Source organism: Clostridium sp. Marseille-QA1073 (genome assembly GCF_054863625.1).
The window spans coordinates 1-57,671 of sequence record NZ_JBSVQM010000022.1 but is presented as its reverse complement, the minus strand read 5'-3'; the positions used below and the strand labels follow the sequence as shown (position 1 = coordinate 57,671).

Sequence of the window (57,671 nt, the reverse complement as noted above, 5' to 3'; positions counted from 1 at the left end):
GATGGAATCTACATATGAGACAATAAATGAGAAACAAGAAAAACGAATTAAGGAAATAGCTAGTAGCGGAGAGTATGAGTCTATTTTTCCTTATCTAATTTTTGAAAATTATAATTCTTTAATAAAATATGTAGCTATGTTAGTAATAATAAGCATAATTTTCATGATATCGCCTATATTTTTAAAAGATAAGTTGAATAAAGTAAATCTTCTTCAGCAGACATCTAAAAATGGAAGGAATTTATTTAAAAAGAAGGTGGCTTCTGGATTAATAGCTTCTTTTGTAATAACAACTATTCAACTTCTTTGTTTTTCCATAGCTTATTCATTTAACAATGTAGAAATGTTTTTCAATTCTAATATAAATTCAGTTTTTGGTAGCTATTTATTCTGGTATGATTTAACATTTATGCAGTATATAGTTATTACAGTAATAGCTGTGTATATATTAAGCTTTGTTATTGGATTAATAGTAATGTTTATATCAAGTATTGTAGACAACTATATAACTTTGATTGGAGTGCAAATACCTATAATTTTTATTATTAGCAAGCTGCTTCCACGTATTATAGGTAGGATTACAGATATTTATCTACCTAAATATTTCATACCTATAACTTATTTTTCTTTGATTATTATTGGAACAATACTTATAGTAATAAGATGGAAAAAAGAAAAGACATTAGATATTGTTAATTAAATTTTATATAAATATATATAATAAATAATATTTTAGATAAAGCAATCTTAACTAAATATATATAAGATTGCTTTATTTTTAAGCCTATAAATAAAAGTTTATAGAATAAATAGGTTAATTTAAGAAATTTTTAGCCCCATGTCATGTACATCTTGAAGAGCCTTAGGGTTTTCAGTTACTTGTAAATATTCGTCAGTACATACTCCATATACATCAATTAAATTCATATCTGTATATTTACATATTTCTTCAAAACTAATTCTAACAATTTCTGGTCCTTTATTAGGAAGATTTACACCATAAGTCATAAGAAGAGAAACTTTTTTATTTGTAAAGTATCCTTGTCCTACATCTAAAGCATAAATTCTATCTATAAATAATTTCATTTGTGCTGAAATGTTCCACCAGTAAATAGGCGTTGCAAAAACAATCATATCTGCTTCTTTAAATTTGATATAAAGTTCTTGCATATCATCTTTTATAAAACATTGACCAATATCAATGTTATGGCAAAAGTTACATGAAGTACAATTACGTATGTTTTTTTCATGTAGATATATTTTAGTAATTTCTATATTTCTATTAGCTTCTTTTATGCCTTTAAGATATTGATCTAATAATATGGAAGTGTTTCCTTTCTTTCTTGGACTACCAAATAATGCTAATATTTCCATTTTTATACCTCGTGTTAATTTATATAATGATTGGTTGGTAAAAAATTTCTATAGAATTCTTTAGCCATTACAATCTATTCGCTATTTGAGAAAGTTATAATTGATTGTAAATAATCCTATAATTAAATTCTAAACTATTAGTTAATATGATAATATTATAGTGTTTATTATTTATGGCGTTAAGTACGCACTTTTTATGCAAATAGTAACCAACTGGTAACTAATAAATAAAATTAAGGAGTATTATTTTATGACAATTAAAGAAGTTGTATGTGAAATAGAAGTAACTTTAGATATGATAGGGGGAAAATGGAAGCCTTTAATACTATATTTTTTATATCAAGAAGGAACGAAAAGATTTGGTGAGATAAAATCATACTTAACAAAAATTTCTCATAAATCGTTAACTCATCAATTAAGAGAATTAGAAGAGGATGGACTAGTAAAAAGAGTTATATTTCCAGAAGTTCCTCCAAGAGTAGAGTATAGTTTAACTAAGAAAGGTAAGACAATTTTTCCTATTTTACAGTTGATATGCCAATGGGGAGAGAAAAATATGAATGGAATGTATAAGTTGATTAGTCCCCTTTGTGGACAAATATAGATATACTACTAGTCAAAAATGATAATTTATATATTAGGTATTTGAAATAAAATATTTTATTAAAAGCAATGACATATGTCTGATACTATAATGAAAAAATAATTTATAATAAGAATGGTGATAGCTATGGAAATATTAAAAGATAATGAAAAACTAAATTTTTATATTGAAAAATTTAATATTTATAGCTTATTTGAAGAGGATATGACTAAATATATGCAATTACATATCTTTCGTAAAGGGGAAATTATATATAGATGCGGAGAGAAAATTGATTATATATATTTTTTAGTAGAAGGAAAAACAAAAGTATATTCTCTAACAGAGAATGGAAAAATCTTTTTATTAGATTTTTCAAATCCTTTAGATATGTTAGGAGATTTAGAGTTACTAGAAAAACTAAGTTATCAGCATAATGTGGAAGCTGTAGGAGAAACAATTTTAATTGGAATTTCAATTGAAGATGTTTTATTGCATTTATCTAAGGATGTTGAGTTTTATAAATCAGTTTGCAAATTTTTAAGTAAAAAATTATCGAAGACCTGTAGAGAATTGTTTCATAGTATGTTGTATCCTTTAATAAATAGATTTGCTACTTACTTAGTTACTGTACTTCCGGAAAATGAGTATAAAATAGAAAAGTTTAATTTATCTGATACAGCCTTTAACTTAGGGTGTAGTCCTAGGCACCTAAGTAGAATTATAAGAGATTTATCTGAAGAGAAAGTTATAAATAAAGATAAATCAACTATATGTATTTTAGATAAGGAGAAGCTAGAAAAATTATCAATAAATGCAGAGTGGTGATAAAACTATAAATACAGCTTTAAGAGAATCATACAGATATAAAAATTTAAATGAAGTTGAATATCATATAGTTGATATTATAGACAAATATGTTAAAGCTATTAAAAAATACTATATAAAAGAAATCTAAAGAAGAGTTAGAAAATAAATAAAAGTATTAGAATAGTAAATTAATTTTTAAAAATTTTTTATTATATATTTCTAAAAATATAAGTTGAGTGGAGGGAGTTTAGTTTATGTTAATTGATGTTACTCAAGTTGGCAAATTAGGAATGAATTATATAAAAGGTGCTCCAACATTAAAAGTTGAAAAAGTTAAATGCTTTGAAGGTACTGAAAAAGAATATGACACTACCTTTTTTTCTGGTGCAGTTCACAATTCAGGTACTCATATAGATACAATGAGTGTTGTTGAAATAGAATTAGATAGATTGATAAGAAAGGGAATAAAATTTGATGTTTCCCATATAGAAAATAGACCTATTGAGTTAAGAGATTTAGATTTATCTATGATTAAGGAAGGCATATATGTATTTTTTCAAACTAATTGGGATAAATATTTAGATGATGAGAAAAAGTATCAAGATCACCCTGAAGTATCAATAGAAGTTATAAATTATTTAATTGATAAAAAAGTAAATATGGTAGGTATTGATGCTTTAGGATTTGGTCGTGGGAAAAACCACCGATTTATTGATAATTTATTTGCAGATAATAACATATATGGAATAGAAAATTTAACTAATTTAAGCAAGATTCCTAAGAAAGATTTTAAAGTTTATTGTATGCCAATAAAAATGGAAAAATTAGACGCATTACCTACAAGAATATTAGTTGAGTTTTAATATATAAAATGATATGTATATTAAAAAATTTATAGAAATTAAATTTTTTATGTGAAGTTAAACTTAAGAGAGCTATTGATAATTATTATATCAATAGCTCTCTTAAGTTTAAGCTTTTTTCATAACCATTAAATAGTATTCAGTTCCAAATTCACTATTAAATTGTTGTTCTATTTCTTTAAGTCTTTTTTCTTCTGTCTCATGTAAATCTGCGTATTTAATATCATTAGAAGAATTTGAAGTATTATTATTCATCATATTTATCACCTCATATTTAGTTATTTCCAGCTGACTTTGCAAATATGTGTGGTAGATTTTGCACTAATTTAAATTAAATAATAAGAAATATTTTATAGTGTTTTAATAATAAATTTGCTACTAATTTATTATTGAGATGACGGATTAATTTTTTGTAGAAATTACTAATTGTATTATTAATAAAAAAATATGATGGAAATCAATCCTAATTTGGCTAATTTCCATCATAAATTATGAATTTGGCAGTATGAATTATTTTAAGTTGTAATACTAAGGTAATTAGTGATATTGTATATAAATTAATTTTTCCAATAGCATGTCTAGATATTACAGTACATTAAAAATCCAACCATCTGGTGGTGTAACTTCTCCAAATTGAATTCCATAAAGAGTGTCATAAAGCTTTTTAGTTATAGGTCCTACTTCGTTTTGACTATAGAAGGTATGCATCTTTCCTTTATATTCAATTCCTCCAATAGGTGTTATAACTGCTGCTGTACCACAAGCACCAGCTTCTACAAACTCGTCTAATTTATCAATTAAAACATCTCTTTCTTCTACATCCATTCCTAAATATTCTTTAGCAACATGCATTAAAGAGTATTTAGTTATACTAGGAAGAATTGATGGTGATTTTGGAGTAACAAACTTATTATCTTTTGTAACTGCAAAGAAATTAGCTGCTCCAACTTCTTCTATTTTTGTATGAGTTGCTGGATCAAGATAAATACAATCTGCAAATCCTTTTTTTACTACTTCATCATGAGGCAATAGGCTTCCAGCATAGTTTCCACCTACTTTAGCAGCACCTGTTCCAAGTGGAGCTGCTCTATCATAATCTGTAATAATAAAGTTTACAGGAGTCATTCCGCCTTTAAAGTATGGTCCAACTGGTGAACAAAATACGCAGAATATATACTCTGGAGCTGGCTTAACACCTAAATTATCTCCAACACCTATTAAAAAAGGTCTAAGATAAAGAGTTGCACCTGTACCATAAGGTGGAACATAAGCTTCATTTGCTTTAACTACTTGAATACATGCATCAATAAATTTTTCCTCTGGAATCTCAGGCATTAGCAAACGTTTACAGCTTTTATTCATTCTTTTAGCATTTTCATCTACTCTAAATAACTGAATTTTACCACTTTTTGTCCTATAAGCTTTTAATCCTTCAAAACATTGTTGTCCATAATGAAGTGCTGTAGATGCTTCACTTATAGCAAGTGTGTTGTCTTGAACAAGTTCTCCTTCATCCCATTTTCCATCTTTCCATTTTGAAATATAACGAAAATCTGTTTTAATATAAGCAAATCCTAATTTGCTCCAATCAATGTTTAAAGCTTTATCCATAGAAATTCCTCCTAATTAATTATATCCTAAAATTATATTCTATAATTTTATATTAACACGCGAATTTATATATGTCTAATTACAATTAAGTTAATATTGACTATAAGAAGAAATTAAATCATAGTTTTTCTTTGAATAGTTCGAATAATAGTAAGTTTTTGAAAATAGAAGATATAATTTTAATCTCTGTTAATACTATAGATCTTTAATACATATAATAGCTTGTAATTTTAATATAATTATGAAAAATAAATAAAAAAATAGATAGCATTACTATAAGTAAACTATCTATCTTTTTTTAGATTCCTATTTATTAGAATCATAAATCCTTCTGGAGTAACTATCCTTACCTTAGGATTTTTATTCAATTGATTTACAACATTTTCAATACTACTCATATCTTTAGTCCAAGCATGTACGTACACAAAGGAGTATGAGTTTGCATCATGGATATTTGTATAACCTAAATTAATTCTATTATTAATTTCTGAAACTAACATATTCTCATCTTGAAGACCGGCCCAGAGCAAATCTCTACAAGATACTATGGGTTTATTATTGGACCATATAATTTCTCCATGATAATCATTTTGTTTATGATAGTTAAGATAAAATAACCCTTGAATATTAGGTTCTTTAGTATATTTATCCCAAAGATCATTTTTATAAAAGGAGTCATTATCAAGTATAGCTACATATTTTTGATCAACTTTTTTCATATAATTATTTAATCTTTTTACATAAGAATTCAATGATGTAGTAGGAAATTGACTTGGATACATATATCCATTTCCAGAAGGAGATACGACAAAATTATCATTATTATTTCCACTACTAGCATTTTTGTAATATAAGTTTAAAACCGTAGGAGCTAGATAATATATAGATGGACTTATAGACCACCCCATATTAAAGTTTCCTCTATAAGGAGAGCCATACCACTTTAGAGAACCATAATTACTACCAAGATTCCATTGTTGATTATCGCCATCAGACATAATAAATGTAACATAATGTACATCATTTTCTACAGGAGGAGGAACTTGTTTTTTTTGAGTTATAGGTAATGATGGAAAAGCACTTAATACAGTTAAATTATAAGACCAATCTGCAGGAACTATGCTTACACCATATTTTGAAGCTGTACTTACATTAGTATATTCATCTTCACCCCATCCTAAACATACGGAATCATCATCCATGGAGTTAAATACTTTATTACTAAGTGGTAGATCATTGGAGTTATTTTCGAAAAATACTAGAGATTTTGTCATTATGGCATAATCTCGTAATGGAGAAAATTTATCTGAAGATAATTGAATTACAATTGAATGATTTAATCCAGAGTTCCATAAGTTGTTATAAGCCCAGTATTTATCTGTGTTTCTGCAATCTCCTTGAAGCTTTGTTATACCATAAGATTTAACTTTAGTTTCGAGAGATTCTTCAACAACTATACTTCTTTTTAAGGATGCTAAAGAACAAGCATTATTTATTGAAGGATCTTTTTCTATCTTATCGCTATAAAGTACATAACCATCTATATAAGATTTAAATGTATCTAATAGTTTCCATGGATCTGTAACAATCTCATAGCTAACTCTATAATTATTTTTTAAGTCATCAAGCCATATTTTATAATCAGGTTCATTTGAATTTAAAGTATAAATTTGTGAAGTTGAACGATTAGATATTAACCCTTGAAGAGTAACTATCATTGTATTTTCTGCATTAGTTATATTATCTTGATTTACAACGTAAAGATGTTTTGGCTTCTTTGAATTTTTTATGTAATAAGAGCTATTTCCATAGACATTATTTGATAATACAAATATATTAAGAAATATTATAGAAAAAACAAAGAATATAAGGACTTTACTTAAAAGTTTTTTTGATCTCATAGAAATTATGCGCCTAAATCCATAACACATGATTGTTTAATCATGCTACTATTGATAGATGAATTTTTCTTCCATTGAGACCAATTAGTTTTAAAATTATCATTATTCTCTTTAGAATACTTATAGAAATTAGTAAAAAAGTTTTTTCTTTCTTCACTATAAAATCTTTGTGCACTACTTGAACTCATATTTGATAATAATACTTGTCTTTTAATAATATCCTCTAAATTAACTTCTTTAGCGTTCTTCATTATGTCATACATAATCATAAAGGTAGTTGTTCTTCCTATACCTTGTTTACAATGGAAATGTAACCAAGTATTTTTAGGCTGTGAATTGACTAATTCTATAAAATAATCAACCATATCATCTTTAGGTAATTTACCATCTGTAACTGGAATACGTACATATGACATTGATTGAGATTTAACAAGTTCATTTTCATCTTGAACCTTTGTAGGTATTACTGTCCTGCCAGGATGATTATAAAAAGCAATAGGCTCATTTAATTTAATGTTTTGTAGTTTTTTCTGCTCATCAGCTAAAACTTCTTCTTTTGTTAATCCCATATTTGCATTATTCTTTGAGTTAGCCCAGCTTACAGGCATACCATTAATGAATCCGTGAGATTCTTCTCTTAAGTCAACAATAGTTATGGGAAATTTATCTCCTATAGATTTTTTTATAAAAGCAAGACCATTTTCGGAAAATTGCTTGCTACCAGATATATTTAGGGTATTTAATCCAGATAAATTTAAAGATTCATTATCTTTCAGATTAACTTTATCGGAAGTTTTACGGAAATGACTTGGTGGTTCTTGTTCACTACGAGAATCTAAAACAAGATTTACACTGGTGTCATCAGTATGTACTCCAAAGGTTTCTATGGATTTACCTAAATAAGAAATAAGAATAGTTATAATTGGTATTATTAGAAAAAACAATAGACTTACTTTAACTCTTTTTTTCATCATTATTCACCTCGTTATAATAATTAGGCATCTGAAAGAAAATAATTGATCAAAGATATTAGTATATTTTAAGCATATGAAATAAAATAGCTAGTTAAAGGTGGAAAATAGGCTAATATACTGGTCTATTATTTTTTGAAGATGCCTTAGTAAAATTTATTTTTTACATACGTATATAATTTAAGCTATTAGCTCATGTTTTATTCAAAAACACTTAAAACAATATAGAGTTACAATTTATAACTTAATTATCAATCATTTGAGTTTCTCCACAATTATGTATTGTTCATTCTCAATTCTCCATTGTCTAACTGTAGGGCGAGCAGTGTTAGCCATAATATTTTTTATACTGATATTAAGTTATGATATATACAAAAAAAGTGGCGAAAAATGTTCGCCGCTACAAGTTTTATTTAATATAAGGGTTATGAAATATTTTATTGAGCTTTACTATTTCTAAATTCAAGTGGAGTCATATTGGTAAGCTTTTTAAAAGTCATATTATAATAGTTTTGATTATTAAAGCCAACAGAGAGAGCTACATCTAATATAGAAGAGTTCTCTTGAAGTAATAATTCTTTACTTTTTTCTATCCTAATTTCATTTAAAAGTTGAGAAAATGTTTTGCCAGTTTCTTTTTTTATTATACTGCAAAAATAGCATCTATTAATTTTAAGATAATCAGATATATCTTCCAAAGTTATAGATTCATTATATCTAGCATCTATATAATCTAGAGCTTTTTTAACATGTAAACTATAAGGAATCTTACTAATAGCTTGTTTTTGTTTTATATAAGGACTATCCTCTGCTATATTGCCAAGTAATGAAATTAAGTGAGGAATACAGCAGCTAGGCTTATATAAAATATCTATATCTTTTGATTTGTGTGATACATACGGCCCAATAATATATATTCCTCTGTTAACATTGTTCGGATAAATATAACAAGCTGTAAATTTAATATTATCTAAACAAGTTATAGTTATTGTAGAATTTTCTTTTTCATTTATCATCTTATTTTCAATTACTTCATAAATATTATTTATATCAAATATATGTTCTAATTTTTCATTATATCCTACAGAATGAATGAATGTTCCATCATAATTAAAAGCTTTAATTGGAATATGAGTACATAAGAAAAATTTTTCAATAGTTTTACAAATATAATTTTTAACGAAACAAGTTAATCCCCCCTAAAAGTTATATAAATATATTTATAAAAATCTAAATATATTTCCATAATTCATTTATAAAAAGTTATACAATTATTGATAATGAGTATCAAAATCAATAATTTATAATTGATTATATCAATATAAAAAGGCAGGTGTCAAACTAGAGATTAACTACTTGTGTAGGGGAGGAACTATGAAAAAACGATATCTACTTCTAGCACTAATTATTCTATCAGTAGCTTCAATATTTATAGGAGTAAAGGACATATCATTCGTAGATATACTAAATTTTAACCAAGAAAAAATTCAAATAGTGTTATTAAGTCGTATTCCACGTTTAATTAGTATTATTGTAGCTGGAATAGGAATGAGTATAAGTGGATTGATTATGCAGCAGATAAGTCGCAATAAGTTCGTATCGCCAACAACTGCCGCAACAATAGATTGTGCAAAGCTAGGAATTTTAGTTTCATTAATAATATTTACTACAGCTAGTACTTTAAATAAAATGATAGTTTCTTTTATATTTGCATTGGCAGGAACATTTTTATTTATGAAAATTTTAAAAAAAATAAAATATAAAAATGCCATATTTATACCATTAGTTGGAATAATGCTTGGAAATATAATAGATTCAATAACAACTTTTTTTGCTTATAAGTACGATTTAATTCAAAATATAGCTTCTTGGTTACAAGGTGATTTTTCTATGATAATAAAAGGAAGATATGAACTTTTATATTTAAGTATTCCTCTTGTAATAGTTGCTTATTTATATGCAAATAAGTTTACAATTGCAGGTATGGGAGAAGATTTTTCTACAAATTTGGGATTAAACTACAACAGAGTTGTAAATATTGGTCTTACTATTGTTGCTCTTATATCTTCAGTAGTAGTAATTACTGTTGGTAAAATACCATTTTTAGGTCTTATAATCCCTAATATAGTTGCACTGTATCAAGGTGACAATTTAAAAAATAATCTTTCACATACCGCTTTATTAGGTGCAGTATTCCTTTTGGCTTGCGACATACTGGGACGTATTATTATATATCCTTATGAGATTTCTATAGGGCTTATTGTTGGAGTATTAGGAAGTGCTATATTTCTTTATATGGTAATGAGGAGGAATGGTCATGAAGCATAAAAAAATTATAACTTTCCTTTCCATTTTATCATTAATACTTATTGTTTTATTTGTAGGTATAGGACTAAATATTAACGATTTAAGCTATGCTCTTTCAAGACGTATTCCAAAAGTAGCTGCAATTATTTTAACAGCAATATCAATCGCTTTTTCTTCAATGGTATTTCAAACCATTACTAATAATAGAATATTAACTCCTAGCGTATTAGGGTTAGATTCATTATATATATTTATACAAACAGTTGTAATTTTTTTATTTGGAGCTAAAAGTATATTTGTTGTAAATAATAATTTAAACTTTATCCTATCAGTTGGCATAATGATTATATTTGCAATACTTTTATATAAACTGCTTTTTAAAAGAGAAAATAATAATATCTTTTTCTTATTGTTAGTAGGACTAATATTTGGAACATTATTTCAAAGTTTATCATCTTTTATGCAAATGATAATCAATCCAAATGAATTTCTTATAATTCAAGATAAGATGTTTGCAAGCTTTAACAATGTTAGTACAAATGATTTAATGTTATCTAGTATAGTAGTTATATTAGCTATAGCTTATTGTTATGACTACATAAAAATTTTAGATGTGTTATCACTAGGAAAAGATGAAGCCATAAATTTAGGTGTAGACTATGATAAAGTTGTAAAAAGAATGTTAATAGTTATAGTTATTTTAGTTTCAGTATCTACAACTTTAGTAGGTCCGATAACTTTTTTAGGGCTATTGGTAGTAAATCTTACTAAGGAGTTTCTAAATACATACAAACATAAATATCTTTTAGTAGGTTCTATGCTTATAAGTATAATTGCTCTAATTGGTGGACAGTTAATTGTGGAGAGAATTTTCACTTTAAAGACTCCATTAAGTGTTATTATAAATTTTATTGGCGGCATTTATTTTATGTATCTTTTATTAAAGGAGAATAAATAATGATAGAAGTAAAGAATATATCAAAACAATATAACAACAAAAATGTTGTAGATAATATATCATTAAAAATACCCAAAGGAAAAATTACATCTTTTATAGGTCCTAATGGAGCAGGGAAAAGTACCTTGTTATCTATGATCAGTCGTCTTATTGATAAAGATAGTGGACAAGTATTTATTGAGGGTAAAGAAATAGGTGAGTGGGACAATGGTGATCTTGCCAAAAAAATATCTATATTAAAGCAGTCGAATCATATAAGTATAAGACTAACTATTCGAGAATTAGTGAGTTTTGGGCGTTTTCCTTATTGTCAAGGAAATTTATCTAAAGAGGATTGGAAGTATGTTGATGATGCTATTGAATATATGAAGCTTAAAGATATGGAAAATAAATATCTTGACCAATTAAGTGGAGGACAGAGACAAAGGGCTTATATAGCCATGGTTATTGCACAAAATACAGAGTATATTCTTTTAGATGAACCATTAAATAATCTAGATATGAAGCATTCTGTGGAAATTATGAAGATTTTAAAGTCTTTAGTTAAAGACTTTGGAAAAACTATTATTTTAGTTATACATGATATCAATTTTGCTTCTTGTTACTCAGATTATATAGTAGCACTAAAAGATGGAAAAGTTATGAAAGAAGGAAAAACAGATTATATTATTGATAAATTTATTTTAGAAGAAATTTATGAAATGGATTTTAAAATAGAAAATATAGAAAACAATAAAATTTGTGTCTATTTTTAATAAATTATATAAAATAGCTAGTTAGAAATGAGTAGTATATTTTGCATTAGATAAGAAGACAAGTTTTCATGATAGCTGAATCTATCATAAAAGATAAATTTAAATAACAAAAACTTTAATGAGGTGAAAGAATATGAACAAAAAAGTTACTATGGTTGCAGGAGTTTTAATATTAGCTGTTGTTGCTGTATTTGGTTTTTCAAAATTTAAAGGTAGTGATTCTCCACAAGGTGGTCAGTTAAAAATTGCTCATGAATTAGGAGAAGCAGAGATAAATAAAAATCCTAAAAAAGTAGTTGCATTCGATTACGGTATAATAGATTCTCTTGATAAAATGGGTATTGAGATAGCAGCTGTACCAAAGTCAAATCTTCCTGCGGCTCTTGAAAAGTATAAAGATGAAAAATATATAGATGCAGGAACTTTATTTGAGCCAAATTTTGAGAAAATCAATGAAATTAAGCCAGATGTAATATTTATATCAGGTAGACAAGCAAAAGTATACGAAGAGTTAAACAAAATTGCTCCAACAGTATACCTTTCAATAGATGACAAAGATTATATGGGATCATTCACTAAGAATATGAATACATTAGGTGAAATTTTCAATAAAGAATCTGTTGTAGAAAAAGAGCTTAAAACTATTAATAAAGCTATAGAGGATCTAAATGAAAAAGCAACTAAAAGTGGAAAAAATGCTTTAATAACTTTAGCTAATGATGGAGCTCTTAGTGCTTATGGTCCAGAATCAAGATTTGGTGTTATCCATAAAGGATTTGGTTTTACACCTGTTGATAACAGCATTGATAATACTAATCATGGACAAAAGATTTCTTTTGAATATATAGTAGAAAAAAATCCAGACTATATATTTGTTGTAGATAGAACAGCTATAGCAGGTGGTAAAACATCAGCAAACCAAGTTTTCGAAAATGACTTACTTAAAACTACAAAGGCATATCAAGATAAAAATATTATATATCTTGATCCACAAGTTTGGTACATCTCTACAGGTGGATTCAACTCTACTATGAAAATGATTGAAGAAGTAGATGCTGCTATTAAATAAGTCATATTTAAAATTTAGAAGTCACAATTAATTTTTCTAATTAATTTAAAAAGGAACTATTCATCTGGATAGTTTCTTTTTTTATTAATAATTATATAGTGTACATTGGGAAAGATATTAATAGATTTTTTACTAGCAATACAATTGTTAGCTTTTTCACCTCTGGGGAACAGAAGTGAAGCCCTTTAGGGTTCCCCTGAGGTGCAGCATAACTTGAAACAACACTAATAAAATTAACTAATACTATGGAAAGACTATGGTGATTAAGAATGAAAGATGAAGGATGAAGAATTATGGTTGAAATTAATTCTTTATAAATTAATTTCTTTATATAGATTTTTCTACAAAAATTTGCTGTTTAACTTTAAAATGAATCAATTAAAAACTTCTCCTATAAGGGAGAAGTTTCTATAAATTCTTCATTTTTCATTATTAATTCTTAACTAATAAGATAGTTTATCTATATATACTTTCTTATAGATTTTATGATAAAATATAAAAAATTATTTTAAGTAAACTGCTATGCTATAATTAAAGGGTAAAAGTTTGACCTAGTAGGAGGAGAAATTTTTGAATAAATACATAGAACTTAAAGATGTAAAGAAAACTTATAAATCTGGAGAAGTAGAAATTAAAGCTGTAGATGGAGTTAATTTTTCAATAGATAAGGGTGAGTTTGTTGTAGTTGTAGGGCCTAGTGGAGCAGGAAAAAGTACTGTACTTAATATTCTAGGAGGAATGGATTCTCCTAGTGAAGGACAAATAATGGTAGATGGCAATGAAATAAGCAAATATAATGATAAACAGTTAACTACTTATAGGAGATATGACATAGGATTCGTATTTCAGTTCTATAATTTAGTTCAAAACCTTAATACTATTGAAAATATAGAATTAGCCACTCAAATATGTAAGAATCCTTTAAATCCAGAGGAAGTACTTAAAGAGGTAGGGCTTGAGGATAGAAGAAATAATTTCCCTTCTCAATTATCAGGGGGAGAGCAACAAAGGGTTTCTATAGCTAGAGCGATTGCTAAAAATCCTAAAATATTATTATGTGATGAGCCTACTGGAGCTTTAGATTATTCTACAGGAAAATCTATATTAAAGTTATTACAAGATACTTGTAGAAAACAGAGCATGACAGTAATAGTTATTACTCACAATTTGGCAATTGCACCTATGGCAGATAAAATTATTAAAGTTAAAAATGGTAAAGTTGATAGTGTATCCATTAATAGCAATCCAATGCCTGTAGAAAGGATTGAATGGTAACAATGAAAAATGCACTTACGAAAAATATTTTAAGAGAAATAACTAGATCTAAATCACGATTTCTTTCCATATTAATTATTGTAGCAATAGGTGTAGCTTTTTTTGCAGGAGTTAGAGCTACAAGTCCGGAAATGAAGTTTACAGCAGATAAGTATTTAGATGATAATAATACTGCAGATTTGACTATACAATCTTTAAATGGTTTTAAAGAATCGGATATAGACAAAGTTAAAAAAATTGTAGGAGTTTCTGAAGTTTATGGAGGATATAGCTTTGATGCCTTAGCTATAAATGATGATAGTGAAAAAGCAATAAAGATACATTCCCTAAAAATAGGAGAGAAATCTGTTAATAATCCTGTATTAGTAGAGGGTACTATGCCAACTAATGAAGGTGAAGTAGTTACAGAAAAAACATATCTTGAAAAAGAAAACTTAAAAATAGGAGATTATATTAAAATTAAAACTGTTAATGGGACTAAAGATTTTAAAATAACAGGTATTGTTAATAGTCCATTATATATAAATACATATCAAAGAGGAGCAAATTCCTTAGGAAATGGTTCAACTAGTGGATTTTTTCAAATAGGCGAAAAATCTGCAAAGGAATTAGCACTTCCTAAAATTCCTGAAATTCCAGGGGTAAAAATAGAAGACATATATACTGAGTTATCTATTATAGTTGATGATGCTAAGTCAAAAAATACTTTTTTAGATGAGTATAAAGATTTAGTTAATGAAGTAAAGGAAAAAATAGAAGCTGTAGATAAGAACTGGTATATTAAAACTAGAGATAACAATGAAGGAATTAGAGGATTTCAAGATGACTCTGATAGAATAAAAGCTATAGGAACTGCTTTCCCACTAATATTCTTCTTAGTGGCTACTCTTGTATGTCTTACAACCATGACGAGAATGGTTGAGGAACACAGAATTCAGATAGGAACTTTAAAAGCTTTAGGATATAGCAAATTTTCTATAATTTCTCAATACTTTATTTATGCTTTTACAGCAAGTGTTATAGGCAGTATTATAGGAGTAATTTTAGGATTTAAAATTTTCCCATTTCTTATTTTTAATGCTTATAGAATAATGTATACAATTCCTCCAGTAGCAGGTAATTTTCATATTGATTTAGCAATAACTTCAGCATTGGTAGCTATTTTTTGTACTACACTTGCAGCAGTAGGTGCATCTATAAAAGAGTTAGTAGCAGTACCAGCAATACTTATGAGACCTAAGGCACCAAAGGCAGGTAAAAGAATATTACTAGAAAGAATAAAATTTATTTGGAAGAGAATGTCCTTTACAGAAAAGGTTACTGCAAGAAATATCTTTAGATATAAGAAAAGATTTTTTATGACAATAATAGGGGTAGCTGGTTGTACTGCTCTTCTTATTACAGGTTTTGGATTAAAAGATTCTATAGTTGCAGTAACAGAAAAACAGTTTGGAGAAATTTATACTTATGATTTAAAAGGATATTTAAGAGAAAGCATTCAAGAAGATAAAGAATATTTATTTATGGATGAACTTAAAGATTATGATGAAATAGAAGATTCACTTTTATCCTTTGAAAAAAACATAAAAGTAAAAAATAATAATGAAGAGAATTCTAGTGTTGAAGGATATATATTAATTCCTAAAGATGTAGATAAACTTGGTGAATTTATTAATTTAAGAGAAGAGAATAGTAAAATAGATATTGGCGATAATGGAGTAGTAATTACTAAGAAACTCTCAAAATTACTAAATATCAAAGAAGGAGATAATATTGAAATTTCATTAGACGATAAAACTGTAAATGCCAAAGTAAATCATATTACAGAGCATTACGTTAGTCATTACGTTTATATGTCTCCTAAGTATTATGAAAAGTTATTTGATGATAAGGTTAATTATAATGCTTTTTCATCTAAATTAAAGAATAAGGATGTAGATCAGGAAGATAAATTGTCTAAAGAGATGATGAAAAATCCTAAAATAACTACTATTAATTTTACTAGCAGTATAAGTGATAGTTTTAAAAAAACTATGGATAGTGTAGACTCAGTGATATTAGTTTTAATAGCTTCAGCAGGTGCTCTTGCCTTTGTTGTAATGTACAACTTAACAAATATAAATATAAGTGAAAGAATGAGAGAACTTGCTACCATAAAGGTTTTAGGTTTTTACGATAAAGAAGTAGCAGGATATGTTTATAGAGAAAATATCATATTATCAATAATAGGAACTTTAGTTGGATTAATATTAGGTGTATTTCTTCATAAATATGTAATCACAACAGCAGAAACTGATATGGTAATGTTTTCTCGTGAAATTAAAACTATGAGTTTTATATACTCAGCTATATTAACTATAGTATTTTCAAGTTTAGTAAATGTAGTTATGTATAAAAGATTAAAGAAGATTAATATGGTAGAATCGTTAAAAAGCGCAGAGTAAAAATATATATTAATTATTTATAGAAAGTACTAAGGAATTTATTTCATGCAATAAATTCCTTAGTACTTTTATTTATAGTAAACTTAGCTTAAAATCAATATTTGCATTTGAAAATCCTTAATTTTATTTTTTACGTAAAGTTATAAGAAAAGAAAAATTCAAGAATATTACATAATTAGTTAATATTTTATTAATTATTATAAAATATTTTGAAAAATATAGGGAATAAATGAAAAAACGAGAGAATGAATGGTATACAAGAATAATTAGGTATAACATCAATTATTAGAATATTTTGAATAATAGGTTTGCTTTACACATATTGAAATAAATGATAATATTTCAATATATTACCATAGAAATTATTACTAAGTTTAAGGAGCTATTTATATGAAAATAAAGTTTTTGAGTAAAGACGATATGAAGCTTTTAAAAAGAGCATTTACTTATGTAAAACCCTATAAACTTAGACTTCTTCTATTCTTCATATGTATTTCATCAAGTATAATTTTTGGCTTAATAGAACCATATATATTTGGAGTTCTAATTTCTAGTTTGCCACAAGGAAATTTAGATATTTTAGTTAAGTGTCTAGTGTTTTTAGCAATTGTATCTTTGTCACAATTAGCAATTATGCATTTTTATTCATCCATTGAAACTTATCTTAATAATAATATCGTTAAAGACTTAAAATGTGATATGTATGGTAAGATATTAAATCTTCCAGTTAAGGCTTTTGATGAAATGCCAGTAGGAGAATTTATATCACGGCTTCACAATGATGCAGCAGCACTTAGTGACATAATAACATTTCAATTTGTAAATACCATAATAGATATTTTAAAAGCTATAGTAATAGGATTTGTTGTATTTAAGATTAATATAAGACTTGCTTTTGTAGTTATAGCGTGTTTCCCTTTTTCATACTATATATTTGTGAAGTATGGTAAAAAACTCAAGAAAAAGGGTATGGAGCTAAAAAATATAACAGATTACTATTTTAGTAATGTACAGCAATCACTTCAAGGAATTAGAGAAGTAAAGTGTCTTGGAATAAAAAAGCATAATTTTATGGAATTTGATAATATTTCTAATGATGTTAAAGATAAGGGAATAGAAATGGCACTTACAAATATAGTGGCTCATGATTTATCTAGTTTTGTTAACATTACATCTTCGGTTTTAGTTATGGGCATAGGAGGGTATTTTGTTATAAATAAAATATTACCTCTTGAACTTTTTATAGCATTTTCTTCTTATTCAAAGCAGTTTTCCAATTCTCTTATGAATATTACAAAAATGAATGCAACAATACAACAAGCTCTAACCTCGTTAGAAAGAATATTTGGACTTATGGATAATTTAAGTTATTCTAATGAATATTTTGGAGAGAAATCCATAATGGAAATTCAAGGGGATATAAAATTTGACAATGTTTCTTTTAGTTATGGTGAAGATGGGAAAGTACTTAAGGATATAAACTTTCAAGTTATGAGCAATAAAAAATTAGCAATAGTAGGGAAAAGTGGGGCAGGAAAAAGTACTATTTTAAATTTACTTTTAAGACTTTATGATTATGATTCTGGAGAAATAACTATAGACAATATAGATATTAAGGAGTTTGATGAAAAATCTTTAAGAAGTCACATATCAGTTATAAGACAAGATCCTTTTCTATTTAATATATCAATAATGGAGAATATAAAAATAGCGAATTCCAGTGCTACAGATGAAGAGGTTTATGATGCTTGTAAATCAGCATATATACATGAGTTTATAATGTCTCTTCCTAATAAATATAGCTCAATAATTGGAGAAAATGGAGTAAATTTATCTGGAGGACAAAAGCAAAGAATTGCTATAGCTAGAGGACTTATAAAGAAGTCTAAGATAATATTATTTGATGAAGCAACATCAGCTTTAGATAATGAATCTCAGTATTTTATAAAGCAATCTTTAAATCTAATATCAAAGAAACATACCATAATAATAATAGCTCATAGATTATCTACAATAATAGATGCAGATGAAATAGTAGTTATTGATAATGGGCAAATTGTTGGACAAGGCTCTCATAATAATCTAATAAACAGTAATGATATTTATAAGAATCTTTATGAAGCAGACATGGAGCTTTTAAATATACCACAAGAAGTTGGATAATATTTAAAAAATATAATAAAACAAATGTATTTATAAAGTTTATATAAAATAATAAATATTTAGGAGTGATAAAATGAATAGTTCAGCAATTAAAATGGGTACATTGGCTGAAGCATGGCATGGTATAGATGGAAAGGCCAGAAATATAACATTTTCTATTACAGAGGACTGTAATTTAGCATGTAAATATTGCTATATGATTGGTAAAAACAATTTTAAGAAAATGTCTTTTGAAACAGCGAAAAAAGCAGTAGATTATATTCTTAATGATAGAGAGTTTTTTAATAATGAATCTATAGTATGGGAATTTATAGGAGGAGAACCTTTCTTAGAGATAGAGCTTATAGATAAAGTGTCTGATTACATCAAACAACAAATGTTTTTATTAAATCATCCTTGGTTTAATTCCTATAGATTTAGTTTTTCAACAAATGGGTTATTATACGATTCATCAGAAGTACAAAAATATATAACTAAAAATAGAAATCATGTATCAATAGGAATAAGTATAGATGGAAATAAGTTAAAGCATGATATGCAAAGAGTATTCCCTGATGGAAGCGGCTCTTATGATGAAGTTGTAAAAAAGGTACCATTATGGATTGAACAATTTCCAGATGCCCAAACTAAGGCTACTTTTGCTCATGATGATTTGCCTTATATAAAAGATAGTGTAATAAGCCTTTGGAATTTAGGAATAAAAAGTGTTGCTGCAAATATAGTTTTTGAAGATGTTTGGCATGAAGGAGATGACCAAATATTTGAAACACAACTTAGAGAGTTAGCGGATTATATACTAGATAATAAACTTTGGAAAGATTATTCAGTAAGATTTTTTGATCCTAATATTGGATTCCCATTAACAGAGGAGCTTAAAAATTCAAACTTCTGTGGTGCAGGGAAAATGACAGCTATAAGTACAGATGGAAAAATATATCCTTGCGTAAGATTTGTAGATTTTACTTTAAATAGTAAAAAAGGTTTATCAATAGGACATGTAGATACAGGTATAGACCATGACAAATTAAGACCTTTTAGCGTGTTATCCTTAAAAGCTCAAAGTCCTAATGATTGTGTTGAATGTGATGTTGCTACAGGTTGCGCATGGTGTACAGGCTTTAATTATGATGCTGCTGATACAGATACTATTTATCAGAGGGCAATTTTCCAATGTAAAATGCATAAGGCAAATGTAAGAGCAAATAAATATTTCTGGAGCAAGTTCGAAGAAGTTACTGGGCTCGAATCAGAGAGAAGAAAATTAGAGAGGGCTAATGATAAGTGGAGTCAACATAAGTATCTTCAAATTATAGCTTCAGATAATATAACACCGCATTGCACTTATAGAAATTTTAAAAATACTAATAATGTAATTTGTGATGAAACTTTAAAGAAGGCATTAGAATTTGCATCAAATAATAAGTTTATACCAGTTATGTTAGGAACATCTAAAGATATATTAAAAGATGCCATATCAATAGTAGATAGTAAAGATGAATTATCTAAGGGATATTCTATAAAAGTCTATGACAATACCATTAAAGGATTGGAAAATTCAGAAGGAATGTGTATTTTACTTATAAATAAGGACAATTTAAATAATATTTTACAATATGTTTCAGAACTTTATGAGAAACATTCAAGAGTAAATGTAATATTAGAAGATATTGAAAGCTGGAATGATTTAAATGTACAAGCATATAAAAGGCAACTTGAAAAACTTAAGAGTTTTACAACAGATACTTATAGGAAAGGTGAGCCACTTCATTTAAATATATTAACAGATAGAATAGAGCAAACCTCAATGTGTAACTGCGATGCAGGAAATACAACTTTTACATTAGCACCAAATGGAAAAATATATATATGCCCAGCTTTTTATTTCGATGATCCAGAAAGCCATATTGGAGATTTAGATAACGGTATAAAAATAAAAAATCCTAAACTTATGGAATTTGAAACTGCTGGAATATGCCATGAATGTGACGCATACCAATGTAGAAGATGTAAATTCTTAAATAAGAAATTAACAAATGAATACAACATTCCATCTAAGATTCAATGCGTAGTAAGTCACTTAGAGAGAAACGCTTCAAGAGAACTTCAAGAAATGCTTGTAAATGAAGACTTTATGAAGCCTAGTAATATTATAAGTAAGATAAATTATCTTGACCCATTAGAAAAAGTATTAAGTATGAGAGGAGAATAATCATAATGTATAGTGAAAAAGTTGGAGTTGTGACAGAAAATGAGAAGAGAGAAATATTAATATTAAATGAAAGAAAATCTTCATTGAAGGAACTTTTATTAACTTTAGATTCTCCTATGCTAACTTTAGATGAAAGAGATAGTATGTATAAAAAAATAGTTGAGGATATGGAGGAAGTGTCCTTAAAATATAGAGAATGGTGGACTGAAAAAAGTAGCAAATATAATTGGAAGTATAGTGAAAATGGAGAATGGAGCATTAATTTTCATACTAATGAAATATTCCTTATAGAAGAAGAATGTGCTTGTACAAAACAGGAATAATATACTTATAATTTGAAAGGAGGTGAATTTATGAAACATTTATTTGATCAAAAATCAACAGTAAACTACGCTGCTAGTTGCTCAGGTTGTTCAACAATGTGTGGAGATAGCTGTGCTAGAGCATGCTCCTATGGATGTACAGGAACTTGTAGAGGTCATTGTAGCACAAGTTGTGCAGATCGTTGTATGGCTGGACCTGGACCATACTAATACAATTTAAAAAATTATTAATTCATACTATTGAATTTCACACAAATTTAAATTTATTAATTTACAGAGATAGGGGAGCATTATATGAAATGTTGTTCCTTTTTATTCAATGTAAAACTCATTTATAACTTAAAAGGAGGAGAATTTTATGAAACATTTATTTGAACAAAAATCAACAGTAAGCTACGCTGCTGGTTGTTCAGGTTGTTCAACAATGTGTGGAGATAGTTGTGCTAGAGCGTGCTCTTATGGATGTAGTGGAAGTTGTAGAGGACATTGCAGCATGAGTTGTGCTGATCAATGTAGATTAGGACCAGGTATGTATTAACAAAATATTAAAATACCTTTAAGCTTTGATATAAACAAGTGCTATTAAACGAAACTATCAAATTTTGCAACAAATTTAAATTTATTAATTTACAAAGATGGGGGGAGCAGGATAGAAATTCTTGCTCTCTTTTATTTTGTAAAAGTAGTAAAAGTTAATAATGTAAGAGAATTATTATTAATATATTTGACTTTTATATGTTATTTTGAGATTAAATAGTTATTTCATAAATTTAAAAACTATTATAAACTTGTTAAGACACACAGTTTAAGTGTTTTGTATTTGATTGTATAGAATTTTACGTTTAATTTTGCAAGTTATTTCAATGGCTTATCTAATAGTCTTAAAGTTGTAATATTTTTTCTTTTTATGCATATTTATAGTCTAAAATAAAAGTCTAATACCTTGTAGGAAAGAAAAGCTGAAATACTAGCAGATTCAAAAAAAGTACTTTTAGAGGTATAATAAATGTATTATTGTCCTATTTTTAAAGATGAAATATACTAAGAATGTATTTGATATCTATTCGTAGAATTATTAAAAAGAACGATTAGGATAAGTACATTAATATGTCACTAAAATGGAGGATATTATATATGGAAAAGAAAGAATATGTAGAAGTAATAAAAGAATTGAGAGCTATGATTAAATCAGGAAAATACACAAAGTGTCCATGCCCTAAAGTTAAATGTGAGTGGCATGGAAATTGTTTTGAATGTGTAATGATACATAGAGTTAATCAAGACCATGTTCCAAATTGTATGCAGCCAATGCTTAGAAATAAAATTAAAGAACTTGCTAAAGTAGCTGAAATGATTACTGAACCAAAACCACTAACCCCTGGAGAGTATTGGGATTATGTAAATGAAGTTTGTCCTAAAGAGAGTGAAAAATAATAAAATATAAAGGAAGGAAAATGCTATGATTATAGATCACCTAAATAGGTATGTATCAAATGTAGATAAATTTATATTATTTTATGAAGGTGCACTTGATTATAAGTTGATTGATAGTGGTATAAAATTAAATGGGAAAAAATATGCCATATTAAAAGGTGACAAACATGAGCTATTCATTTCGGAAAGAGAAGGCTTCCAAGTTGAAGAGGAACAGAATTTTAGACATATAGGTTACTTTGTTGAAAATGTAGATGAGCTATTAGATACTTTAAAAATAAAGGGTTATGTTAACAAAGAAGAAAAAATTATCGTTAAAGAGTTTTCAAGACAATTTTACATTAAAGATCCTGATGGATTTGAAATTGATTTAATTCAATGGACAGATAAAGAAGGATTTTATAATAAGCTTAAACAAAAACAATAAGAGAGTATGTTAGTATATTTTTGCACCACTAATTGTTTTAGCCAAATTAATTTCTTAAATAGATTTTTCAATAAAGTGACTATGTCACTTTGAAAATGAATTAATTTAAAACTTCTGCTATAAAGGAGACGTACCAATAATTGTCCATTGTCAATCTCAATTCTCAACTTTATATTAATGTAAATTTAAATAATTTAATAGAACAATTTTATGAAAGCATAAATTAAATTTGAAAGTAGGATGTATATGGGGGAATAACTATGAATTTCAAATTTATTTCTATGAATAGTGAATATGCCCATGAGATTGCATATAATTGGAAGTATGATGGCATATTTTCATTTTACGATATGACTGCTGATGAAGAAGATTTAGAAGAATTTTTGATTGAAGATAGATGGGGCAGAAATGAGTTTGCTGTATTAAACGAAGAGAGTCAATTAGTTGGCTTCTATTCCTATTATTTTGAAGATGAGATTATGTGGATAGGCTTTGGCCTTAAGCCTGAATTAACATCTAAAGGACTTGGAGCTAATTTTGTAAATTCAGGTATTGATTTTGCAGTAGAAAAATTTGATTATAAGAAGGATTATGTGATGTTAGCAGTTGCTTCATTTAATCATCGAGCAATAAGACTATATGAAAAAATAGGATTTAAATATGTAGACAAATATATTCAACATACAAATGGGAAAGATTTTGAATTTATTAGAATGAAAAAATATATAGTTTAAATTTTGAAGAATACCCTTGATGAAAGTAATTCACAAGGGTTATTTAATTTTGTAAAGGAGTTAGTTCATCAAAATTAATAAAATCATTGTATTAATGGAGTATTATGGTAAAATATATTAGCACGATGAATAATTACTTAAAAATACAATTAAAGGATTGGAGGATAAATAACTGTTAAAGAAAAGTAAAAAAACGCTATAAAGGTATAATATTTTTTAAAAGATTTTTAAAATAGCCTATTTATTTAGTAATTTTAAAAGTGGTATGTAGCTTCAGTAGAATGTTTTTAAAATTTATTTTAAATTTTATTGTATATAACATTAGATATAGTAGTTATTGTTTTTAAATTTTTATTAGTTATTTTATCATCTCAAAGCTATTATATAAAGGTAGTAATTGGATATAATAGCTATTAGAATGTGAGGTGATAAATTTGATAAAAGCACTAAATATAAGATTATATCCAACAAAAGAACAAATAACTTTAATGTATAAACACATTGGTTGCATGAGATTTATTTATAATTGGACATTATCAATGCAAATAGAAAATTATAAAATTAATGATAAAAAGCTATCAGTTTCAGAATTAGGTAAGGAATTAACTATTTTAAAGGATACTGAAGGCTATGAGTGGCTTTATGAAGTATCTAATGCAACATTAAAGGAAAGCATTAGAGATTTAGATAAAGCATATAAAAATTTCTTTAATGGTAGCAAATTTCCTAAATTTAAAAGTAAGAAAAAATCAAAACCTAGATTTTATAGTAGACATGACAGAATTTATTTCAAAGAAGATTTTGTAAATCTTGAAAAGATTGGCAAAGTTAAATGCAGAGTAGACTATGATATTGATTTAACCACTATAAAGAATTTTAAAAATCCTAGAATACATTTTAATAACAGAGTATGGATACTCTCATTAGGTGTTGAAACACCATTAGAAAAAATTAAATTAAATGATTTTAGTTTAGGAATAGATCTCGGAATAAAGCAATTAGCAATAACTAATATAGATGATTTAGATGCTAAAAATATTAATAAAACAAATAGAGTTAAAAAATTAAATAAAAGATTAAAAAGATTGCAAAGACAATGCTCAAGGAAATATGAAAAAAATAAAAAAGGAGGTAGTTACCAAAAAACTAAGAACATTACAAAACTTGAAAAAAGGATTAAAAAACTTCATAGTAAATTTAAAAATATTAGACTAAATCATATCCATCAAAGCACTTCTAAAATCGTGAAAGCCAAACCTTTTAGGGTGATAATGGAAGATTTAAAAGTATCTAATATGATGAAAAATAAACACTTGTCAAAGGCAATAGCAGAGCAAGGATTTAATATATTTATAAATCAAATGAAATATAAATGTGAAAAGTATGGTATTGAATTTATTCAAGTACCTACATTTTATCCTTCAAGTAAAACCTGTAGTCATTGTGGTTCTATTAAGAGTGATTTAAAACTTTCAGATAGAGTTTATAAATGTTCTTGTGGTTTTAGTTGTGATAGAGATAAAAATGCTAGTTATAATCTTGCAAATTATGGTTTAGTATAATCAATTAAAAGATTAACTAAATTGGGTAATCGTTACAACCCACTACCTTATTAGGTGGCAAAGCCTATGGAGTGTTATATCAAACAGAAGTAGTTTCGACAAAACTGGACATTATGAAGTGGGAAATAAACAAAACTATAAACGTATATAATCTTTTTATAGAGCTTTTTAGTGTTTTGATAACGGGATGAAAATGATTGAAATGAAAGGAATATCAAAAAGTTTCCGTGTTTCTAAAAGAAAAGGAGGGTTAGGCAATGCTTTTAAGTCATTCTTTAAACGAGATTATGAAGTAGTAAATGCACTTGAGGACATATCATTTACTATAGATGAAGGGGAAATGGTAGGATACATAGGACCAAATGGTGCTGGAAAAAGTACTACAATCAAAATAATGAGTGGTATACTTCATCCTAATAGTGGAGAATGCTATGTAAATGGAAAAATTCCATGAAAAGATAGGATAAATTATGTAAGAGACATAGGAGTTGTATTCGGTCAACGTTCTCAACTTTGGTGGGATGTTCCTGTTGAGGATTCTTTTCAGCTTTTAAAGGATATATATAAAATTTCTGATAAAAGCTTTAAAAATAATATGAATATGATTAGTGATTTACTGGATATCGAAGATATTATTAAAGTGCCAACAAGGCAATTAAGTCTTGGGCAGCGTATGAGATGTGAAATAGCAGCATCACTACTACATAGTCCTAAGATATTGTTTTTAGATGAACCTACTATAGGTCTTGATGCAGTATCCAAAATTGCAGTAAGAGATTTTATAAAAACTATTAATAGAGAAAATAAAACTACTATTATACTTACAACCCATGACACACAAGATATAGATGCACTTACTAAACGAATAATTTTAATTGGTAAAGGAAAAGTTCTACTTGATGGTGATTTAGAGGATTTAAAGCAAAAGTTTAATCAAAATAGAAAGATAACTTTAGATTATAATGGTGATATAAATGAATTAACAAAAGGATTAGCCTTTGTAGAAAAATATTCTGGACATGCAGTTGTATCAGTTGATACGGAGATTATATCAATTTCATCTGCCATGTCTTATTTAGCTGAAAAGGTTGAATTAAATGACTTTAGTGTTAACTCAGCTACAGTAGATGATGTAGTAGTTGGTTTATACAAGGAGTATAAGATATGAAGGCATATTTATCATTTTTTAAAATTAGATTTATAAATGGACTTCAATATAGAGCAGCTGCATATGCAGGAATGGCTACTCAATTTGCTTGGGGATTTATGTATATAATGTTATATCAAACTTTTTATAATAGCAATCCCACTATGTCACCTATGAATTTTTCACAGATTTCAAACTACATATGGCTTCAGCAAGCATTTTTAGCACTTTTTATGACATGGTTTTTAGATAATGATATCTTTGATTTAATATCAACAGGAAATGTTTCTTATGAATTATGTAGACCACTGGATATTTATGATATATGGTTTGCTAAAAATTGTTCATTAAGACTTTCAAAAGCAGTTTTAAGATGTGGTCCAATATTGATTATTGCATTTCTTTTACCAGAACCATATAGATTTACTTTACCTAGCTCATATATGTCAGGTATCCTTTTTATTCTTTCTATGTTTTTAGCATTCATTGTAGTTGTAGCATATTGTATGCTAGTATATATACTTACTTTTTATACTATTTCTCCTATGGGAGTGAGAATGGTACTTGTTATGACTGCCGATTTTTTCTCTGGAGCACTTGTACCTTTACCACTTTTACCAAATTGGTTGACCAAATATATATATCTTACACCTTTTGGAGCTATGCAAAACGTTCCATTTAGAATTTACAGCGGAAATATTCCTCTAGATGATATCTTTAGGACAATTACATTACAAATAATTTGGGCTATAGTACTTATTGTAGTTGGTAAGGCCTTATTATCAAAAACATTAAAACGTGTAATTGTACAAGGAGGTTAAGGTATGAAATTATATATTAAATATCTTTCTATTCATTTACGTTCAGCTATGCAATATAAAACTTCATTTATACTTACCGCAATAGGACAAGCATTAACAACCCTTTTTTCATTTCTAAGTATGTACTTTCTTTTTGATAGATTTGGGAGTATTAAAAATTATACCTTTAATGAAGTATTATTATGTTTTAGTACAATATATATGTCCTTTGCACTAGCAGAATGTTTTGGCAGAGGATTTGATAGATTTTCTGGAATGATATCCAATGGTGAATTTGACCGAATTATGGTAAGGCCTCAAAATGAAATATTGCAGATAATAGGATCTAAGATAGAACTCACAAAAATAGGAAGATTTGGACAAGCGCTTGTTATCTTCGTTTATGCAATAATTACCTGTGGAATTCATTGGAATTTAGAAAAAATATTCACACTCACTTTAATGATAGCAGGCGGAGTATGCTTATTTGTCTGCTTATTTATGATATATGCATCAATATGTTTTTTCACTTTAGAAGGATTAGAACTTATGAGTATTTTCACTGATGGTGGAAGAGAAATTGCACAATATCCATTAGATATATATAAAGAATGGGTATTAAAATTTTTTACTTTTGTTATTCCACTTGCATTTATTAATTATTATCCTTTTTTATTTCTTATAGATAAATATCAAGGAGACAAAATTTTTCATATGTTATCGCCAATAATTTCTTTCTTATTTTTAATCCCAAGTTATATATTTTGGCGTTTTGGAGTTAGACACTACAAATCTACAGGATCATAATTAGGCAATTAAGAATTGAAAAAGGACAATTGACAATTGTGGTTGAAATTAGTTTTAATCAAACTAATTTCTTAAATAGATTTTGTAGCGGCGAACAATGTTCGCCACATTTCTCACTGCAGGAAAACAGTTTAATCAATGGATAATGAAAATAATTAATATTTGAGGTATAAAATGCAAAAAAAGTATATAAGTTAACGAAAAAATAGCATTGATATTAGCATTATCAATGCTATTTTTATTGGCATTTATGCTCAATATTATTTTAATTTTCCAGTAAGAATTTAATATTAATGCAGATAATAATACTAATATGAGTGAAAAAGGGTGAGATAATGAGAAAGGCTAATAAATCTATTATGATGCTAATTATCCTAATGTTAGGATTTCAGTTTATATTTGTTTCTGCTAATACATTATATCCATCAAATATACCGTATCAGCCACCAGAGCAATCAAGAGAAGAATTATATCAAGATATTTTTATATCATTGTTATTACCATATATTCAAAATGAAGTTGATAAATACTACTCAAAGTACCTAACGCAGACTCCAATGGTTGCTCCCTACACAGTATATGTATTGAATGCTGAAAGACCGAATGGTTATCGAACATTCTCTTTTAGATTAAAACTTCAAGTTGATTCTTATATAGGACCACACAACAGTGTGGGACTTGACTATATAACTGTTATAATAGAAGGCTTGGGAAATGTTAAAATTGAAAAATTTGAACATATAAAAAGTTATGTGCTGCCTCCTAACTACGAGGATATAATTAAGAAAGGTTATAAAAATCCGATTCCTTAAATTAGTATTATTTTCAATTGTAAAATTTAATAATGCAGATGTAGAACTCTGCATCTAAGGGTGGAAGATAATTTTGTAGCGGCGAACAGTGTTCGCCATTTTTTTATTAACAGCTAATTTCTAACTAAATAAGTTATCTCTTAATATTTGTAAAAAAGGAATTTTTTAGTTTGCATTGAATATAGACACAAATAGACAAATGTGCTTATAAAATGATTTTAAATAAGGGGATAAAATATGAAAAATTATTTAGAAGAAGGGGTTCCAACTATAGAGGAAGCAAGATTATTATTGGAGGATGGAAAAAGATTGTTTCCAGGTCCTTGGATAGAACATTCAATTAATGCTGGAAAAGCAGCAGAATTAATAGCAAAGAATTGCAAGGATTTAAATCCGGAGGTTGCATTAGTTCTAGGTATGCTCCATGACATTGGAGTAAGATTCGGTCCAACATATATGAAACATACTTTACTTGGTTATAATTTTGCCATGGAAAAAGGATATCATAAAGTAGCAAGAATTTGTTTAACTCATTCATTTAATTGTAATGACATAAGAAGTAGCTTTGGTAGATGGGATTATTGTAGTGATGAAGAATATAATTTTATTAAAGATTATATTGAAACTGCAAAATATGATGATTATGATAAGTTAATACAATTATGTGACGCATTAGCACTTCCAAGTGGATATTGTTTAATGGAAAAGAGAATGGTTGACGTAGCATTAAGACATGGAATGCATGAACATATCATTGATAAATGGAAAGCAACCTTTGAAACTAAATTATATTTTGAAGAAAAAATGGGGAAATCGCTATACAGCGTATTGCCAGGAGTTGTAGAGAATACTTTTAAATAATGCACAATGCACATTTCACAATTCACAATTAAGGATGAAATTATTTTTTTAGTAAAATAATTTCTTTAAATTTATTTTGACTAGTAATGCAATTGCTAGTTACTATATGGCGAACGCTGTTCACCACTATAGCTAATCAGTTGAAAATTTCTCAGTAGTACCTGAGAAATATCCACAATTGTGAATTGTGCATTGTGAACTGTGAATTAAATTAAGTTGTGCATCGTGAATTGAATTAAGTTCTCAATTGTTAAAGGGGGCGAGTATATGAGAACATATGGAGTACAGTTTAACAGTACAAGCTTATTAGTAGAATTTGATTTTTGGAGGATATTAGTTTTAAATTTTTTAGAAGATGCAGATAGTATAAGAATAGATTGCTGGAATGAGGAAGAAGTTATTAAAGAGCTTTTACCTTTAAGTAAGGAAGTAGATAGGGATAGCTACAGAGATATGACTATTTTTACTTTTAACATTAATGAGAATGTAATTAATGAAATAATTTATAATGGATTTAACAAAAATAAACGACTTAAATGGTTTTCTCTTTTTTTGCAAAGAGAAGAAGAAATATTATTTTTTTCTGGGCATTATGGAACTGAGTTATCAATGGATAATATTACAAGTGAAGAAGTGAAATGGGTTAAGTATGTGGTTCCAAAGACTTTTTCTTTCCATTCATGGATTTCAAAGAAAAAAGAGGTATAAAAGATGAAAAGTAAAGATATAAAGATATCTTGTTGAGCAAGTAAAGAAAATTCTGTTGGTTTAGCAGAACAATTTTATGCATGTCCTATATGCAATGGAAATACTAAAGAAGTAAAAGGAATAACTGTTAGGCATTTTATAATTGATAGCCTTGTGCACAAAATAAATCAGGATAATTATCGTATTTGCTTAAATCAAGATTGTGAAGTTGTTTATTATGGTTTACATGGGAATGTAATATTTAAAAAGGAAGATATGAAAATTCCTATTTGGTATAAAAAAGACGCAGATCCTAAATACATATGTTACTGTAATCATGTGACAGAAGAACAAATTATTAATGCAGTCCTTAATGATGGAGCAAAAGATATAAAGGATATTATTAAAATTACAGGAGCAATGAAGAATGGAAAATGTGAAATTAATAATCCTTTGGGTAAATGTTGTAGCCCTATTATTCAAGAAACAATCAACTATATGAAATAGCACATGAACAAAAGAAAGTAACAAGCAATATATTAAAACTGAAAGTTCCTAAGTCTAAACCTAAGACACTATCCAAAGAGGAAATAGGAATGCTCATTAGAGCCTGTAATAACCTTAGAGATAGGTTTTTACTAAATCTACTTTATGAAACAGAATTGAAGGCAAAGCATGATGAAAATGAGGAGGTAAGTATATGGATGTTTCACATATTGTTGAAAGAATTAATGATCTTTTTAATGTAACAAGTAAGGAAATCTATTCTAGTGAATCTGGGATTACATACCATGCAGATAAAAAAGTTAAAAAATTAGGATACTGTGTTAATCTAACGCTTGAAACTATAGAGGAAGCAAGAATTCATGGAGTTGATATGATGATGACACACCACGATGCATGGGATGAAATATATGGATTAAAAGAGGCATGCATAGAAAAACTAGCAGAGTATGGTATAAGTCACTACTATAATCACTTGCCACTTGATGACTGTAACTTTGGAACAAATGATAGTTTATTAAAAAAATTGAATTTAGAAAATGTCAAAAGAACCCACGAATGGGAAGGGTTATATTTTGGTAGAATCGCAGAATATGATGAAGAAATTGAATTTAATGAATTAGTAAAAAATATTGAAAATCTACTTGAAGAACCAGTTAAATTTTGGCGGTTTAATGACAAAAAGGTGAAGCGAGTGGGCTTAGTCTGTGGTAATGGAGGACCAACAACTTGCCTTAAGGAAGCAGTTGAAAATAAGTGTGATGTATACATTACAGGTGAATGTAATTTGTATACGATTCAATATGCTAAGTTTAAAGGGATAAATCTTATCATTGGGAGTCATACTTTCACAGAATTCTTTGGAATTCAAAGTTTAGCATTGAAATTGAATGAGAATAAAAAAGAACTTGAAGTAGTGAGACTTAATGAAGATCATTATGAAGCAAATATAAAATAAGACATAATAACAGAGAAATACGTATAACTTAAAAGAATTTAACAATTAAATTATAGACTACATTAATTATATGTGGTCTATGTATAAAGATAGTAAAATAAGCCAGTGTAGGGTGCACTACACTAGATATACAAAGGGGTATAAAAATGGTAAATGAATATTCAAAATTATGATTTGAAGTATTTATGAAAGGTAAAAATGTTTCTGATACTGAGATAGAAGTGAATTTTTTAAAGAAACATCTTCCAATATCAAATTATAAAAAAATATTGGACCTTTGCTGTGGTTATGGTAGGCATTCTAATATGTTGGGGGAATATGGATATAATGTCCTAGGAATTGATAGAGATGAAGATGCTTTGATAAAAGCTGAAAAATCAGCTAATAAAAATGTTGAATATCTTTCATATGACATGAGAAACATAGAGAAATTGCCTTATTCTTTTGATGGAATAATTAGCATGTGGCATAGCTTTGGGTATTTTAATGATGATGTGAATATTAGCATCATTAAACAAATAAGTAGTTTGTTAAATAAGAATGGCAGATTTATATTAGATATTTACAATAAAGATTTTTTGAAAAGAATGTTGGAAAGAGAGAATTTACTAAAGAAAATCTACTAATAAAAGAAGAAGTGAAAAAAGAAGGAAATAGATTTAATGTAACTCTTAGTTATGACAATACCAATATAATAGATGAGTTTAATTGATATTTATATTCAAAGGATGAAATAACAAACTTATGCAAAGAGTATAGCTTAATATGTAAGACAGCATGTACTTGGTGTGATGAAGGACAAGCGATAGATGAACATACACCAAGAATGCAACTTGTTTTTGAAAAAAATTAATTAAACAAAAGTATAGAAGGCTGGAACGACAATGCTTAGAAAGGAGAAAAAATGTTTATATGTTTTGCATTACTTGTTGATTACAAAATTAGTAATTATGCTAGAAAAATTGTTTATGATATTACTAATAAATATGGAGCATCTATAGAGCCAGCCCTATTACCACAGCACATATCATTAAAACAATCTTTTAAAGTGAATAGTATTGATAAGATAGAATCATATTTTGATAATTTAGCAGATAGTTTAAAGTCTTTTGACTTAGAGTTTTCAAAAATCAATTTAATTGAGGTAAAAGATAATGAAAATGATATAGAAATTTTATGGCTTGATGTCAATGAAATAAGATATTTGAGAGACATACATAATAGACTTAATAAAGAACTGCTTGAAAAATTTGAAATACCTAAATCCGGTTTTGACGGAGAGAATTTTCATTTTCATTCAACATTATCTTTTGGATATAATCAGAAAAAAGATTTTAAAGAAATAAAAAGAGAGCTTTGTGATAAGGATTTAAATTTAAGATTTACTGTTAAAGAAATAGCCTTATTTTACTCACCGGATGATGAATGTATACAGGAAGATTTATAACATATAAAATACTTCCTATATCTCAAAAATAGTGATTTGTATTTACTTTAGAATAAATTTTGGAAGAATTAATATGAATCTAAATGATTATAAGGGAGTTAATCTAATTTTAGATAGGGGATTAATATGAAAGTTTTAATAGGTCAGCCAATCCATGAGAAAAATATAGAGCAACTTGAAAATGAAATAAAGATGAATAGAGAAATAGATATAGTATTATTTCCAGAAGGATATTTATCAAATGAAAAAATTTTAGAAGAGGCTTGTGAAATAGCTAAAAAATATAATGTAGCTATTATTACATCATACAGATTTAATAATAAAGATAGAGCAATAGTAATAAATAATTGCGGGGAGAAAATTTTAGAAAGAGCTAAAACTCCACCGAGTGAAGATGAAGAACTGTATACACCAATGTCAGTTGATTATAATAAAACAACAATTGGGTACTTGCCTGGGCATCTTCAAAAAAATAAAAAGCCAGTATGCTAGACTATTTTGTGACATACTGCGTTGTCAGAACCCAATGATAGCATAACTATCATTGGAACCTGACGCCTTGTCTGGCACAAAATATTCTTGCATCTTTGGCTAATTATTTTATTTCAGATACCCTGCATGGAAATCTTAAAAGGTGTAAGAGATTTGAAGAATGTAAATAAAACAATTGATTTTATTGCACATCCAATTGGCGTTGGAATGTTTAGTGATGAGCAATTTGACCAGTGGATAAACGAGGGAAAAAATATTGCTAAAACATATAAAACAATGATAATTGGTACAAGTCATGCAGATGGATCATATAGAAATTGTGGAATATCAATCCTTATTTCATATTGCATTGATAATAATGGAGAAGCTATATACATTTCAAAAGCAGACACCCGAACACGAATTGTAAATCTATCTACAAAAGAAGTTAAGGTTAACTCTTAGTAGTATAAAAATTTATAATACTCAGGATTTAAAAGTATAAAAATAATCTATTAAATTTTATAAGTTATAAATTGAATTTTATTATTTTAAAAATTAAAGTGGGGAATTGATTAAAATGATAATTAGAAATTTCAAAGTTGAGGATTACGATGAAGTTATTAACTTATGGAAAAGAAGTGGTTTAAAAATTAAGCAGTCAGATAGCATTGAAGAAATCAAGAAAAAATTAGAAAGAGATAAGGAACTATTTTTAGTTGCAGAGGATAATGAAATTATTGGAGCAGTTATTGGAGCATGGGATGGTAGAAGAGCATGGATATATCATTTAGCGGTGTTACCTGAAAGAAGGAATGAAGATATAGGTACTAAAATTATTAAAGAGTCGGAATTAAGATTGAAGAAAAAAGGAGCTTTTAAAATTAATCTACTAGTAGAGCCACATAATCAAGGTGTTCAATCATTCTATGAGAAACAAGAATATAAAAGTGAAAATTTAATTTTTATGACAAAAAAACTTTAAATGGTTATGACTATAATTATATGTATTCAAAATAAAAAAATATTTAGTGTAGGGGCGAACAGTGTTCGCCTCAAAATCTAAATTTTTTTCTGTTATCAGATATTGTACAGAGAGTTAATGTTTCAATAAATAGCACAAAAATAAAACATTTTTTAATATTACAGATTCAATTATCTTAGGGGGATATGAATGATAATAAGAGAATATAATGATGCTGATAATTTTCAATGGGTAAGGTGTAGAGTCTTATCCTTTTTAGATAGTGCATATTTTGATAATGTATTAAGGGAAAAAGAACACTATGAAAATCCTTCAATTGAACTAGTAGCAGAAGTAGATAATAAGATAGTAGGTTTAATTGATATAGAGTATGAAACAGGAAAAGGAAAAGTTTGCTATAATGCTAATGAATTAGGAGGGGTTGTATGGCATATAGCGGTATTACAGGAATATAGAGGGCTTGGAATTGCAACTTTATTATTAAATGAAGCAATAAATAGATTAAAGAATAAAGGTATAAAAAAACTTGAAGCATGGACAAGAGATGATAAGTCGGTAAATGATTGGTATAAAAACAGAGGATTTAACTGGAAAGAATCATATCTACATGTCTACACTGAAGGAAATGAATGTAGTGAGATTACTGAATCTAAAATTAAAAAGTTATTTATATGTAATTGTTTTACACATTATGTAGGGGAAGAAAAAGAAGAAATTAAAAATAAATTTAAAAGAGTTCATGAATGTAATTTGTATGAATTAGTACTTTAAAACTAATTGAAAATCTTCTTATTTTAAAATTAATGTAAAGCTTATATAACTTTTATTACATATTAAAAAGTAAATTTATAGTATCTTCTATAGGCATACAATACGAAAAATTAATGTATACTTTGGAAAATAAATTTTCTATAAAAATAGACTAACCCCTTAGAAATTAAGGATTAATAATGAAGAATGAAAAATTTAGGATGAAATTCACCCTTAGTGAATTTCTTAAAATAAAATTTATTCTCAAAAAACTTCAAAGGTCTTAACCGTGAAGTTTTAACCATAATTCTTCATCTTTCATCCTTAATTTTTCATTCATAGAAAAGAATTTTTATGGAAATTAAAATCATGCATAAGTTAAATTTCCATTGAGGAACTCTATATTAGGCAATGATATAATATATATACAAAATTTTATAACTGTTGGAGGAATATAGAATGAGAGATTTTTTTCTTACTACAGCAAGATTAGGATTTTCAGTATGGAGTGAAGAAGACTTAAATGATGCTTTAGAACTTTGGGGCAATGCTAAGGTAACAAAACTAATTGTTGCAGATGGTAAAATGTCAGAAAAGCAAGTTTATGAGAGGCTAAGAAAAGAGATAGAAATGTATAAAAACTATAATATTCAATATTGGCCAATATACCTTAAAGAAATTAATGAAAATGTAGGTTGTTGTGGACTAAGACCCTATGATTATGAAAATAAGATTTTTGAAATAGGCATACATTTAAAAGATAATTATTGGGGATCTGGCATTGCTACAGAAGCATGTCTTGCTGTCATTAAATATGCATTTACTAATCTTAATGCTAAGGCAATTTTTGCTGGTCACAATCCTAAAAATATTGCATCTGCTCAATTACTTAAAAAACTTGGATTTACTTATATACATGATGAATTTTATCCACCAACAGGGCTATATCATCCTTCATATTTAATGACTGAACAGGAATACAAAATTAAATATATAAATTCATAGTAATTAAATGAATTATATATAGTTTTTAAATAAGTTAATTTAACAAATATATTAGATGATAGAGATACGTGAATAAGGAGTGATTGAAATGGAAGCATTTTCAATAGGTAAAGTATATAAAGATACAAATGGATTCAAGACAGTAGATATTAATCCACTTCCAAAAGGATTTTGTAGCTTTGATTGTGTATTTTGTCCATTAGGAAGAACTGATGTAAAAACAGAAGAAAAGTTTTTCTTTGATGAAACAAAAAATTTTATTAATAAGTTATCAAATTTTTTAGATTCAATTGATGTTGAAATTGTATTTATAAATCCTGATGGTGAATCTATGGCAAATGGAGAATTAATAGATATTATAAAACTCATAAAAGATAAAGGCAGAAAAGTGAAGCTTTTAAGTAATGGTTATCTTTTAGATAAAGAAGAAAATAAAGAAGTCCTTGAATTGTGCGATGAGGTTATAGGAGAATTGGCAGTTACAAATGAAAAGTATTTTCAGAAATTACAAAGACCTCTTGAAGGGTATACATTAGAAAAATACATCGATAACATGGCTAATTTTAAAAAATGGTTTAAAGGCAAATTTATTTTAGATATTACCATTATAAAAAATTATTCAGATACAGAGGAATCTATTAAGCTCTTTAAAGAAATAATTGAAAAAATAAGTCCCGATGAAGTATTTCTAGAAACACCAGATGAGGATAGATTTAAGGGCGCATTTGAAGTAAGTAATGAAAGACTTAATGAAATAAGAAAAAAGTTATGTATTTAAATAAAGATTTATATTGTGGAATATAATATTTAAAGTGAATAATTAAAAATAGACAAGTTGTTGAATTTATTAAGTATAGATTAAAGTAAAAATATTTATTTATGATATAAATATAATATTTTGGAATGAAGATAATTTATATTAGAGGAGGAAACAAATTATGAAAGTAGTTGTTGTTAATTATGACCAAGAATGGGCTTCAATATATAATCAAGAGGCAAAGAAGATAAAAGAAATACTTGGAAAGGAATTAATAGAAATTCATCATATCGGAAGTACTTCAGTGGAAAATTTAAAGGCTAAACCAATCATTGATATTATGCCAGTAGTGCATGACATTGAAAAAGTAGACCAATATAACGATAAATTTAAAGAATTAGGATATGAACCTATGGGGGAATATGGAATTGCAGGTAGACGATACTTTAGAAAAGGTTTAGAGAATAGGACACATCATGTTCATATATTTGATGTCAATAATGTTTGTGATATTGAAAGACATCTTGCAGTTAGGGATTATCTAAGAACTCATCCAAAAGACTCATATGAGTATGGAGAGCTTAAGCAAGAACTTGCAAATAAATATCCATCAGATATTGAAGCATACTGTTTAGGTAAGGATTCATTTGTAAAGAATTTGGAAAGAAAAGCAGTTGATTGGTATCATAAATCGAAATAAGCATAATTTATAGTTAATTATAAGACGCATATTAAATCTATATATATGTTATTTTTAGTATAAGAAAGATGGTGACAATAGAATGAACCTGCAACTGAAAAAAGCCACTCAAAAAGATGCTGAAGAATTATTTAATCTACAGGTTAAAACATTTATGCCTTTACTTGAAAAATATCAAGATTATGAAACAAGTCCTGCAAATGAAACTCTTGAAAAAACTATAAGCAGGATTAACTACAAATTAGGTGATTATTATAAGATAATCTGTAATAACATGCTTGCAGGTGGAATTCGAATTGTATGGTGGGAAGACACAACAAGATATAGACTAGGTCCAATATTTATTGCACCAGAATTTCAGGGAAAAGGCATTGCACAGCAAGCAATAAATATGGTTGAGAAACTATATCCACAAGCTGCAACTTGGGAGCTTGATACAATTTTACAGGAAAAGAAAAATTGCTATTTATATGAGAAAATGGGTTATTGTCAAGGTGAAGAAAGAAAAATAATAAATGATAATATGACAATTGTATTTTATAAAAAGCATGTATAGGGACGGTTCATTAGAAATTATAAAAATATAAGAGGCATAAACTGGGAAAGTTAAGGACTTAGTGAATTTAATTCAATTGATTAATGGAGAAAATGACTTACCAAAGAAATATAAGAATTTTAAAAAGCTTATAATATCTACTTTACGAAATTACTATTAACATTAATGATATTTGTAAAATAAAATTATTTTATAAAATATTGTAAAGCTATTAATATTGAAATAAGGTGAGAGGGAAAATGAATAAAGAATATAATATAAGACCTGCAAATGAAAATGAAGATAATATTTTAACTGAAGTTGCGTTAAGGGCAAAGGCTTATTGGGGATATGATAAAGAGTTTTTAGAAAAGTGCAGACAAGAATTAACTATCACAAAGGAATTCATTAATAGTAATCCTATATATGTAGTTGAAGATGAAAATAATATTTTAGGTTTTTATGGACTAAATATTGAAGATAGTAATGAAATATATTTAGAATACATATTTCTTGAACCTAATGTAATTGGAAAAGGTATAGGTAAAATGCTATGGAGGCATATGGATGGAGTATGTCATCAATTAAAAATTAAGGAGATTAAAATTGTTGCAGAGCCATTGGCTGAAAAATTTTACTTAAAAATGGGAGCAAAATCTATTGATAAAATTGAATCTTCAGTATCAAAAGGGCGTATGTTACCTTTGATGATTTATAATATTTAAAATAAGATTAGAGCTATTCTTTTCAATATACTTATAATCGCATGAAAAAATTAACATAAGGAATCCTTAGTAAAAACTAAAGATATAATGGTATAATCTATTTTAGATTAACAAGAGATGAGCAGGTGAAACGAATGAAAAATACATTTTTACCAATTAGTAAAGAAGATATGAAAAGCAGAGGATGGGAAGAATTAGATTTTGTTTTAGTTACAGGAGATGCATATATAGATCATCATAGCTTTGGAACTGCAATTATTTCTAGAGTTTTAGAAAATGCAGGCTATAAAGTAGGAATAATAGCTCAACCAGATTGGAAAAGTGTTGATGACTTCAAAAGGTTAGGCAGGCCTAGGCTAGGCTTTTTAGTAAATGCAGGTAATATGGATTCTATGGTTAACCACTATACTGTAAGTAAAAAGCTAAGAGATAAAGATTTTTATTCTCCTGGTGGAAAGATGGGATTAAGGCCAGATAGAGCAACAATTGTTTATTGTAATAAAATTAGGGAAGCATATAAAAATGTCACTATTATAATTGGTGGTGTAGAAGCAAGTCTTAGAAGATTTGCTCATTATGATTATTGGAGTGATAAGGTAAGAAAATCTATGCTCATTGATAGTGGGGCGGACCTTTTAGTATATGGAATGGGTGAAAAGCAAATTGTTGAGATTGCTAACAATTTAAATGATGGTTTAGAGGCTAAGTATATCACCCATATTCCAGGTACTTGTTATGTAGCAGAAAATTTAGAAAGCATAAGTGATTATATTGAAATACCTTCATATAAAGAAGTTTGTGCAGATAAGAGAAAGCACGCAGAAGCTTTTAAGGTACAATATGAGGAGCAGGACCCAATTAGGGGGAAGACTATAGTACAAAAACATGCAAAAAAATATTTGGTACAAAATAAACCAGAGATGATATTAAATAGAGAAGAATTAGATAAAGTATATTCTCTTACTTATCAAAAAAGTTATCACCCAATTTATGAAGAACAAGGCGGAATAGCTGCTATAGATGAAGTTAAATTCAGTATAGTTAGCTCAAGAGGATGTTATGGAAACTGTTCTTTTTGTGCCATAACCTTTCATCAGGGCAGAATTGTACAAAGTAGAAGCGAAGATTCAATATTAGAAGAGGCAAAGGAAATTACAAATCTTGAAGACTTTAAAGGATATATTCATGATGTTGGAGGACCAACTGCAAACTTTAGAGGGCCTGCTTGTAAAAAGCAATTAAAGTTTGGAGCTTGTAAAGACAAACAGTGTTTATATCCAAACCCATGTAAGAACATGGACGTAGATCATAGTGAATACCTACAATTACTTAGAAAGGTAAGAAGTTTACCTAAGATTAAAAAGGTATTTGTACGTTCAGGATTAAGATATGATTATATAATGGCAGATAAAAATGATAAATTTTTTAAAGAACTTATAGAGCATCATGTAAGTGGTCAATTAAAAGTTGCTCCAGAACATGTATCAGCTAATGTTTTAAAATATATGGGAAAACCAGCTGGAAAAACCTATGATAAATTTAGAGAGAAGTTCTTTAAAATAAATGAAAAGTTAGGTAAAAAGCAATACATAATACCATACTTAATGTCAAGTCATCCGGGAAGTACTTTAGATTCAGCAATAGAATTAGCTGAGTATTTGAGAGATATAAATTATCAACCAGAGCAGGTTCAAGATTTCTATCCTACTCCTGGAACACTATCAACAGTTATGTTTTATACAGGACTTGACCCATTAACCATGGAAGAAGTTTATGTCCCTAAAACTAGACATGAAAAGGCTATGCAAAGAGCATTGCTTCAATTTAGAAACCCTAAGCATTATAATTTAGTATATGAAGCATTAACTGAAGCAGGAAGAATAGACTTAATTGGATATGGACCAAAATGCTTAATTAAACCTAAGGGAAACAAAAGCAATGGAGAATACAATAAATATAAAAAATCAGGTACATATAAATCTAAGACTAAAGACAAGCCTAACACAAAGGAAAATAATCGTAAAGAAAGTAATAAGAGATTAAAACAGAGTAAACCAAAAGATAGAGTTAAAGGTAATAATAAAAACAGTGGAAAAAGTAGAAGACGATAATATATAGATATATCACTTTTAAATTTAATCTATCCATTTATATATAATTGCGTCATTAAGTAGTTTAAGGTTACATTAATATGAAATTGAGAATTTTTATTGTAGATTCCACCCCTGGGGAACAGCGCGAAGCACTTTATGGTTCCCTGGGGTGCAGTATAATTTGGAGCTAAAGCTAGTGAGTTTATGCTAATATTATGGAGATAATCAATACATTCTAAATATTGTTCAATACCGCAGATATTGTGCCGTATCCCACTGCACCCCAGGGGTCTATATAAGAAAGTAGTTGCAGATTTAAATGTTGTGACTGCTTTTATTTTGTTTAAAACTTATAACTTTGTTATAGACCCCAGGGGGGGAATTTTTAAATAATTGTTAGTCGTGAATTCAATAATTTTAATTAGCGTGACAGCAGGCACGCTTTTTATGCAATAAAAAAGGATATTATAGTTTAATATGGAAGATATTAAAAACTATGTTTATATAATATGGTTGATAAAAGGGGGATAAATATGGAGAGAATAACTTTTATTAACTCAAGAAATTTAAAATTAGTAGGGAATCTTTTTCCTACAAATTCTAAATCAATAATTATTTTTGCTCATGGATTTATTTCTGATAAGTGTTCAAAGGGTAGATTTCCTAGACTGACAGAAGCTCTTAATCAATGTGGATATAACGTTTTGACATTTGATTTTTGTGGATGTGGAGAAAGTGATGACGATAGTATAACTGTTTCTAAAGAAATAGATGATTTAAATTCTGCAATCAAATTTGTAAAATCACTAGGATATAAAAAAATAGGACTTTATGGCCACAGTCTTGGAAGTCTTATTTGTTTAAATTGTTGTAGTTTAGATATAGATACAATGGTTTTATCAGGAGCTTTAACTGGTCCAATGAAATATAATTGGAGTAAACATTTTACAGAGGAACAAATTAAAGAATTAAATGAAAAAGGATATATAACTGAAAATATAAGTGAAGGAATAAGAAAACAAGTAATAGTTGATAAACAAATGCTTATGGACTTTGAGTTAACAAATCAAAGTGAACTTATGAAGAATATTCATTGTCCTATTTTACTAATACATGGTAATAATGATGAGGAGGAAAAGCTTCTTTATGAAAATTCTAAAAGAGCAATGAACTTACTTCCTAAGGATAGTAGATTAGAAATTATTGACGGTGCTGACCATAGTTTTCTCGAATATTATGATACTTTAATTAATCTTACTAAGGATTGGTTCTTAAATCGTTTAGAAAGTTAAGGGAGAGGTTTTTATGAACTGTGAAAATAAATCTAAATATATACTAATAATATTAATACCTTTAATAATTGGGATTATTATAAACAGAGTTAATTTTATTTTACAAATATATTCTACGGTTCCATGGATATTTGCTATTGCTTTTATTATATTTTGGTTTTGGGCTGGAAAAGTATTTTCAAGGGCAAATTACAATAGAGTAAAGAGTTTTTTTATAGGTAATAGTCTGTGGTCTATATCATTCCTTTTTTATCTTTGGCAATTTATATTAGTAAATGACACAAATAGAAATTTTATAATAGCAGGAATATCTCAAAATTATATGATACTTATAGTGCCTATAGCTACAAAAATAATGATGATGTTTACTAATACAATTGATGGAACTATTATTTCAATAGTATCTTACATTTTTATGGTTATAATTTTTTCTATAGGATTTATTGTATAAAAGAATACCACAGGTTATACCTGTGGTTCTAAAAAGCTTTTAGCTATGAGTATAAAAAAAGATCCTCCTTTAGTAAAATAAGTATTAGGTTTGCCGACCAATACTTGAAATACAAAGGAGGAGTTCATAATGAACAATAACAGTTTAGCACATAGCAAATGGAATTGTAAATATCACATAGTGTTTGCACCTAAGTATAGAAGACAAATAATATATGGAAAGATAAAAGTTGATATTGGAGTAATATTAAGAAAGTTATGTGAACATAAGGGTGTAGAAATAATAGAAGCAAATGCATGCAAGGACCATATACACATGTTAGTTAGTGTTCCACCTAAATTAAGTATAGCTCAGTTTATGGGATACTTAAAAGGAAAAAGTTCTCTTATGATTTTTGATAGACATGCTAATCTAAAATATAAGTATGGAAATAGACAATTTTGGTGCAAGGGATATTATGTTGATACAGTTGGGCGTAATAAAAAAGCAATTGAAGAATATATAAAAAATCAAATACAAGAAGATGTAGCATATGAGCAATTGAGTTTAAAAGAATATATTGACCCGTTTACGGGTGAGCCAGTAAAGAAGAGCAGGTAAAATAAACCCCTTTAGGGGTAGTTAGTAAAAATTTGCGGTTGGCAAACCGTTCGGCGTGCGAGCAGCACAGCCAGTAATATGCCCTTATAGGGCTAAAGCAAACCACCCGTTTTACGGGTGGTCCTGATTTTACGAATCTGTAAAGGAAAATCATAGTTTACAGGCTAAATTATAATAAAGTTACTAATATATTTTAAAACATTATAACTAGAGATTGACTCCTACCTAAAGTAGGAGCTTAGAATAACTATGAGGGGAGGTAATATCTTGAAAATCGGTGAGTTTGCTAAAAGAGCAGGAGTAACTGTAAAAACGCTACTTCATTATGAGAAAATCGGATTATTAAAACCATCATATAAAACTAGTTCTGGATACAGAGTTTATTGTGAAGAAGATTTTTTGAGACTTCAGCAAATTATTACTTTGAAATTTATTGGGTTATCTTTGAATGAAATAAATGAAATTTTATATAGAAGAGAAGAAAATTTAGAAAGCATAATTACCACTCAAAAAAGTGCTTTAGAAGAAAAGAAAAAACATATAGAATCAGTTATAACTGTCTTTGATAAAGCAGAAAATCAAATAAAAGAAAATGGATTTTTAGAGGTTGAAAAGCTTATTGATATTATCAAGATAACTAATATGGAAGGTAAAGTAAAAGAACAGTATAAAAATACTGAAAATTTTAATTTAAGAACTAAGCTTCATAGTTATAATACTAATAAAACAGATTGGAATAATTGGTGTTTTAATCAAATGAAATTTCCAAGTAAAGCAAGAATATTAGAATTAGGCTGCGGTACTGGGGAACTTTGGCTTAAGAACAAAGAGAGTGTGAATAGCGAATGGAATATTACTTTATCTGATTTTTCTGCTTCTATGCTCCAGAATGCAAAAGAAAAATTAGAGCAAATAGAGCAAGATTTTATATATAAGGAGATTGATGCACAAAATATTCCTTATGAAGATGAAAGTTTTGATGTAGTAATTGCAAGACATATGCTCTATCTTGTTCCAGATATAGAAAAAGTCTTATCAGAAATAAAAAGAGTTCTTGCTAAAGATGGGATATTTTATGCTACCACTAATTCCTGTGAAACCATGAATGAGTTAAATAATCTCATAGAAAAATTTAATTCTGCCTTAGGGCTTCATAATAATGGAATGTGTGATAGATTCCAACTTGAAGATGGACAAGCGTTATTAGAAAAATATTTTAGTAAAGTTAATGTGGAAATCTTAGAAGGAAAGATTGTTACATCTAATATTGATGCTATTGTTTCTTATAAAGCTTCTAGTATAAAAGGAAGCTCTGTACTTGTAGGAAAAAAGAAAGATGATTTTAGAGAATATATAGAGGATTACATTAAGAAAAATGGAGATGCGTCCATAACTACAAAAGCCTGTATATTTAAAGTGAATAGATAGGGGACGGTTCATTATTTTTTAGTAATTAAAAAAGTATTCATATATTTTAATGAACCGTCCCTATGGTATACAAATTATTTTCACATATATATTAAATTTAGAGCTGGTATATCTATATAAAGCCTCTTAAGAATTTCATATCATAATTATGATATAATGAAAACAAAAAAGGATGGTACATTTTAATATGGATATTAATGATAAAACTCAATTAGAGATAAATAAAAACCTGGAGGGGTTAGGGGCAAAGGAAATTTGGGAAGTACTATATAATAAAGAATTAAATTGCAAGAAGAATATATTAGAATATATTAGTATTACAAAAGTACTTAAGGCAGGCAATATAACAAGTGAGCAAATACAAGATACATATACATTAATTTATAATAGTATAGATAAAATGAAAGATGTTATTAAACCTAATACAATCATGTATTTAAAGAATCAACTAAAAGCACAATTAGGAAAGTATGTTAAGGAAAAAGATCCAAAGCCTATTAATCACTTTATAGAGTTTTTTAAGAAGGCATATCCAGCAAATTACAGAAGAAAAGATTTTACATGGGTACTTATGGATATTAATAAAATTGCAGAGGAGCAAATTTGGACTACATTAATTTATATTAATGGATTGTGTTTAAAAGATAATTATAAACTCGATAAAGAACAAAAAGAAGACATTATAAAAATGGTAGAATTGTTAGTTAAGAAAAACAACATCAAATATATTAATCAAGTTAAGAGTTTATCTGAATTACTTAATATTTTAAACATAAAAATAATAACTACAGATAAAGGCTTTAAAGTTAAGTCATCTTCGAAAAAATAACTAGTCAGTATAATAAATTTAAAAGCAAAAGTTAAGTATCATACACTTAAGGATTAAGCAATATAAGCTTAGTTTTTTTATCTTTTGATATATAAAAAAATTCCTCTATTTGAGGAATTTTTAATAATCTAATATTTATTATAATTTAAGTATTTTACTCTTGAGTTTAATAATTAAAGACTTTTATAATAATCTAGCAACATATATAGGACTAGATTTCTCCTACAAGTTTCCATACATACTTTGTTAATGGAGATAATCTAGAGTGATCTACTATACATTCATAAATATTACCTTCATGTATAACTCTATCACCTACATAGTACTTAGTATTTCTTTTCCACTCAGGTAATTTATTTTCTCCTATAAGTTTCCACACATACTTTGTTGATGGAGATAATCTAGAGTGATCTACTATACATTCATAAATTTTCCCTTCATGTATAACTTTATCACCTACATAATATCTAGTATTTTTTGTCCATTCAGGTATAGTAGTTTTATTTTTTTCTAATGAATTAACCACTATATTAGTTTGCAATTTATCAGTAAGTGTTTTGTTCTTCTCTTGTACAGATGCATTTGCAGTTACATTAATAGTTCCGGCTAAAAGCAATGCCATAATTGTTACTAATGAATAAGTTCTTTTTGATTTCATAAAGAATTCCCCCTAATTATACAATTTTTAGAAGCTGGTTGCATCAGTAACTTCATATGTTCTAGATGCCCATATACAGAACACACTTCAAAATTTTCTTCTAAATTTAACCAAATTAATAATATCATTTCCAAATTATCTTGTCAATAAAAACCATAAAGGTAATATTAATAAAGGGATTTATAAAAATGAAGTATTTTTCACTGTAATTTCTTCTTTCTACAGTAATAATTAAAAAGATAATTAGCTATTTATGATTATTTATCTTTATATGAAAAAAGAAAGGTTATTAATATCTTTGGTAGAATATATTTACAATATATCAATAATTTAACCGTAAGTGAGTTATATTGATTTATTATATGGCTAAGTATTATTTAATATAAATTTGTAAGGAGAGCTTCATTATGATTAAAGATATTTTAAATAAAGAGTGGCAATGTAAATGTATCGGTTGTTCTATTGCCTTAGGAGAAATAATGCCACCAGGTGGAATAATAGCTGAAACTAATAATTTTATTCTTCACCAAGACCCAGAAATTCCTATAAAAGCTTTTTTAATTATTGCTTCAAAAAGACATATAAAATCAATATCACAGCTTAGTTATGAGGAGTCCCAAGAATTATTTGATTTAGTATATAAGGTAAGAGTAGCATTAAAAAGTATAGAAGATATTAATGAAATAAGCATAATTCAAGAAGAGAGATCAGGACATTTTCACATATGGCTTTTACCTAGATATGAATGGATGAATGATAAATTTGAAAATTCATTATCTGCTGTTAGGGATATAATGAATTATACAAGAAATAATTATAAAACAGAAAAAAATATTTCAGAAGTTTTAGAAACAGTAGATTTAATAAAAGATTCTTTAAAATACTTAAAGCAATATAAGAGGTAACACTGAAATATTGAGGAGGATAAAAATATGAACAGTAAAATTAAATTAAGAAAAGAAAAAAGAGAAGAAATGATATCTAAAATTAAAAATTATTTTTTAGAAGAAAGAGAAGAAGAATTAGGAGATTTAGCCTGTGGAATGATTTTAGATTTTATCATAAAAGAGCTATCAAGTGAATTTTATAACCAAGGGGTTTATGATTCATATAAATTTATGAATGACAGAATAGAGGATTTACTAGAGATACAAACATATTAAAGCAATGTACAATTAAAAATATATTTTATATTATTTTTCAACTTTAAAGAAATCATTAATAAAATATTAGTTCAAATTATTATTAGGAAAAATTCCATATTAAATGAATTTTAATCAGGGGGGCTACTGTGAGAAAAGTATTAAAAACTACATTAATTGTTTTTATATTCATTTTCATTGTAAGTTTTTTTACTATGAAAATTTTAAAAAGTGAAGAAAAAATGGAAAAGAATATTGAAGTTGAAAACTTTTTAGAAAAAAATCATTCAGCTTTAGACTTAGAAGATAATGATGATTTTTCTTCTTTTCAATTATTAGACAATGATTTAAAAAATAAAGAAATATTTTTTACAGCTGAAAATCATGGAATAAAGGCCAACTCAGAGCTAGAGTTAAAATTTTTAAAGTATTTTAAAGAAAAGGCAGATATTAATTATTATTTAATGGAATTGTCATATAGTGATAGCTGTTTTTTAAATCAATATTTGAAAACTGGAGATGAAAGTATATTAGAGGAAATGTACAAACCTCTTAAAGGTACTTTTGCATGGAATAAGCAGGGATATGAACATTGGAAGAAAGTATATGAATATAATAAAACATTGCCTGATGATAAAAAAATTAAAATTGTAGGTATTGATATAGAACATCAGTCTGTAAATGGACTTAGATATATGAATTCGGTATTACCTAATAAAAAAGTACCAGATGAAATAAAAAGTAATATGGAGGAATTTAATAGCATAATTAACAGTGGATATTTAGATGAAAATAGAGCAGATGATAGATTATATAAATTTTGCTCAGAGTTAAAAAATAGTATGGAAAAAAATAAAAATGTATATGAAGAATATCTAGAGGATAATTTTTTTGGATTTCAATTAGTAAATGAAAATATAATAAATAGAATGGATATAGTATCCTCAGAAGAAGATTTTAATAAAATTAGAGATGAAAAAATATACGAAAATTTTATTAAGGTTTATAATCATTTACCAAAAGGTAAGTATTATGGTCAATGGGGGCTAAACCATGCTTTTCAAAGAGAGCAGGGAGGAGTTTCTTGGTTAGCTGCACGTATGAATGGTAGCAATTCTCCTGTGAAAGGTAAGGTATTATCAATAATTTATTTATATAAGAACTGTATGTATATGAATATAGGAGATTATAGTAAAAAGCATATATATTCCTACAAATCTGCTGATTTTAATAAATATTTTATGAAGCCTATAACTCTTTTTAAATTAAAGGGAGAAAACTCTCCTTTTGAAAATAGTTTAATATGGCCAATGAATCCAAACTATACTGGACAAGTAGCCAAAGATGGAGTAACTACTGATTATTTTCAGTATATAGTTGTAGTTATAAATTCTACCCCAACAGAGCCTTTAGGCAAATAATAATTTTAAAAGAATTAGGAATTATTGAAATGACAGAAAGTCTAATAGACTTAATTTATATTGATTTAAACAAGAAAGGCGGATTTTATGAAAAATATATACAATATAAATAATATACCAAAGCAATATATTAGTAAGTTTCAAGGGGCTAAAACAATGTATGTAGGAAATGCTGTAGGTAGTGAAAAAATATATGTAAATATAGACTGCATAGAACCAGGTTATAAAAGCACAAAATATCATCATCATTCAATGCAAGAAGAGTTTTTTCTTATAATGAGTGGGAAGGGAATCATAAGAATAAACGACGAAGAATTTGAAGTTAAATCTGGAGATGTGATTTCAAAGCCTGCTGGCAAAAATATCACACATCAATTTATTAATAATAGTGAAGGGGTATTGCAAATACTGGACGTTGGAACTAAAGAAGATGAGGATATTGCTATATACCCTGATGAAAATATCTTATATGTAAGAAATAAGGGATTAGCTTTTAAAGTTGATGATGATATTATATCAAAAGGATGGACATCAGATCCAAATGAATAATTGAGAATATGACATACTCATCAATTGATATAAAAGAATTTGGAATTATGGACATATGTAGAAAATATTAATATTTATATATTAATTATCGATGTAAAAGGTTATATTTAATTAATGAAATAAAGGCAGGTATTCCTGCCTTTATGAAAGTTTTGAAGTAAAAATAATCTTTTGTTAATTTTTTAGGATAATAGATATTAGCCCATAGTTAATTCAGATTTTACTGTGTTTATTTCTTCTTGTTTTGCTGGTTGAGCAGGTTTATAATATCCTTTTTCTTTAGCTGCTTGATAAATTTTATATTGACGAGCTTCATCACTGTCTCTCATTTGTTGAAGTGTTTGTCTTAATTGTTGATTATCTGTTTCAGATATTATGGTAGCATATCCAGTTAAACTACTCTTAATCATACTTAAATAGTCATTCATTATATCTTTTTCTTGCATTTTTATACCCTCCTATCCTAAGAATCCCATTAATTTTTGTTTAGCAGCTCTTGCTTCTTGAGCATCAGTTTTTAGCATTTGGCTTAATTGTGGATCAGTACATTGATTAGCAAAATCGTCAAGTTTATTTGCTATTGTTCCATGAGCGCCAATAAGATGACGAAGATTTTGTAATTCCATTTGGTTTAAGTTTTGCATAAAATCACTCCTAACTTTTTATTTCAACCTTAGTATTACACATAAAATATATTTTATTCTCATAATTTAATTATTAATTACAGTCCTAGAAGAATAAGCATTCAAAGGAAGTATAGCTATAATACTTAAATAAGTTTAGGGTCATAACATAAAAGAATGGTAAAAAAATATAAGAATGAAGGACTATGGAGGAAACTAATTTTTATTAAAGTTATAAAGTAACTTTAATAAAAGCCTCCATAAGTTCTTCATTCTTAAGCTTTAACTAATTGTAATTGTTAATCATCAATTGAAATCATTATTTCACTCTCAAGGACATGCATAAGTTCTCTAACTGAGACTATTTTATTTACTTTATATGCATTTTCACCAGAAAAAATTAGAGCATTTTCCATATTACCCTTTGCTGCATTTATTAAAGCTGTGGTTATACAATATGGAGTTTCTTTAGGATTACAAGGAATTAAGCAATTATAACATCTATCAATCTTTTGATTTTCACTTTCAACTGTTTTAGTGAAATTATTTAATATGGCACGTCCAGGCATTCCTACAGGACTTTTAACGAGGCAAATATCATCTTTATTACTATTTATATAAGCTTTTTTAAAGTTTATATGTGCATCACACTCTGCTGTGGCCACAAATCTAGTACCCATTTGTACTCCTTGAGCACCTAATTTTAGAAACTTTGCAATATCAAATCCATCATAAATTCCACCAGCAGCAATTATAGGAATGTTTTTATTATATTTTTCCTCATAAGGTTTAACTGCTTCAACTATCTGTGGAACTACACTCTCTAAGCTGCATTCTTCTTTTTCTACGTCTTCTTTATGAAACCCTAAATGTCCTCCTGCCTTAGGGCCTTCTACTACAATCATATCAGGAGCTACATTATGCTTTTTATCCCAAATCTTTAATATAACAGAAGCTGCTTTTAATGAAGATACAATAGGTGCAATCTTTGTTTTATAATCCTTAACTATCTTAGGAAGAGTAGTAGGAAGCCCAGCGCCTGAAATTATTAAATCTACTCCACTTTTTATAGCTTCTAGAGCATATTCTTCATAGTTTTTCATTGCTACCATTAAATTAACCCCTATTATTCCTTTTGGAGCTTTTTCTTTAGCAAGCTTTATATGTTTTCTTAATGCTTTTAAATTTGCCTCAAAAGCATTAGTTTCAAAATCTTCATCATCATATCCTATTTGTGCTGCAGAGATAATTCCAATACCTCCACAGTTTGCAACAGCAGAAGCTAAGTTAGATAAGGATATACCTATACCCATTCCCCCTTGAATTATAGGTAGTCTTGCTTCTAAATCTCCTATTTTTAATGGTTTTATATCCATTTAATAAAACATCTCCTTTGTTTTGATTATAAAATATTTTGATAATCAAACTAATTTGTAATAATTATAATCTATTATTTAAATATCATCAACTTATAATTTTCATGGACCTATTATAATAAAATGAATATAACTGTAAATAGGAAAAAAATATTTTCACTAAATCATATCTTATATAATTTATAAAATTTTAAAAATATTAATAGTATAAATATTGAAAATAATTTCAAAAAAATGTTATTATAATAAATATTAATATTTTAGGAGAGATATATGATAATAAAGTATGTTAATATTTTATCAGGAATAATAATTTTATTATTAGGTTTATATATATCTAAAAGAAAAATAGTTATAAAAGAAAGTTCTTTTCTTACATTTCTATTCATTTATTTAATTTTTCAAGGGATTTTTAAAATAGAATTAAACAATATAGTTATGTTTATAGCTTCAATGATATTAATTTCTATATTTTATATTTTAGTAATTATATATTATGGGAAAACATATTCTTTTTTTGGGATGTCTAGGGATGACGTAACTACAGTTCTGATTAATTTTTTCACAAAGAAAAACTTTAAGTATAGTATAACTAAGAATGAAAACAAGTTATCGGTGGACATAGGAGAGAAAATCACTGAAATTGAACTAAAATCTACATCATATATTACATCTATTAATGTAGTTAATGTTGAAGATAAAGAGAAGTGTGATGAAATAATAGAAGAGCTAAAAAAAGAATTTTATAAAGATAAAAGAAATAAATTTTCAACAGCGTCAGCAATATTAATATTACTTGGAGTTATAATAATTTCTCTAGGATTTTTTATATAATAATGTTAGTAATTTTAAAAATATAAACTTAGGCAATTGAGAATTGAGGATGGACAATTGACAATTAAGGAGGAAGTTAGTTTTAATTAAACTGATTTCTTTAACTGATTTTAAACTAGCAATGTAATTGCTAGTTTTTTCACCTCAGGGGAACAGTAGTGAAGCCCTTTAGGGTTCCCCTGAGGTGCAGTATGATCAGGAACAATACTAATGAAAATTAACTAATGCTGTAGAGAAAGTTAGTTAATTGAAAATTGATGATATACAATTGAAAATATGGTTGAAGTTAGTTTTGATTAAACTGATTTTTTAATTGATTTTAAACTAGCAATGTAATTGCTAGTTTTTTATAAGAAATTACTTCTGTAATTTCTTATAATCAGAAGAGTTCTGAAAGCTATAACTTCTAATAAATTTAGCTAATAAAATGTAGAATTTAATAGTTATATTTAAGAATATAATGGTATTAAATGGTATAAAAATTTTTTAAATCATATAATTTAGGGATAGAGATAATTTAGGAGGAAGATTATGATTTTAAAATTTTAAGTATAGTATTTGGAGTTATAATTATAGTATTTGGATTTCTTATAAGCAGAAGAAAATTTATTATTAAAGAAAGGATAACTAGAAGTTCAATATTTTTTTATATACTCTTTATTGAATTGATATTAAGAACTATTAGAGAAAAGGATGAATTTACACTAATAACAACTATATGTATATCAGCTATTTTGGTGATATTTGTATTCTATGCAAAAGTTTATACTGTTTATGGATTGCTTAAGGAAGAATTAATTGAAATATTAGCAGACTTTTTTTCACAAAAAAGTATTCCATGGGAACTTGAGGACGATACTTTAATGATAGCTTATGGAGAAAAACGAGTGGATATAAAATTAAAAGAAATATTTAGAAGAACTACAGTTTACTTATCTCAACTTGAAAATAATAGTGTATGCAATCAAATAATAGATGAAATAAAAAAATATATAAAAGAAAATAAGAAAAATAAATTTTCTTATGAAACAATTATTTATATTATATTAGGAATTCTTCTCATATTTTTAGGGATAAAAATATAATCATTTAATTTGTTATGATATGAATTGTTAGAAAAAGTATAAAATTTCATGAACATCATTGTCACAACCTCTGTTGTAGTTTAACTTATAATTATGTGTAAAAATATAAAATAAGAAAATAAAAAAATAGTTTCAAATAAATAAATTATAGTATAGCCCTATAGGGTTATACTATTTTTAGGTTTAAACTCATCACTATAAATTGAATAAGTTACAACTTATGAATTTTATATTATAATTGGTAGTGTATAGAAACTTAGAAATTAGTGACCTATTATTATGGAGGGGTTTATTTATGATAAAATATGACCTTGTAATTATTGGTGGAGGACCAAGTGGCATGATCGCAGCAATTGCTGCAAAAGAAAATGGTATTAAAGATATTTTAATTATAGATAGAGAAATAGAACTTGGAGGAATGTTAATAAATTGTATTCATAGCGGCTTTAGAAGTAAATATATAGGAGGAGACTTAACAGCACCAGAGTATATTCAAAGCTTAGTTAATAAATTAATAGAATATGAAATAGAATATAAAACTTCAACAGATGTTATAAGTTTACATACAAATAAAACCATAGTGGCAGTAAATGAAGAAGGAATTTTAGAAATTTATTCGAGGGCAATAATCTTAGCTATGGGATGTAGAGAAAGACCATTAGGATATAAAAACATATTAAGTCATAGATGTTCAGGGATAATTACTTCTTTATCCACATTGAAATTAATTAATAGAGCCGGAATAATGCCTGGTAAAGAAGTGTTAGTTTTAGGTTCAGGAGATCCGGCATTATTTGCAACAAGAAGCCTAGTATTAGAAGGAGCAAAGATTAAAGGAATTATTGAAACCACAGAGGGATTAAGTGCAATTAATGAAGAAGTGAAAAACTTTATCAAGGATTTCAATATACCTGTTATGTTAAAGTCTAGAGTTACTAATGTTTTTGGTAAGGGAAGAGTTGAAGGAGTAAATATAGGACTTTTAGATGAGAATAACAAAGTTATTCCTAATAGTAAAAGTTATATAAGTTGTGATACCTTAGTTTTATCTATTTACCTTCATCCAGAAAATGCTCTAGCATTAAAAGCTGGTATAGATATAGAACAAGAAAGCTCAAAAATGATTTTAAAAGATAATATGGAAACTTCAATAGATGGAATATTCGCTTGTGGTACTGTAGTTAAAGGATATGAACAAATAAATAAAATAGAAATAGAAAGTGAACTAGTAGGAAAATATGTAGCAGAATACTTAGGCAATTGAGAATTGATGATTGACAATGGAGAATTGTGGAAATTTCTCAGCAGAAGCTGAGAAATTTAAAATTGATTGAATGTAGCAGCGAACAGTGTTCGCTCCTACAATAATTAGCAATTGCATTGCCAATTAAAAATACATTAAAGAAATTATTTTGCCTAAAAATAATTTTAACCTTAATTGTCAATTGTCCATTGTCAATTCTCAATTGTATAAGTTGTGATATAATATATTAAATAAAATTTATAAAGGATTATAAACATGAACAATAAAACTAGTATTATAAACTTTTGTAAATCTTTAGGTCTTACAACTGTAGGATTTACAACCTGTAGAGTTTTTTCTGAATTAGAAAATTATTATTCTTATAGGAAAGAAAAAGGGTTTCAGATAGAATTTGAAGAAGATGATGTAGAAAAAAGAATAAATCCGTTTTTATTAATGGAAGATGGAAAAACTATAATATCAATAGCATTTCCATATTTACATGATGAAAATCGAAAGGTTAAATATTTTTCAAAATATACTTTAGGTGAAGATTATCATGTGGTAGTAAAAAAATATCTACAGAAAATATGTGGATATATTGAAAGTTTAGGTGGAAAAGCTATAGGATTTGTGGATAATAATCCACTTCCTGAAAGATATATTGCGTATCTTTGCGGTATTGGATTCGTAGGAAAAAACAATACATTTATCACTAAGGAATATGGTTCTTACGTTTTTCTAGGGGAAATAATAACAGATCTACCCTTAGAAATTGATAGTCCTATAAAAGAGAGTTGTGGAAAATGCCAATTATGTCTAAATGCTTGTCCTACTGACACTCTTAAAGAGCAAGTAAAGGATAATGATTTTAATAGATGTTTATCCTATATGACTCAAAAAAAACATATAGATGAACATTGGTTTGATAAGTTTAAAGGCAAGATTTTTGGATGCGATATTTGCCAAGATATATGTCCTTATAATAAAAAAGCTAAATTTTCACACATAGAAGAGTTTAAAGCCTTTGATTTTATGAAAGAAGATGAGCTTATAGATATAATTAATATGAATAATACTACCTTTAAAGAGAAATATCAAAAATGTAGTTGTGGATGGAGAGGCAAAAATATCCTAATAAGAAATAGTCTTATTAATTATAATAATATAAAGCATGAAGATAAAGATAATATAATTAAGAATATAAATTCCCCATATATAAGGGAATATTATGATAAACTTTTTAAAAATAAAACTTAAACAATTATAAATTCATACAGGTTTTATAAGTTGAAGATTATGATAGAATTTTAAAATGTAGAGGTGGATAAAGAATGGATTTAGCTGCTAAATTTCGTTTGATAGAAAAACTTCCAAAAAGCTTAGGAGATAAATTAATACAATCAGCTATTTATAGATATTATAAAAAATATGCAAATGTTAAAATTACGGGATATGAAAATATAGAAAAGCTAGAAGGGCCAATTATATTTATAGCCAATCATTTAAGCAATGCAGATGGCTTAGTTTTAAATACAATTCTTGAAAAGAAAAATCCTATATTTGTAGCCGGAGAAAAGCTAAGTGAAAATTCTTTTACTAAAATGGGAATAAGAGTTGTTGAGACTATAACTATAAAGCCAAATTCTGCCGATAAAGAGGCTATTGCAAAGATAATTAAAAGCTTAAAAGAAGGAAGGAATATAGTTATTTTTCCAGAAGGGACAAGAAGTAGAACTGGTAGTATGATAGAAGCTAAAAAAGGGCTTCTTTTAATAGCAAAAATGTCTAAAGCTACTATAGTACCAATAGGATTATGTGGAACAGAGAATTTTATGCCAATAAATGATAATGATATGGGACAAGAAACCTTTAGAAAAGCAGATATATTTATTAATATAGGATCACCAGTAGAAATAGTAGAAAAGCAAAAAGACGAGGATAAAAATAGTTATAGTAATAGGGCATTAAGAGAACTTATGCTTTCAGTTGCAAAATTAGTACCAGAAAAGTATAGAGGAGTTTATTCTCTAGAAGAAAATAACGATGAAATTTCTAGTAGTCAAACAAGTGAATAATTATATAAGAAAAAGTCTATATCTAAGAAGGTATAGACTTTTTCTATTTGAAGCGATATAGTAACTTCTTATAAATGGCTAGCAATGCATTGCTAGTAAAAAAATTAGTTTAAGAAATTAATTCATAAAGAATTAATTTCAACCTTAATTGTGAATTTTGCATTGTGAATTGTGAATTAAAACGCTCAAGGATGTAGCTATATTCACCTATACATTAATTTTTTAAGTAGTTTATCTATACTGGT

General features: G+C 27.2%; 63 protein-coding genes, 2 pseudogenes and 1 riboswitch (1 of these 66 running past the window's edge). Of the genes and pseudogenes, 55 read left to right on the top strand and 10 right to left on the bottom strand.

The genetic code is table 11. The annotated features are described in order from the left end of the window. Positions 1 to 700: the 3' portion of a hypothetical protein gene (locus ACY1IQ_RS16960; protein ID WP_461615084.1), read on the top strand. Its footprint begins 443 nt before the window's first position; the window shows 700 of its 1,143 coding nt (coding positions 444–1,143); its start codon lies off the left edge, out of view; the stop codon is at positions 698 to 700. A 119-nt stretch (positions 701 to 819) separates the two neighbouring features. Here ACY1IQ_RS16960 and ACY1IQ_RS16955 read toward each other — a convergent pair whose 3' ends face one another. Then, the gene (locus tag ACY1IQ_RS16955) at positions 820 to 1,374 is read right to left on the bottom strand and encodes a flavodoxin family protein (protein WP_461615083.1); all 555 of its coding nucleotides are present in this window, start codon (positions 1,372 to 1,374) and stop codon (positions 820 to 822) included. Between the two features lie 250 nt (positions 1,375 to 1,624). On the opposite strand from ACY1IQ_RS16955, the gene ACY1IQ_RS16950 reads away from it, so the two are divergent. From ACY1IQ_RS16950 to ACY1IQ_RS16935, 4 genes are all read left to right on the top strand, one after another. Further along, positions 1,625 to 1,978 carry a winged helix-turn-helix transcriptional regulator gene (locus ACY1IQ_RS16950; protein ID WP_461615082.1) on the top strand — a complete coding sequence of 118 codons (354 nt, stop codon included), beginning with the start codon at positions 1,625 to 1,627 and terminating at the stop codon, positions 1,976 to 1,978. 126 nt (positions 1,979 to 2,104) lie between these two features. Then, the gene (locus tag ACY1IQ_RS16945) at positions 2,105 to 2,785 is read left to right on the top strand and encodes a cyclic nucleotide-binding domain-containing protein (RefSeq protein WP_461615081.1); all 681 of its coding nucleotides are present in this window, start codon (positions 2,105 to 2,107) and stop codon (positions 2,783 to 2,785) included. Then, entirely contained in the window at positions 2,772 to 2,915 is a 144-nt protein-coding gene (locus tag ACY1IQ_RS16940) for a hypothetical protein (protein WP_461615080.1), read from the top strand. The genes ACY1IQ_RS16945 and ACY1IQ_RS16940 overlap by 14 nt, the downstream gene beginning before the upstream one ends. Positions 2,916 to 3,021: 106 nt before the next feature. After that, positions 3,022 to 3,630, top strand: coding sequence for a cyclase family protein (locus ACY1IQ_RS16935; RefSeq protein ID WP_461615079.1), 609 nt, complete (start codon positions 3,022 to 3,024; stop codon positions 3,628 to 3,630). A gap of 108 nt (positions 3,631 to 3,738) precedes the next feature. Here the strand turns inward: ACY1IQ_RS16935 and ACY1IQ_RS16930 are convergent, their stop codons facing one another. The 5 genes from ACY1IQ_RS16930 to ACY1IQ_RS16910 all read right to left on the bottom strand — a co-directional run bounded on the left by ACY1IQ_RS16930 (position 3,739) and on the right by ACY1IQ_RS16910 (position 9,129). Further along, a complete protein-coding gene (locus tag ACY1IQ_RS16930) occupies positions 3,739 to 3,888 on the bottom strand; it encodes a polynucleotide phosphorylase (RefSeq protein WP_461615078.1) in 150 nt (49 codons plus the stop codon). A 327-nt stretch (positions 3,889 to 4,215) separates the two neighbouring features. Next, complete coding sequence (locus tag ACY1IQ_RS16925) at positions 4,216 to 5,241, bottom strand: branched-chain amino acid aminotransferase (protein WP_461615077.1); 1,026 nt, start codon at positions 5,239 to 5,241, stop codon at positions 4,216 to 4,218. Between the two features lie 284 nt (positions 5,242 to 5,525). Then, positions 5,526 to 7,142 carry a GxGYxYP domain-containing protein gene (locus tag ACY1IQ_RS16920; RefSeq protein WP_461615076.1) on the bottom strand — a complete coding sequence of 539 codons (1,617 nt, stop codon included), beginning with the start codon at positions 7,140 to 7,142 and terminating at the stop codon, positions 5,526 to 5,528. Between the two features lie 5 nt (positions 7,143 to 7,147). After that, positions 7,148 to 8,113, bottom strand: coding sequence for a fused DSP-PTPase phosphatase/NAD kinase-like protein (locus ACY1IQ_RS16915; protein ID WP_461615075.1), 966 nt, complete (start codon positions 8,111 to 8,113; stop codon positions 7,148 to 7,150). 437 nt (positions 8,114 to 8,550) lie between these two features. Beyond that, on the bottom strand, positions 8,551 to 9,129 hold the full coding sequence (locus ACY1IQ_RS16910; RefSeq protein ID WP_461615074.1) for a helix-turn-helix domain-containing protein: 579 nt from the start codon (positions 9,127 to 9,129) through the stop codon (positions 8,551 to 8,553). 358 nt (positions 9,130 to 9,487) lie between these two features. Here ACY1IQ_RS16910 and ACY1IQ_RS16905 point away from each other — a divergent pair, with 358 nt between their 5' ends. From ACY1IQ_RS16905 to ACY1IQ_RS16705, 41 genes and pseudogenes are all read left to right on the top strand, one after another. Then, positions 9,488 to 10,441, top strand: a complete 954-nt coding sequence (locus ACY1IQ_RS16905; RefSeq protein WP_461615073.1) for an ABC transporter permease — start codon at positions 9,488 to 9,490, stop codon at positions 10,439 to 10,441. After that, positions 10,431 to 11,378 carry an iron chelate uptake ABC transporter family permease subunit gene (locus ACY1IQ_RS16900; RefSeq protein ID WP_461615072.1) on the top strand — a complete coding sequence of 316 codons (948 nt, stop codon included), beginning with the start codon at positions 10,431 to 10,433 and terminating at the stop codon, positions 11,376 to 11,378. The genes ACY1IQ_RS16905 and ACY1IQ_RS16900 overlap by 11 nt, the downstream gene beginning before the upstream one ends. Then, the gene (locus ACY1IQ_RS16895; protein WP_461615071.1) at positions 11,378 to 12,133 is read left to right on the top strand and encodes an iron ABC transporter ATP-binding protein; all 756 of its coding nucleotides are present in this window, start codon (positions 11,378 to 11,380) and stop codon (positions 12,131 to 12,133) included. The genes ACY1IQ_RS16900 and ACY1IQ_RS16895 overlap by 1 nt, the downstream gene beginning before the upstream one ends. Positions 12,134 to 12,266: 133 nt before the next feature. Continuing rightward, entirely contained in the window at positions 12,267 to 13,202 is a 936-nt protein-coding gene (locus ACY1IQ_RS16890; protein ID WP_461615070.1) for a siderophore ABC transporter substrate-binding protein, read from the top strand. A 570-nt stretch (positions 13,203 to 13,772) separates the two neighbouring features. Continuing rightward, complete coding sequence (locus ACY1IQ_RS16885) at positions 13,773 to 14,477, top strand: ABC transporter ATP-binding protein (protein ID WP_461615069.1); 705 nt, start codon at positions 13,773 to 13,775, stop codon at positions 14,475 to 14,477. Then, entirely contained in the window at positions 14,471 to 16,921 is a 2,451-nt protein-coding gene (locus ACY1IQ_RS16880; RefSeq protein ID WP_461615068.1) for an ABC transporter permease, read from the top strand. Before ACY1IQ_RS16885 ends, ACY1IQ_RS16880 begins: the two co-directional genes overlap by 7 nt. 390 nt (positions 16,922 to 17,311) lie before the next feature. Beyond that, positions 17,312 to 19,084, top strand: coding sequence for an ABC transporter ATP-binding protein (locus ACY1IQ_RS16875; RefSeq protein ID WP_461615067.1), 1,773 nt, complete (start codon positions 17,312 to 17,314; stop codon positions 19,082 to 19,084). 73 nt (positions 19,085 to 19,157) lie between these two features. Next, positions 19,158 to 21,293, top strand: a complete 2,136-nt coding sequence (locus tag ACY1IQ_RS16870; protein WP_461615066.1) for a radical SAM peptide maturase, CXXX-repeat target family — start codon at positions 19,158 to 19,160, stop codon at positions 21,291 to 21,293. 5 nt (positions 21,294 to 21,298) lie between these two features. Continuing rightward, positions 21,299 to 21,616, top strand: coding sequence for a CXXX repeat peptide modification system protein (locus ACY1IQ_RS16865; RefSeq protein WP_461615065.1), 318 nt, complete (start codon positions 21,299 to 21,301; stop codon positions 21,614 to 21,616). Between the two features lie 30 nt (positions 21,617 to 21,646). After that, positions 21,647 to 21,826 (top strand): hypothetical protein, encoded by a 180-nt coding sequence (locus tag ACY1IQ_RS16860; protein WP_461615064.1) that lies wholly within the window; start codon positions 21,647 to 21,649, stop codon positions 21,824 to 21,826. 148 nt (positions 21,827 to 21,974) lie between these two features. Further along, positions 21,975 to 22,154: a hypothetical protein gene (locus ACY1IQ_RS16855; protein ID WP_461615063.1), complete on the top strand. Its 180-nt coding sequence runs from the start codon at positions 21,975 to 21,977 to the stop codon at positions 22,152 to 22,154. Between the two features lie 596 nt (positions 22,155 to 22,750). After that, complete coding sequence (locus ACY1IQ_RS16850; protein WP_461615062.1) at positions 22,751 to 23,050, top strand: hypothetical protein; 300 nt, start codon at positions 22,751 to 22,753, stop codon at positions 23,048 to 23,050. A 25-nt stretch (positions 23,051 to 23,075) separates the two neighbouring features. Continuing rightward, positions 23,076 to 23,477 carry a VOC family protein gene (locus ACY1IQ_RS16845; RefSeq protein ID WP_461615061.1) on the top strand — a complete coding sequence of 134 codons (402 nt, stop codon included), beginning with the start codon at positions 23,076 to 23,078 and terminating at the stop codon, positions 23,475 to 23,477. A 260-nt stretch (positions 23,478 to 23,737) separates the two neighbouring features. Continuing rightward, positions 23,738 to 24,211 carry a GNAT family N-acetyltransferase gene (locus tag ACY1IQ_RS16840; RefSeq protein WP_461615060.1) on the top strand — a complete coding sequence of 158 codons (474 nt, stop codon included), beginning with the start codon at positions 23,738 to 23,740 and terminating at the stop codon, positions 24,209 to 24,211. Positions 24,212 to 24,645: 434 nt separating this feature from the next. Beyond that, a complete protein-coding gene (locus tag ACY1IQ_RS16835) occupies positions 24,646 to 25,773 on the top strand; it encodes an RNA-guided endonuclease InsQ/TnpB family protein (protein ID WP_461615059.1) in 1,128 nt (375 codons plus the stop codon). 187 nt (positions 25,774 to 25,960) lie between these two features. Beyond that, positions 25,961 to 26,941 (top strand): annotated as a pseudogene (locus ACY1IQ_RS16830) (ABC transporter ATP-binding protein). Continuing rightward, entirely contained in the window at positions 26,938 to 27,741 is an 804-nt protein-coding gene (locus ACY1IQ_RS16825) for an ABC transporter permease (protein ID WP_461615058.1), read from the top strand. Before ACY1IQ_RS16830 ends, ACY1IQ_RS16825 begins: the two are co-directional and overlap by 4 nt. Positions 27,742 to 27,744: 3 nt before the next feature. Continuing rightward, entirely contained in the window at positions 27,745 to 28,527 is a 783-nt protein-coding gene (locus tag ACY1IQ_RS16820; RefSeq protein WP_461615057.1) for an ABC transporter permease, read from the top strand. Between the two features lie 335 nt (positions 28,528 to 28,862). Then, entirely contained in the window at positions 28,863 to 29,339 is a 477-nt protein-coding gene (locus tag ACY1IQ_RS16815; protein ID WP_461615056.1) for a DUF3888 domain-containing protein, read from the top strand. A gap of 237 nt (positions 29,340 to 29,576) precedes the next feature. Next, positions 29,577 to 30,200, top strand: a complete 624-nt coding sequence (locus tag ACY1IQ_RS16810; protein WP_461615055.1) for an HD domain-containing protein — start codon at positions 29,577 to 29,579, stop codon at positions 30,198 to 30,200. A gap of 267 nt (positions 30,201 to 30,467) precedes the next feature. After that, positions 30,468 to 30,908 carry a hypothetical protein gene (locus tag ACY1IQ_RS16805; protein WP_461615054.1) on the top strand — a complete coding sequence of 147 codons (441 nt, stop codon included), beginning with the start codon at positions 30,468 to 30,470 and terminating at the stop codon, positions 30,906 to 30,908. A gap of 3 nt (positions 30,909 to 30,911) precedes the next feature. Next, positions 30,912 to 31,394 (top strand): Csac_0668 family 2Fe-2S cluster-binding (seleno)protein, encoded by a 483-nt coding sequence (locus ACY1IQ_RS16800; RefSeq protein ID WP_461615053.1) that lies wholly within the window; start codon positions 30,912 to 30,914, stop codon positions 31,392 to 31,394. Then, positions 31,382 to 31,550: pseudogene (locus ACY1IQ_RS16795) on the top strand (tyrosine-type recombinase/integrase); the annotation flags it as partial. The gene ACY1IQ_RS16800 and the pseudogene ACY1IQ_RS16795, both read left to right, overlap by 13 nt. Before the next feature lie 37 nt (positions 31,551 to 31,587). Continuing rightward, the gene (locus ACY1IQ_RS16790) at positions 31,588 to 32,349 is read left to right on the top strand and encodes a Nif3-like dinuclear metal center hexameric protein (RefSeq protein ID WP_461615052.1); all 762 of its coding nucleotides are present in this window, start codon (positions 31,588 to 31,590) and stop codon (positions 32,347 to 32,349) included. 185 nt (positions 32,350 to 32,534) lie between these two features. Continuing rightward, a complete protein-coding gene (locus ACY1IQ_RS16785) occupies positions 32,535 to 32,975 on the top strand; it encodes a class I SAM-dependent methyltransferase (RefSeq protein ID WP_461615051.1) in 441 nt (146 codons plus the stop codon). A gap of 278 nt (positions 32,976 to 33,253) precedes the next feature. Beyond that, a complete protein-coding gene (locus ACY1IQ_RS16780) occupies positions 33,254 to 33,796 on the top strand; it encodes a 2'-5' RNA ligase family protein (protein ID WP_461615050.1) in 543 nt (180 codons plus the stop codon). A 126-nt stretch (positions 33,797 to 33,922) separates the two neighbouring features. Beyond that, positions 33,923 to 34,288, top strand: a complete 366-nt coding sequence (locus ACY1IQ_RS16775) for a hypothetical protein (RefSeq protein WP_461615049.1) — start codon at positions 33,923 to 33,925, stop codon at positions 34,286 to 34,288. A gap of 87 nt (positions 34,289 to 34,375) precedes the next feature. Beyond that, the gene (locus tag ACY1IQ_RS16770) at positions 34,376 to 34,732 is read left to right on the top strand and encodes a hypothetical protein (protein WP_461615048.1); all 357 of its coding nucleotides are present in this window, start codon (positions 34,376 to 34,378) and stop codon (positions 34,730 to 34,732) included. 115 nt (positions 34,733 to 34,847) lie between these two features. Next, a complete protein-coding gene (locus tag ACY1IQ_RS16765) occupies positions 34,848 to 35,252 on the top strand; it encodes a GNAT family acetyltransferase (protein ID WP_461615047.1) in 405 nt (134 codons plus the stop codon). A 189-nt stretch (positions 35,253 to 35,441) separates the two neighbouring features. Continuing rightward, positions 35,442 to 36,023 carry a GNAT family N-acetyltransferase gene (locus ACY1IQ_RS16760; protein WP_461615046.1) on the top strand — a complete coding sequence of 194 codons (582 nt, stop codon included), beginning with the start codon at positions 35,442 to 35,444 and terminating at the stop codon, positions 36,021 to 36,023. Positions 36,024 to 36,461: 438 nt separating this feature from the next. Beyond that, the gene (locus tag ACY1IQ_RS16755) at positions 36,462 to 37,007 is read left to right on the top strand and encodes a GNAT family N-acetyltransferase (protein WP_461615045.1); all 546 of its coding nucleotides are present in this window, start codon (positions 36,462 to 36,464) and stop codon (positions 37,005 to 37,007) included. 88 nt (positions 37,008 to 37,095) lie between these two features. After that, positions 37,096 to 37,785 (top strand): radical SAM protein, encoded by a 690-nt coding sequence (locus ACY1IQ_RS16750; protein ID WP_461615044.1) that lies wholly within the window; start codon positions 37,096 to 37,098, stop codon positions 37,783 to 37,785. Positions 37,786 to 37,945: 160 nt separating this feature from the next. Beyond that, positions 37,946 to 38,464 (top strand): GrpB family protein, encoded by a 519-nt coding sequence (locus tag ACY1IQ_RS16745; RefSeq protein WP_461615043.1) that lies wholly within the window; start codon positions 37,946 to 37,948, stop codon positions 38,462 to 38,464. A gap of 82 nt (positions 38,465 to 38,546) precedes the next feature. After that, positions 38,547 to 39,020, top strand: coding sequence for a GNAT family N-acetyltransferase (locus tag ACY1IQ_RS16740; RefSeq protein WP_461615042.1), 474 nt, complete (start codon positions 38,547 to 38,549; stop codon positions 39,018 to 39,020). Between the two features lie 239 nt (positions 39,021 to 39,259). Next, positions 39,260 to 39,724 carry a GNAT family N-acetyltransferase gene (locus tag ACY1IQ_RS16735; RefSeq protein WP_461615041.1) on the top strand — a complete coding sequence of 155 codons (465 nt, stop codon included), beginning with the start codon at positions 39,260 to 39,262 and terminating at the stop codon, positions 39,722 to 39,724. A gap of 134 nt (positions 39,725 to 39,858) precedes the next feature. Further along, positions 39,859 to 41,835: a YgiQ family radical SAM protein gene (locus ACY1IQ_RS16730; RefSeq protein WP_461615040.1), complete on the top strand. Its 1,977-nt coding sequence runs from the start codon at positions 39,859 to 39,861 to the stop codon at positions 41,833 to 41,835. Between the two features lie 515 nt (positions 41,836 to 42,350). Continuing rightward, the gene (locus ACY1IQ_RS16725; protein ID WP_461615039.1) at positions 42,351 to 43,109 is read left to right on the top strand and encodes an alpha/beta hydrolase; all 759 of its coding nucleotides are present in this window, start codon (positions 42,351 to 42,353) and stop codon (positions 43,107 to 43,109) included. A gap of 13 nt (positions 43,110 to 43,122) precedes the next feature. Further along, the gene (locus ACY1IQ_RS16720) at positions 43,123 to 43,560 is read left to right on the top strand and encodes a hypothetical protein (protein ID WP_461615038.1); all 438 of its coding nucleotides are present in this window, start codon (positions 43,123 to 43,125) and stop codon (positions 43,558 to 43,560) included. A gap of 129 nt (positions 43,561 to 43,689) precedes the next feature. Next, the gene (tnpA, locus tag ACY1IQ_RS16715) at positions 43,690 to 44,160 is read left to right on the top strand and encodes an IS200/IS605 family transposase (RefSeq protein ID WP_461615037.1); all 471 of its coding nucleotides are present in this window, start codon (positions 43,690 to 43,692) and stop codon (positions 44,158 to 44,160) included. A gap of 267 nt (positions 44,161 to 44,427) precedes the next feature. Beyond that, positions 44,428 to 45,588, top strand: coding sequence for a MerR family transcriptional regulator (locus ACY1IQ_RS16710; protein ID WP_461615036.1), 1,161 nt, complete (start codon positions 44,428 to 44,430; stop codon positions 45,586 to 45,588). A gap of 187 nt (positions 45,589 to 45,775) precedes the next feature. After that, entirely contained in the window at positions 45,776 to 46,417 is a 642-nt protein-coding gene (locus ACY1IQ_RS16705; RefSeq protein ID WP_461615035.1) for a hypothetical protein, read from the top strand. Between the two features lie 211 nt (positions 46,418 to 46,628). Here ACY1IQ_RS16705 and ACY1IQ_RS16700 read toward each other — a convergent pair whose 3' ends face one another. Then, positions 46,629 to 47,075 carry a carbohydrate-binding protein gene (locus ACY1IQ_RS16700; RefSeq protein ID WP_461615034.1) on the bottom strand — a complete coding sequence of 149 codons (447 nt, stop codon included), beginning with the start codon at positions 47,073 to 47,075 and terminating at the stop codon, positions 46,629 to 46,631. A gap of 23 nt (positions 47,076 to 47,098) precedes the next feature. Further along, positions 47,099 to 47,183: riboswitch (cyclic di-GMP riboswitch) on the bottom strand. A gap of 299 nt (positions 47,184 to 47,482) precedes the next feature. On the opposite strand from ACY1IQ_RS16700, the gene ACY1IQ_RS16695 reads away from it, so the two are divergent. The 4 genes from ACY1IQ_RS16695 to ACY1IQ_RS16680 all read left to right on the top strand — a co-directional run bounded on the left by ACY1IQ_RS16695 (position 47,483) and on the right by ACY1IQ_RS16680 (position 50,187). After that, positions 47,483 to 47,980, top strand: coding sequence for an HIT family protein (locus tag ACY1IQ_RS16695; RefSeq protein ID WP_461615033.1), 498 nt, complete (start codon positions 47,483 to 47,485; stop codon positions 47,978 to 47,980). A 27-nt stretch (positions 47,981 to 48,007) separates the two neighbouring features. Beyond that, positions 48,008 to 48,238: a DUF2164 domain-containing protein gene (locus ACY1IQ_RS16690; protein WP_461615032.1), complete on the top strand. Its 231-nt coding sequence runs from the start codon at positions 48,008 to 48,010 to the stop codon at positions 48,236 to 48,238. A gap of 128 nt (positions 48,239 to 48,366) precedes the next feature. Beyond that, positions 48,367 to 49,638 carry a TraB/GumN family protein gene (locus ACY1IQ_RS16685; protein WP_461615031.1) on the top strand — a complete coding sequence of 424 codons (1,272 nt, stop codon included), beginning with the start codon at positions 48,367 to 48,369 and terminating at the stop codon, positions 49,636 to 49,638. Between the two features lie 87 nt (positions 49,639 to 49,725). After that, positions 49,726 to 50,187, top strand: coding sequence for a cupin domain-containing protein (locus ACY1IQ_RS16680; protein ID WP_461615030.1), 462 nt, complete (start codon positions 49,726 to 49,728; stop codon positions 50,185 to 50,187). Positions 50,188 to 50,384: 197 nt separating this feature from the next. On the opposite strand, the gene ACY1IQ_RS16675 is transcribed toward ACY1IQ_RS16680, so the two are convergent. The 3 genes from ACY1IQ_RS16675 to ACY1IQ_RS16665 all read right to left on the bottom strand — a co-directional run bounded on the left by ACY1IQ_RS16675 (position 50,385) and on the right by ACY1IQ_RS16665 (position 52,186). Next, positions 50,385 to 50,633 (bottom strand): spore coat protein, encoded by a 249-nt coding sequence (locus tag ACY1IQ_RS16675; protein WP_039635448.1) that lies wholly within the window; start codon positions 50,631 to 50,633, stop codon positions 50,385 to 50,387. Positions 50,634 to 50,645: 12 nt separating this feature from the next. Further along, positions 50,646 to 50,831, bottom strand: coding sequence for a hypothetical protein (locus tag ACY1IQ_RS16670; protein WP_039635450.1), 186 nt, complete (start codon positions 50,829 to 50,831; stop codon positions 50,646 to 50,648). Between the two features lie 278 nt (positions 50,832 to 51,109). After that, entirely contained in the window at positions 51,110 to 52,186 is a 1,077-nt protein-coding gene (locus ACY1IQ_RS16665; RefSeq protein ID WP_461615029.1) for an NAD(P)H-dependent flavin oxidoreductase, read from the bottom strand. Between the two features lie 273 nt (positions 52,187 to 52,459). Between ACY1IQ_RS16665 and ACY1IQ_RS16660 the strand changes: the two genes are divergently transcribed. The 5 genes from ACY1IQ_RS16660 (at position 52,460) to ACY1IQ_RS16640 (ending at position 57,426) form a co-directional block, all read left to right on the top strand. Then, positions 52,460 to 53,020, top strand: coding sequence for a hypothetical protein (locus tag ACY1IQ_RS16660; RefSeq protein ID WP_461615028.1), 561 nt, complete (start codon positions 52,460 to 52,462; stop codon positions 53,018 to 53,020). A 665-nt stretch (positions 53,021 to 53,685) separates the two neighbouring features. Continuing rightward, positions 53,686 to 54,105 carry a hypothetical protein gene (locus tag ACY1IQ_RS16655; protein WP_461615027.1) on the top strand — a complete coding sequence of 140 codons (420 nt, stop codon included), beginning with the start codon at positions 53,686 to 53,688 and terminating at the stop codon, positions 54,103 to 54,105. Between the two features lie 295 nt (positions 54,106 to 54,400). After that, positions 54,401 to 55,369 carry an NAD(P)/FAD-dependent oxidoreductase gene (locus ACY1IQ_RS16650; protein WP_461615026.1) on the top strand — a complete coding sequence of 323 codons (969 nt, stop codon included), beginning with the start codon at positions 54,401 to 54,403 and terminating at the stop codon, positions 55,367 to 55,369. A 255-nt stretch (positions 55,370 to 55,624) separates the two neighbouring features. Continuing rightward, positions 55,625 to 56,608, top strand: coding sequence for a tRNA epoxyqueuosine(34) reductase QueG (queG, locus tag ACY1IQ_RS16645; protein ID WP_461615025.1), 984 nt, complete (start codon positions 55,625 to 55,627; stop codon positions 56,606 to 56,608). A 74-nt stretch (positions 56,609 to 56,682) separates the two neighbouring features. Then, positions 56,683 to 57,426, top strand: coding sequence for a lysophospholipid acyltransferase family protein (locus ACY1IQ_RS16640; protein ID WP_461615024.1), 744 nt, complete (start codon positions 56,683 to 56,685; stop codon positions 57,424 to 57,426). Positions 57,427 to 57,671: the final 245 nt, after the last annotated feature.

Coding starts and splice junctions, on each gene's coding strand:
- ACY1IQ_RS16785 (WP_461615051.1), top strand. CDS start 32,535: ATGAAAGGTAAAAATGTTTCTGATACTGAGATAGAAGTGAATTTTTTA.
- ACY1IQ_RS16930 (WP_461615078.1), bottom strand. CDS start 3,888: ATGATGAATAATAATACTTCAAATTCTTCTAATGATATTAAATACGCA.
- ACY1IQ_RS16765 (WP_461615047.1), top strand. CDS start 34,848: ATGATAATTAGAAATTTCAAAGTTGAGGATTACGATGAAGTTATTAAC.
- ACY1IQ_RS16955 (WP_461615083.1), bottom strand. CDS start 1,374: ATGGAAATATTAGCATTATTTGGTAGTCCAAGAAAGAAAGGAAACACT.
- ACY1IQ_RS16905 (WP_461615073.1), top strand. CDS start 9,488: ATGAAAAAACGATATCTACTTCTAGCACTAATTATTCTATCAGTAGCT.
- ACY1IQ_RS16860 (WP_461615064.1), top strand. CDS start 21,647: ATGAAACATTTATTTGATCAAAAATCAACAGTAAACTACGCTGCTAGT.
- ACY1IQ_RS16780 (WP_461615050.1), top strand. CDS start 33,254: ATGTTTATATGTTTTGCATTACTTGTTGATTACAAAATTAGTAATTAT.
- ACY1IQ_RS16745 (WP_461615043.1), top strand. CDS start 37,946: ATGAAAGTAGTTGTTGTTAATTATGACCAAGAATGGGCTTCAATATAT.
- ACY1IQ_RS16760 (WP_461615046.1), top strand. CDS start 35,442: ATGATAATAAGAGAATATAATGATGCTGATAATTTTCAATGGGTAAGG.
- ACY1IQ_RS16725 (WP_461615039.1), top strand. CDS start 42,351: ATGGAGAGAATAACTTTTATTAACTCAAGAAATTTAAAATTAGTAGGG.
- ACY1IQ_RS16720 (WP_461615038.1), top strand. CDS start 43,123: ATGAACTGTGAAAATAAATCTAAATATATACTAATAATATTAATACCT.
- ACY1IQ_RS16880 (WP_461615068.1), top strand. CDS start 14,471: ATGGTAACAATGAAAAATGCACTTACGAAAAATATTTTAAGAGAAATA.
- ACY1IQ_RS16935 (WP_461615079.1), top strand. CDS start 3,022: ATGTTAATTGATGTTACTCAAGTTGGCAAATTAGGAATGAATTATATA.
- ACY1IQ_RS16640 (WP_461615024.1), top strand. CDS start 56,683: ATGGATTTAGCTGCTAAATTTCGTTTGATAGAAAAACTTCCAAAAAGC.
- ACY1IQ_RS16775 (WP_461615049.1), top strand. CDS start 33,923: ATGAAAGTTTTAATAGGTCAGCCAATCCATGAGAAAAATATAGAGCAA.
- ACY1IQ_RS16915 (WP_461615075.1), bottom strand. CDS start 8,113: ATGAAAAAAAGAGTTAAAGTAAGTCTATTGTTTTTTCTAATAATACCA.
- ACY1IQ_RS16790 (WP_461615052.1), top strand. CDS start 31,588: ATGGATGTTTCACATATTGTTGAAAGAATTAATGATCTTTTTAATGTA.
- ACY1IQ_RS16815 (WP_461615056.1), top strand. CDS start 28,863: ATGAGAAAGGCTAATAAATCTATTATGATGCTAATTATCCTAATGTTA.
- ACY1IQ_RS16675 (WP_039635448.1), bottom strand. CDS start 50,633: ATGCAAGAAAAAGATATAATGAATGACTATTTAAGTATGATTAAGAGT.
- ACY1IQ_RS16900 (WP_461615072.1), top strand. CDS start 10,431: ATGAAGCATAAAAAAATTATAACTTTCCTTTCCATTTTATCATTAATA.
- ACY1IQ_RS16825 (WP_461615058.1), top strand. CDS start 26,938: ATGAAGGCATATTTATCATTTTTTAAAATTAGATTTATAAATGGACTT.
- ACY1IQ_RS16700 (WP_461615034.1), bottom strand. CDS start 47,075: ATGAAATCAAAAAGAACTTATTCATTAGTAACAATTATGGCATTGCTT.
- ACY1IQ_RS16670 (WP_039635450.1), bottom strand. CDS start 50,831: ATGCAAAACTTAAACCAAATGGAATTACAAAATCTTCGTCATCTTATT.
- ACY1IQ_RS16755 (WP_461615045.1), top strand. CDS start 36,462: ATGAGAGATTTTTTTCTTACTACAGCAAGATTAGGATTTTCAGTATGG.
- ACY1IQ_RS16730 (WP_461615040.1), top strand. CDS start 39,859: ATGAAAAATACATTTTTACCAATTAGTAAAGAAGATATGAAAAGCAGA.
- ACY1IQ_RS16945 (WP_461615081.1), top strand. CDS start 2,105: ATGGAAATATTAAAAGATAATGAAAAACTAAATTTTTATATTGAAAAA.
- ACY1IQ_RS16875 (WP_461615067.1), top strand. CDS start 17,312: ATGAAAATAAAGTTTTTGAGTAAAGACGATATGAAGCTTTTAAAAAGA.
- ACY1IQ_RS16870 (WP_461615066.1), top strand. CDS start 19,158: ATGAATAGTTCAGCAATTAAAATGGGTACATTGGCTGAAGCATGGCAT.
- ACY1IQ_RS16910 (WP_461615074.1), bottom strand. CDS start 9,129: ATGATAAATGAAAAAGAAAATTCTACAATAACTATAACTTGTTTAGAT.
- ACY1IQ_RS16950 (WP_461615082.1), top strand. CDS start 1,625: ATGACAATTAAAGAAGTTGTATGTGAAATAGAAGTAACTTTAGATATG.
- ACY1IQ_RS16925 (WP_461615077.1), bottom strand. CDS start 5,241: ATGGATAAAGCTTTAAACATTGATTGGAGCAAATTAGGATTTGCTTAT.
- ACY1IQ_RS16810 (WP_461615055.1), top strand. CDS start 29,577: ATGAAAAATTATTTAGAAGAAGGGGTTCCAACTATAGAGGAAGCAAGA.
- ACY1IQ_RS16895 (WP_461615071.1), top strand. CDS start 11,378: ATGATAGAAGTAAAGAATATATCAAAACAATATAACAACAAAAATGTT.
- ACY1IQ_RS16705 (WP_461615035.1), top strand. CDS start 45,776: ATGGATATTAATGATAAAACTCAATTAGAGATAAATAAAAACCTGGAG.
- ACY1IQ_RS16680 (WP_461615030.1), top strand. CDS start 49,726: ATGAAAAATATATACAATATAAATAATATACCAAAGCAATATATTAGT.
- ACY1IQ_RS16840 (WP_461615060.1), top strand. CDS start 23,738: ATGAATTTCAAATTTATTTCTATGAATAGTGAATATGCCCATGAGATT.
- ACY1IQ_RS16850 (WP_461615062.1), top strand. CDS start 22,751: ATGGAAAAGAAAGAATATGTAGAAGTAATAAAAGAATTGAGAGCTATG.
- ACY1IQ_RS16650 (WP_461615026.1), top strand. CDS start 54,401: ATGATAAAATATGACCTTGTAATTATTGGTGGAGGACCAAGTGGCATG.
- ACY1IQ_RS16750 (WP_461615044.1), top strand. CDS start 37,096: ATGGAAGCATTTTCAATAGGTAAAGTATATAAAGATACAAATGGATTC.
- ACY1IQ_RS16665 (WP_461615029.1), bottom strand. CDS start 52,186: ATGGATATAAAACCATTAAAAATAGGAGATTTAGAAGCAAGACTACCT.
- ACY1IQ_RS16890 (WP_461615070.1), top strand. CDS start 12,267: ATGAACAAAAAAGTTACTATGGTTGCAGGAGTTTTAATATTAGCTGTT.
- ACY1IQ_RS16805 (WP_461615054.1), top strand. CDS start 30,468: ATGAGAACATATGGAGTACAGTTTAACAGTACAAGCTTATTAGTAGAA.
- ACY1IQ_RS16845 (WP_461615061.1), top strand. CDS start 23,076: ATGATTATAGATCACCTAAATAGGTATGTATCAAATGTAGATAAATTT.
- ACY1IQ_RS16940 (WP_461615080.1), top strand. CDS start 2,772: ATGCAGAGTGGTGATAAAACTATAAATACAGCTTTAAGAGAATCATAC.
- ACY1IQ_RS16695 (WP_461615033.1), top strand. CDS start 47,483: ATGATTAAAGATATTTTAAATAAAGAGTGGCAATGTAAATGTATCGGT.
- ACY1IQ_RS16820 (WP_461615057.1), top strand. CDS start 27,745: ATGAAATTATATATTAAATATCTTTCTATTCATTTACGTTCAGCTATG.
- ACY1IQ_RS16865 (WP_461615065.1), top strand. CDS start 21,299: ATGTATAGTGAAAAAGTTGGAGTTGTGACAGAAAATGAGAAGAGAGAA.
- ACY1IQ_RS16690 (WP_461615032.1), top strand. CDS start 48,008: ATGAACAGTAAAATTAAATTAAGAAAAGAAAAAAGAGAAGAAATGATA.
- queG (WP_461615025.1), top strand. CDS start 55,625: ATGAACAATAAAACTAGTATTATAAACTTTTGTAAATCTTTAGGTCTT.
- ACY1IQ_RS16740 (WP_461615042.1), top strand. CDS start 38,547: ATGAACCTGCAACTGAAAAAAGCCACTCAAAAAGATGCTGAAGAATTA.
- tnpA (WP_461615037.1), top strand. CDS start 43,690: ATGAACAATAACAGTTTAGCACATAGCAAATGGAATTGTAAATATCAC.
- ACY1IQ_RS16660 (WP_461615028.1), top strand. CDS start 52,460: ATGATAATAAAGTATGTTAATATTTTATCAGGAATAATAATTTTATTA.
- ACY1IQ_RS16920 (WP_461615076.1), bottom strand. CDS start 7,142: ATGAGATCAAAAAAACTTTTAAGTAAAGTCCTTATATTCTTTGTTTTT.
- ACY1IQ_RS16735 (WP_461615041.1), top strand. CDS start 39,260: ATGAATAAAGAATATAATATAAGACCTGCAAATGAAAATGAAGATAAT.
- ACY1IQ_RS16855 (WP_461615063.1), top strand. CDS start 21,975: ATGAAACATTTATTTGAACAAAAATCAACAGTAAGCTACGCTGCTGGT.